The 41,532-nt window shown below is 43.6% G+C and carries 44 protein-coding genes, 1 tRNA gene and 1 pseudogene; 31 read left to right on the top strand and 15 right to left on the bottom strand.

Going from position 1 to position 41,532, the window contains the following annotated elements; translation table 11 throughout:
* Nucleotides 1-98: 98 nt before the first annotated feature.
* Nucleotides 99-200 (top strand): C2H2-type zinc finger protein, encoded by a 102-nt coding sequence (locus tag ANME2D_RS19070; RefSeq protein WP_394295708.1) that lies wholly within the window; start codon nt 99-101, stop codon nt 198-200.
* A 22-nt stretch (nt 201-222) separates the two neighbouring features.
* Here ANME2D_RS19070 and ANME2D_RS19065 read toward each other — a convergent pair whose 3' ends face one another.
* Nucleotides 223-372 (bottom strand): rubredoxin, encoded by a 150-nt coding sequence (locus ANME2D_RS19065; RefSeq protein ID WP_081810245.1) that lies wholly within the window; start codon nt 370-372, stop codon nt 223-225.
* 162 nt (nt 373-534) lie between these two features.
* Here ANME2D_RS19065 and ANME2D_RS10940 point away from each other — a divergent pair, with 162 nt between their 5' ends.
* The 5 genes from ANME2D_RS10940 (at nt 535) to ANME2D_RS10920 (ending at nt 8,222) form a co-directional block, all read left to right on the top strand.
* Nucleotides 535-1,755: an NAD(P)/FAD-dependent oxidoreductase gene (locus tag ANME2D_RS10940; RefSeq protein ID WP_048091572.1), complete on the top strand. Its 1,221-nt coding sequence runs from the start codon at nt 535-537 to the stop codon at nt 1,753-1,755.
* A gap of 69 nt (nt 1,756-1,824) precedes the next feature.
* On the top strand, nt 1,825-2,442 hold the full coding sequence (locus ANME2D_RS10935; RefSeq protein ID WP_048091570.1) for an ATP-dependent Clp protease proteolytic subunit: 618 nt from the start codon (nt 1,825-1,827) through the stop codon (nt 2,440-2,442).
* Nucleotides 2,439-5,210 (top strand): aconitate hydratase AcnA, encoded by a 2,772-nt coding sequence (gene acnA, locus ANME2D_RS10930; protein WP_048091568.1) that lies wholly within the window; start codon nt 2,439-2,441, stop codon nt 5,208-5,210. The genes ANME2D_RS10935 and acnA overlap by 4 nt, the downstream gene beginning before the upstream one ends.
* 5 nt (nt 5,211-5,215) lie before the next feature.
* Nucleotides 5,216-6,583 (top strand): NAD-dependent succinate-semialdehyde dehydrogenase, encoded by a 1,368-nt coding sequence (locus tag ANME2D_RS10925; protein WP_048091566.1) that lies wholly within the window; start codon nt 5,216-5,218, stop codon nt 6,581-6,583.
* Nucleotide 6,584: 1 nt separating this feature from the next.
* Nucleotides 6,585-8,222: an acetolactate synthase large subunit gene (locus tag ANME2D_RS10920; protein ID WP_048091564.1), complete on the top strand. Its 1,638-nt coding sequence runs from the start codon at nt 6,585-6,587 to the stop codon at nt 8,220-8,222.
* Here ANME2D_RS10920 and ANME2D_RS10915 read toward each other — a convergent pair.
* From ANME2D_RS10915 to ANME2D_RS10895, 5 genes are all read right to left on the bottom strand, one after another.
* On the bottom strand, nt 8,219-9,391 hold the full coding sequence (locus ANME2D_RS10915; protein WP_048091562.1) for a citrate/2-methylcitrate synthase: 1,173 nt from the start codon (nt 9,389-9,391) through the stop codon (nt 8,219-8,221). The genes ANME2D_RS10920 and ANME2D_RS10915 overlap by 4 nt on opposite strands.
* 15 nt (nt 9,392-9,406) lie before the next feature.
* Complete coding sequence (locus tag ANME2D_RS10910; protein ID WP_241763359.1) at nt 9,407-9,700, bottom strand: DUF2769 domain-containing protein; 294 nt, start codon at nt 9,698-9,700, stop codon at nt 9,407-9,409.
* 67 nt (nt 9,701-9,767) lie between these two features.
* Nucleotides 9,768-10,487, bottom strand: coding sequence for a succinate dehydrogenase/fumarate reductase iron-sulfur subunit (locus ANME2D_RS10905; RefSeq protein WP_048091559.1), 720 nt, complete (start codon nt 10,485-10,487; stop codon nt 9,768-9,770).
* Nucleotides 10,487-12,205, bottom strand: coding sequence for a succinate dehydrogenase flavoprotein subunit (gene sdhA, locus ANME2D_RS10900; protein WP_048091557.1), 1,719 nt, complete (start codon nt 12,203-12,205; stop codon nt 10,487-10,489). The genes ANME2D_RS10905 and sdhA overlap by 1 nt, the downstream gene beginning before the upstream one ends.
* Before the next feature lie 109 nt (nt 12,206-12,314).
* Complete coding sequence (locus ANME2D_RS10895) at nt 12,315-12,782, bottom strand: thioredoxin family protein (RefSeq protein WP_048091554.1); 468 nt, start codon at nt 12,780-12,782, stop codon at nt 12,315-12,317.
* A 234-nt stretch (nt 12,783-13,016) separates the two neighbouring features.
* Here ANME2D_RS10895 and ANME2D_RS18060 point away from each other — a divergent pair, with 234 nt between their 5' ends.
* From ANME2D_RS18060 to ANME2D_RS10855, 11 genes are all read left to right on the top strand, one after another.
* Nucleotides 13,017-13,184, top strand: a complete 168-nt coding sequence (locus ANME2D_RS18060) for a hypothetical protein (RefSeq protein WP_157834073.1) — start codon at nt 13,017-13,019, stop codon at nt 13,182-13,184.
* Between the two features lie 20 nt (nt 13,185-13,204).
* Nucleotides 13,205-13,915 (top strand): flavodoxin family protein, encoded by a 711-nt coding sequence (locus tag ANME2D_RS10890; protein ID WP_048091552.1) that lies wholly within the window; start codon nt 13,205-13,207, stop codon nt 13,913-13,915.
* Nucleotides 13,916-13,919: 4 nt separating this feature from the next.
* On the top strand, nt 13,920-14,561 hold the full coding sequence (locus tag ANME2D_RS10885) for a flavodoxin family protein (protein ID WP_048091550.1): 642 nt from the start codon (nt 13,920-13,922) through the stop codon (nt 14,559-14,561).
* A 197-nt stretch (nt 14,562-14,758) separates the two neighbouring features.
* Nucleotides 14,759-15,346: a hypothetical protein gene (locus tag ANME2D_RS10880; protein WP_048091548.1), complete on the top strand. Its 588-nt coding sequence runs from the start codon at nt 14,759-14,761 to the stop codon at nt 15,344-15,346.
* Between the two features lie 140 nt (nt 15,347-15,486).
* Entirely contained in the window at nt 15,487-15,588 is a 102-nt protein-coding gene (locus ANME2D_RS18710) for a C2H2-type zinc finger protein (protein ID WP_241763358.1), read from the top strand.
* A gap of 170 nt (nt 15,589-15,758) precedes the next feature.
* Complete coding sequence (locus tag ANME2D_RS10875; protein ID WP_048091546.1) at nt 15,759-17,186, top strand: dihydrolipoyl dehydrogenase; 1,428 nt, start codon at nt 15,759-15,761, stop codon at nt 17,184-17,186.
* Nucleotides 17,187-17,193: 7 nt separating this feature from the next.
* Complete coding sequence (locus ANME2D_RS19060; protein WP_394295704.1) at nt 17,194-17,358, top strand: rubredoxin; 165 nt, start codon at nt 17,194-17,196, stop codon at nt 17,356-17,358.
* 22 nt (nt 17,359-17,380) lie between these two features.
* A complete protein-coding gene (locus ANME2D_RS10870; RefSeq protein WP_081810244.1) occupies nt 17,381-18,538 on the top strand; it encodes an alpha/beta fold hydrolase in 1,158 nt (385 codons plus the stop codon).
* 21 nt (nt 18,539-18,559) lie between these two features.
* On the top strand, nt 18,560-19,342 hold the full coding sequence (locus ANME2D_RS10865) for an enoyl-CoA hydratase/isomerase family protein (RefSeq protein WP_048091544.1): 783 nt from the start codon (nt 18,560-18,562) through the stop codon (nt 19,340-19,342).
* Nucleotides 19,343-19,349: 7 nt separating this feature from the next.
* The gene (locus tag ANME2D_RS10860; protein ID WP_048091542.1) at nt 19,350-21,458 is read left to right on the top strand and encodes a thioredoxin domain-containing protein; all 2,109 of its coding nucleotides are present in this window, start codon (nt 19,350-19,352) and stop codon (nt 21,456-21,458) included.
* A gap of 107 nt (nt 21,459-21,565) precedes the next feature.
* Nucleotides 21,566-22,138 (top strand): hypothetical protein, encoded by a 573-nt coding sequence (locus ANME2D_RS10855; protein ID WP_048091536.1) that lies wholly within the window; start codon nt 21,566-21,568, stop codon nt 22,136-22,138.
* A gap of 36 nt (nt 22,139-22,174) precedes the next feature.
* Here ANME2D_RS10855 and ANME2D_RS10850 read toward each other — a convergent pair whose 3' ends face one another.
* The 6 genes and pseudogenes from ANME2D_RS10850 to ANME2D_RS10825 all read right to left on the bottom strand — a co-directional run bounded on the left by ANME2D_RS10850 (nt 22,175) and on the right by ANME2D_RS10825 (nt 26,577).
* Nucleotides 22,175-22,573 (bottom strand): 30S ribosomal protein S6e, encoded by a 399-nt coding sequence (locus tag ANME2D_RS10850; RefSeq protein WP_048091534.1) that lies wholly within the window; start codon nt 22,571-22,573, stop codon nt 22,175-22,177.
* 295 nt (nt 22,574-22,868) lie between these two features.
* A pseudogene (locus ANME2D_RS10845) lies at nt 22,869-23,130 on the bottom strand (GxxExxY protein).
* A 223-nt stretch (nt 23,131-23,353) separates the two neighbouring features.
* Complete coding sequence (locus tag ANME2D_RS10840; protein ID WP_157834072.1) at nt 23,354-23,737, bottom strand: hypothetical protein; 384 nt, start codon at nt 23,735-23,737, stop codon at nt 23,354-23,356.
* A 5-nt stretch (nt 23,738-23,742) separates the two neighbouring features.
* Nucleotides 23,743-23,940, bottom strand: coding sequence for a hypothetical protein (locus tag ANME2D_RS10835; protein WP_048091528.1), 198 nt, complete (start codon nt 23,938-23,940; stop codon nt 23,743-23,745).
* A gap of 107 nt (nt 23,941-24,047) precedes the next feature.
* A complete protein-coding gene (ilvD, locus tag ANME2D_RS10830; RefSeq protein ID WP_048091526.1) occupies nt 24,048-25,712 on the bottom strand; it encodes a dihydroxy-acid dehydratase in 1,665 nt (554 codons plus the stop codon).
* 307 nt (nt 25,713-26,019) lie between these two features.
* Nucleotides 26,020-26,577 (bottom strand): CBS domain-containing protein, encoded by a 558-nt coding sequence (locus ANME2D_RS10825; protein ID WP_048091525.1) that lies wholly within the window; start codon nt 26,575-26,577, stop codon nt 26,020-26,022.
* Nucleotides 26,578-26,688: 111 nt separating this feature from the next.
* On the opposite strand from ANME2D_RS10825, the gene ANME2D_RS10820 reads away from it, so the two are divergent.
* From ANME2D_RS10820 to ANME2D_RS10805, 4 genes are all read left to right on the top strand, one after another.
* Nucleotides 26,689-27,315 carry an MBL fold metallo-hydrolase gene (locus tag ANME2D_RS10820; protein ID WP_048091523.1) on the top strand — a complete coding sequence of 209 codons (627 nt, stop codon included), beginning with the start codon at nt 26,689-26,691 and terminating at the stop codon, nt 27,313-27,315.
* Nucleotides 27,316-27,391: 76 nt separating this feature from the next.
* A complete protein-coding gene (gene mer, locus ANME2D_RS10815) occupies nt 27,392-28,372 on the top strand; it encodes a 5,10-methylenetetrahydromethanopterin reductase (RefSeq protein WP_048091521.1) in 981 nt (326 codons plus the stop codon).
* 1 nt (nt 28,373) lies between these two features.
* The gene (locus ANME2D_RS10810; RefSeq protein WP_052368853.1) at nt 28,374-29,723 is read left to right on the top strand and encodes a Coenzyme F420 hydrogenase/dehydrogenase, beta subunit C-terminal domain; all 1,350 of its coding nucleotides are present in this window, start codon (nt 28,374-28,376) and stop codon (nt 29,721-29,723) included.
* A gap of 1 nt (nt 29,724) precedes the next feature.
* Nucleotides 29,725-30,237, top strand: a complete 513-nt coding sequence (locus tag ANME2D_RS10805; RefSeq protein WP_048091519.1) for a nicotinamide-nucleotide adenylyltransferase — start codon at nt 29,725-29,727, stop codon at nt 30,235-30,237.
* A gap of 18 nt (nt 30,238-30,255) precedes the next feature.
* Here the strand turns inward: ANME2D_RS10805 and hisA are convergent, their stop codons facing one another.
* Entirely contained in the window at nt 30,256-30,969 is a 714-nt protein-coding gene (gene hisA / locus ANME2D_RS10800) for a 1-(5-phosphoribosyl)-5-[(5-phosphoribosylamino)methylideneamino]imidazole-4-carboxamide isomerase (RefSeq protein WP_048091517.1), read from the bottom strand.
* A gap of 108 nt (nt 30,970-31,077) precedes the next feature.
* On the opposite strand from hisA, the gene ANME2D_RS10795 reads away from it, so the two are divergent.
* The 3 genes from ANME2D_RS10795 (at nt 31,078) to ANME2D_RS10785 (ending at nt 32,769) form a co-directional block, all read left to right on the top strand.
* Nucleotides 31,078-31,151 (top strand) — tRNA-Val (locus tag ANME2D_RS10795).
* Nucleotides 31,152-31,238: 87 nt separating this feature from the next.
* Entirely contained in the window at nt 31,239-31,886 is a 648-nt protein-coding gene (locus tag ANME2D_RS10790; protein WP_052368884.1) for a RimK-like ATPgrasp N-terminal domain-containing protein, read from the top strand.
* Nucleotides 31,887-31,899: 13 nt separating this feature from the next.
* The gene (locus ANME2D_RS10785; protein WP_048091515.1) at nt 31,900-32,769 is read left to right on the top strand and encodes an ATP-grasp domain-containing protein; all 870 of its coding nucleotides are present in this window, start codon (nt 31,900-31,902) and stop codon (nt 32,767-32,769) included.
* Here ANME2D_RS10785 and ANME2D_RS10780 read toward each other — a convergent pair.
* Entirely contained in the window at nt 32,764-33,210 is a 447-nt protein-coding gene (locus tag ANME2D_RS10780; protein WP_048091513.1) for a GNAT family N-acetyltransferase, read from the bottom strand. The genes ANME2D_RS10785 and ANME2D_RS10780 overlap by 6 nt on opposite strands.
* Nucleotides 33,207-33,614, bottom strand: a complete 408-nt coding sequence (locus ANME2D_RS10775; RefSeq protein ID WP_241763357.1) for a DUF2111 domain-containing protein — start codon at nt 33,612-33,614, stop codon at nt 33,207-33,209. Before ANME2D_RS10775 ends, ANME2D_RS10780 begins: the two co-directional genes overlap by 4 nt.
* Before the next feature lie 131 nt (nt 33,615-33,745).
* Here ANME2D_RS10775 and ftsZ point away from each other — a divergent pair, with 131 nt between their 5' ends.
* From ftsZ to ANME2D_RS10735, 7 genes are all read left to right on the top strand, one after another.
* Complete coding sequence (gene ftsZ, locus ANME2D_RS10770) at nt 33,746-34,885, top strand: cell division protein FtsZ (RefSeq protein ID WP_081810242.1); 1,140 nt, start codon at nt 33,746-33,748, stop codon at nt 34,883-34,885.
* A gap of 104 nt (nt 34,886-34,989) precedes the next feature.
* Nucleotides 34,990-35,946 carry an NOG1 family protein gene (locus ANME2D_RS10765; protein ID WP_048091509.1) on the top strand — a complete coding sequence of 319 codons (957 nt, stop codon included), beginning with the start codon at nt 34,990-34,992 and terminating at the stop codon, nt 35,944-35,946.
* Nucleotides 35,943-36,215, top strand: coding sequence for a hypothetical protein (locus tag ANME2D_RS10760; RefSeq protein ID WP_048091507.1), 273 nt, complete (start codon nt 35,943-35,945; stop codon nt 36,213-36,215). The genes ANME2D_RS10765 and ANME2D_RS10760 overlap by 4 nt, the downstream gene beginning before the upstream one ends.
* Nucleotides 36,216-36,270: 55 nt before the next feature.
* Nucleotides 36,271-37,467 carry a 12,18-didecarboxysiroheme deacetylase gene (gene ahbC / locus ANME2D_RS10755; protein WP_048091505.1) on the top strand — a complete coding sequence of 399 codons (1,197 nt, stop codon included), beginning with the start codon at nt 36,271-36,273 and terminating at the stop codon, nt 37,465-37,467.
* 469 nt (nt 37,468-37,936) lie between these two features.
* A complete protein-coding gene (locus ANME2D_RS10750) occupies nt 37,937-39,094 on the top strand; it encodes a hypothetical protein (protein ID WP_048091504.1) in 1,158 nt (385 codons plus the stop codon).
* Between the two features lie 1,185 nt (nt 39,095-40,279).
* Nucleotides 40,280-40,513, top strand: a complete 234-nt coding sequence (locus tag ANME2D_RS18050; RefSeq protein WP_157834069.1) for a hypothetical protein — start codon at nt 40,280-40,282, stop codon at nt 40,511-40,513.
* A gap of 528 nt (nt 40,514-41,041) precedes the next feature.
* Nucleotides 41,042-41,245: a hypothetical protein gene (locus ANME2D_RS10735; RefSeq protein WP_048091498.1), complete on the top strand. Its 204-nt coding sequence runs from the start codon at nt 41,042-41,044 to the stop codon at nt 41,243-41,245.
* Nucleotides 41,246-41,532 lie beyond the last annotated feature (287 nt).

Here is a 41,532-nt window from a genome sequence, read left to right as displayed (position 1 = left end):
GTTGTCATTACCCCACATTACCCTACATTGTAATTCTTCTACTTTTCGGATAGGCTCTTAATGCAAGTGACTACTGCCAAAGGGAAGTGACAGAGAATATGGCTGAAAAGCAATACAAGTGTAATATGTGTGGTGCTACATTTAAATCTGAATCAGAGCTAATGGAGCATGCGAAGAAAGAACACAAAAAGTCAAAATAAGCAGAGAAGAGTGATTGTTTAATTAAAATCGCACTCTGGCGGGAGAAATGAGATTCTGTAGAACGGATTTAGGTGCGCTACAAATGGGACAGACCCAATTTGGTGGTAATTCGCTGAATTTTTTTCCTTCATCATAGATATAATTGCATACGGTGCATCGGAATTTTGCCATATTATTTCCCCTGTTCAAGCATTAGGAGTAAAAGAGTATATATATATTGTCCATCTTTGTTCTCCTTGCAATAATAGAATAATTTATATGTTGTCTCAACAAATATGGAACTGGGAGTTGAAATTATGCTAGAATCAAAAAACATTGGATACATCATATATTATGAACTTTGACTACATCATTGTTGGTGCAGGAGTCATAGGAAGCTCCATTGCTTATTACTTGAAAAGTGCACTGCAGGATAGTAAGATACTTCTCCTTGACAAAAATCACAGTGCAGGTGCGGGTAATACAGCAAGGAGTGCAGCACTTTACCGGAACTTTTTTTCGTCCCACACCAGTCGAGTGCTGGCAGGCAGTTCGATCAGGTATTATCTTGAGCTGGGGGATAAAGTCCAGCTCGATCCCATAGGTTATCTCTGGCTTTTTTCGGAAGAACAATGGGCTGACTCTCAAAATGGTATCCAGCAGCTTGACCCGATAAAGGATAAATTTGAAGTTCTGGACAGGGCAGCAATATCAGACATTCTCAGGCTAAACCATAAAGCAAAAGCTCCTTTCCCTGATGTATATGCTGGGATTTATTGTCATCTGTGCGGTTCAATCTCTGGAATGGCGCTTGCCCAGCACTATGCCTCTGAGTTTAAATCCATAGGCGGAGATGTCAGTTTCGATACAGACATCAAGTCCTTTATTTTGACTGGACAGAACAGCCGCTATGCCCCCTGGGACGAAGTTAAGGTCAGCGGGATTGTGGACCAAGAAAGCAATACCTACCATGGAACACAGTTCGTCATAGCAACTGGAGCATGGATCCATGATCTACTCGCTCCCATTGGTATTGTTTCAGGCATACTTCCCAAAAAGCGGCAGCTTTTCGGCCTTACCATAAAAGACCCAGCCCAACTCTTAATGAATCATAATTCAACAAAAAAACCTGCTGTCATCCTTCCAGCAGGAGGGGTTTACATAAAGCCCATACTGGATAAAAATATTCTTATTGTGGGCTGCGCCGACGATCTGGGTCAACCATACTTGATGTCCGATCCTGAACCTGATCCACTTTATTTTCATAGCGCAATCGAGCCTGTTTTAAACCATTATTTCCCAGAGCTTAAGAATTACAAGTTATCCCTCAAATGGGCAGGATATTATGATTATCACTGGCCAGACATGACCCCGGTTATCGAGTCAGTGGCTAACCTTACATGGGTCGGTGGAACTTCAGGAAGCGGTATAATGAAAGCCGATGCCATAGGTCGAATTGCAGCTGCAAGATTGCAGGGTCATGAGGAAGCGATTCTTGCAGATGGAGTAAAGTTCAAGGTATCCAAACTTTCATTGCGTGATAGAGAGGTTGAAAAGGAAGAGTTAATCATCTGAATAAGCTGCTAGAGCGATAATTTAATCCAATATAAAACATAACGATTTGAATAAAAAGGATGAAAAACAATGGCAACACCAAAGATGCTCTATGTATCTGAGCAAACCCCACATGGTCCGCATACGCTGGATATTTATTCTCGCCTGCTGGATGACCAGATAATATTTCTCACAGGTGAAATCAATGAGGATACAGCAGAAAGTATCATCGCCCAGCTTCTTTATTTAGAGGCAAAAGACTTCGAAGGTAACATTCGTATTTGCATAAACAGCCCTGGAGGACTGGTTACCGCTGGTCTTGCTATATACGACACCATGCAGTGCATAAAATGCAGTATCGAAACCATCTGCCTTGGGCAGGCCGCCTCGATGGCTGCGGTTTTACTGGCAGCAGGTACCAAGGGAAAAAGGATGGCATATCCTAACGCACGGGTGATGATACACCAGCCCCTTGGCGGCGCACAGGGACAGGCATCGGATATCGCTATCCAGGCAAAAGAGATGGCAAGGGTCAAAGAACATCTCAACGAAATCTTAGTCCATCACACGGGGCAGCCCATGGAGGTCATTGAGAAAGATACGGACAGGGACTTCTTCCTGACCGCAGAGGAAGCAGTGGAGTACGGTTTGATAGATGGAATAATGAGGGCTGGAGAAGGAGTAGTAAAAGCGAATAAAAGGATATGAGTGCATACATGAATCCATTCGGGTCTAAAGATTTTATTGGTACTGATAGGAGTCGTATTACCCTCTACCGCCTCAGCAGACTTGAGGAGATAGGCTTAGGGAACATCTCCCGTTTTCCATACTCTATCAAGATATTGCTTGAAGCTCTCCTCCGGCATGTGGATGAGCGAATTGTTACCGAAGAGGATGTTGAATCCTTAGCCAGATGGGATCCAAAAAATAGAGTTGAGCGCGAGATACCTTTTATTCCAGCAAGGGTGCTTCTGCAGGATTTCACTGGAGTTCCTGCAGTGGTCGACCTGGCTGCCATGAGGTCGGCTGTAGAGAGGCTGGGAGGCGACCCGGCAAGGATTAATCCTGTTATACCCGCAGACCTGGTTATTGACCATTCCATACAGGTAGATTATTACGGCACCTCATACGCCAGAGCTTATAATGAGAAAAAAGAATTTGAACGAAACCGCGAGAGGTATGCTGTTCTTCGATGGGGTCAAAAGGCTTTTGATAACTTTCGCGTTATTCCGCCGGGGAGAGGAATAGTCCATCAGATAAATCTTGAGTATCTTGCATCGGTAGTCCATGTCAAAAAAGTGAACAGTGAACTTATCGCCTTTCCAGATACCCTTGTCGGGATGGATTCTCATACCACGATGATAAATAGCTTGGGAGTGCTGGGATGGGGTGTTGGAGGGATAGAAGCAGAAGCGGTTATGCTCGGCCAGCCGTATCACATGCCGGTTCCCGAGGTTGTGGGATTCAAGCTTTACGGTGAATTGAAGGAGGGAGTAACAGCCACCGATCTCGTTCTTACCATTACCCAGATGTTAAGGAAACATAACGTTGTGGGCAAATTCGTCGAATTCTATGGACAGGGTTTGAGCACATTGAGCCTGCCCGACCGGGCTACTATATCCAATATGGCTCCTGAATACGGTGCTACTGTGGGGTTCTTTCCCATCGATGATGAAACATTGAAATATCTCCTGATGACGGGAAGAAAAAGGGAACACGTTGATCTGGTTAAATTATATGCAATGGAGCAGGGTCTTTTCCGCACCGATGAAAGTCCCGAACCCCTGTTCAGCGAGACATTGGAACTTGACATGAGCACCGTTGAACCAAGCCTCGCAGGACCGAAACGACCTCAGGATCGCATACCTCTTGATGAAATGGAAGCAAGTTTCCATAATGCCATGGAGGAGACATTTCTCCGGGAAAAAACTAAAGTGGAAGCGGATCATGAATATCACCGCTGGCTGGGAGAGGGCGGAAGCTTCAGGGTCGAGCATAAACATACTGGCGGGGAAGAGCCTGCCGCAAAATATGAGATGAAAGTTCCGGTAAAAAGCGGTTCGATAGTAATAGCAGCCATAACCTCATGCACCAACACTTCAAACCCGTCTGTTATGATAGGGGCGGGTCTTCTGGCAAGAAACGCTGTAGAGCGCGGACTCAAGGTCAAACCTTATGTTAAAACGAGCCTTGCCCCGGGTTCGCGTGTTGTCAGCGAATATCTTGTGAACTCAGGTCTCATGCCCTATCTTGAAGCTCTGGGATTCCACCTCGTGGGATACGGATGCACGACCTGCATAGGCAATAGCGGCCCAATTCCGGAAAATGTTGCTAAGGCGATGAAAGAGAATAATCTGATAGTCACTGCGGTCTTAAGTGGAAACCGCAATTTTGAGGGCAGGATTAACCCGATCGTCAAAGCAAATTACCTTGCTTCACCTCCGTTAGTTGTAGCGTATGCAATATCGGGTACGGTAGATATTGATCTTAAAACGGAACCTATCGGATACGACCCTAATAGCAAACCTGTATATTTAAAAGATATCTGGCCCGGGCATGAGGAAATCCAGCAGGTTATAAAAAATACTATCAGCCCCCGGTTGTTTGAAAAACAGTATTCAGTTGTATCCAGCGGTACAGAGCTATGGGAGAATCTCAAAGTCCCTTCAGGCGAACTCTATAAATGGGACAACGAATCGACCTATATTCAGGAACCTCCTTTCTTCAGGGATTTCCCGATAAAGCCTCCTGAAAAGGGCGACTTGAGGGATCTCAGGATACTTGTATACCTGGGAGATAGCATCACAACGGACCACATTTCTCCAGCTGGGGAATTTTCTCAAGACAGTCTTGCAGGCCAGTATCTGATATCCCAAGGAGTAGCTCATCTGGATTTCAATTCCTATGGATCAAGAAGGGGGAATCATGAGGTCATGATGCGGGGAACATTCGCAAATATAAATCTTCGAAACAAACTGGTTCCTGATAAAGAAGGAGGCTGGACACGTTATTTCCCTGGTGGAAAAGAGATGACCATTTACGATGCAGCAATGCTTTACAAAAAGAATGGTATTCCTCTTGCTATCATTGCGGGAAAGGAATACGGCACAGGGAGTTCCCGCGATTGGGCTGCCAAGGGTACATGTCTTCTTGGGGTCAGCGCGGTAATAGCTGAATCGTTTGAGCGTATCCACAGGAGCAACCTTGTAGGAATGGGCGTTCTGCCGCTGCAGTTCATGAAAGGGGAGAAAGCAGATACGCTGGGCATTAATGGAGATGAGGTACTAAATATCCTGGGTACAAGTAACATAGAGCCTGGGGGAGAGCTGCGCGTGGTTGCAAAAGGTGAAAATGGAAAAGAAGAGATTTTTAATGTCATAGCAAGACTGGACGCGCCGATTGAAGTGGAATTTTATAGAAATGGCGGCATACTGCATACATTCCTCAGAAATATATTAGGTAATAAAAGGAGATGAAAACCATGAAAAAGATTGTCTCTATTAACCCTGCCACAGAAAAGATAAATAGGGAATTTGAGCTTTATTCGCAAGAAAGGATTAACGAAGCGGTTAGAAAGTCCATGACTGCCTTTTCAGGATGGAAGAATCTGGATATCTCTGATAGAGCAGAATATCTTTTGAATGCTGCGAAGGTGTTGCGAAGACGGAAGGCGGAACTTGGCGAAATCATCACAATCGAAATGGGTAAACCCATAAAAGAGTCAATACCCGAGGTTGAAAAATGCGCCTGGGCTCTTGAGTACTTCGCGGAGAATGCAAAGAGGTTTTTAGAACCTGAAATCGTGGAAACGGATGCAAAGAAAGCATATGTCTCATTTGAGCCGCGGGGAACGATACTCTGCATCATGCCATGGAACTTTCCATTCTGGCAGGCACTGCGTTTTGCCGCCCCTGCCCTATCTGGCGGGAACGTTGTATTACTCAAACATTCAAGCTACGTCCCCTTATGTGCATTGGAACTTGAAAATGTTTTTTTAGAGGCAGGTTTTTCCGAAGGGATCTTCCAGACGTTACTGATCGATGGATCAACTGCATCATCGCTTATAAAGAGAAAGGAGATTGATGCAGTATCCTTAACAGGGAGCGTTTCCGCAGGACAGAAGGTGGCAGAGGTTTGCGGGCAGAACATGAAAAAGTTCGTCCTCGAACTTGGGGGAAGCGATCCTTTCATTGTACTTGCGGATGCCGATATAGAAAAGGCTGCAAAGATAGGAGTGGCAAGCAGGTTTCTCGATGCAGGTCAGAGTTGTATCGCTGCTAAACGCTTCATCGTCGAAGAAAGTATAGCTGAAGAGTTTACCTCAAAATTTGTTGAGCATGCTTCTAACCTCAAAGTAGGGGACCCTATGGATCCGGATACGGACATTGGCCCGCTTGTGAGGGAGGAGCAGATAGAACTTCTTGAAGAGCAGGTGAAGGATGCCTTATCCAGAGGTGCAAAAGCTCTGCTTGAAGGAGGAATACTTAAAAGGAATGGGTTCTTTTATTCTCCCGTAGTCCTTACTGATGTGACTCAGGAAATGAAGGTGTTGAAGGAGGAGACATTTGGTCCTTTAGCGCCTGTAATTCCGGTGAAAGACGAGTCTGAAGCTATAAAGGTAGCCAACGAATCTGAGCTGGGTCTTGGGGCGAGTATATGGAGCGAGGACAGGGAGAAGGCGCTTTTGCTGTCAAGGGAACTTGAAGTAGGAGTTGTTGTTATAAATTCGCTGGTCAAATCCGACCCGCGCCTTCCTTTTGGAGGAGTAAAGAAGAGCGGTATTGGAAGAGAACTCTCTAAATTCGGGCTCTACGAGTTCATGAATATCAAATCTATATCGGTGTACTGAAATGAAAGGCAGCGACCTTTTCGTAAGATGCCTTGAAAACGAAGGTGTAGAGTACATATTTGGCGTCCCTGGAGAGGAGGTATTGGATATACTGGATTCCCTTTCAAGGTCAAAGATAAAATTCATTGTTACAAGGCACGAGCATGGGGCAGCCTTTATGGCAGATGTCTATGGCAGGGTTACGCACACTCCGGGTGTTTGCCTTTCTACGCTTGGTCCTGGGGCGACAAACCTTATAACAGGCGTGGCAGACGCATATCTCGACAGGGTGCCTCTGGTAGCGATAACAGGGCAGGCAGACCAGGAAAAAACTCACAAGGAAGTACATCAATACATCGACATAGTGGGTTCTTTCAGACACGTCACCACCTGGAACACGACCATCAAGCGTGCTGACTTTATACCTGAGATCGTGAGGAAGGCATTTGATATAGCCGCTGACGCGCCTGGAGCAGTGCATATAGAGCTACCTGAGGATGTGGCGGAGGAGGATACAGGTAAAGTACCTCTTCAGAGGAAAGGTAAAGGTCATATCAGTTCGCCAGGAGAAGAGGAATTGAAAAGAGTGGCAGGTTTTATAAAAAATGCTTCAATGCCCATAATCCTGGCAGGCAATGGAGTTCTAAGGGAGGAAGCTTCCCCGGAGCTTAAAGAGTTCGTAGACAGAACGGGTATACCTGTTGCCACCACTTTCATGGGGAAAGGGGCGATACCTGCGGACAGCCACCTCTACTTAGGCTCTGTAGGTATTCAGGAAAAGGATTATATCATTTGCGGCATTGACGTTGCTGACCTTGTAATCTGTATTGGATTTGATCCGGTAGAGTACAGCCCGCGATTCTGGAACCCGGGCGCTTCAAAAAATATAGTCCATATCCATTCTAATCATCCAGTAGTGGATTCCAGCTACCTGCCCGAGTTTATTCTAATCGGAAGCATCAAGGAAACACTTAAGCATTTAGTAACTTGTTGCAACTTTAAAAAAGAAATACCAGAATACTTCATAAAGCTTAAGGGAATAATCGAAGGCGAACTCGAATCCTTCAGGGATGACACGAGTTTTCCGATGAAGCCCCAGAAGATATTATATGATATACGGAAGTGTCTTTCCAGGGGTGACATCCTTATCAGTGACGTGGGCGCCCACAAGCTCTGGATAGGAAGGCTCTTTCCTGCATACGAACCCAACACGGTTATAATCTCCAACGGTTTAGCTTCCATGGGTTTTGCTTTACCGGGCGCTATTGCGGCAAACCTTGTTCTCACCGAGAAGAAAGTGGTTGCTGCAGTGGGCGACGGTGGTTTTATGATGAACGTTCAGGAGCTTGAAACCGCCAGGAGGCTTGGGTGCAGTTTTGTCGTGATTATCTTTAACGACTCAAAATACGGGTCTATAGACTGGAAGGCAAGAATAAAATTCAATAAGAGCTTTGGGGTTGAGTTTTCAAACCCTGACTTCGTCGAACTTGCGGAAAGTTTTGGAGCAAATGGGGTCAGGATAGAAAGGGAGGAGGAGTTTGCCCCGCTGCTAAAAAAAGCACTTGAAGATGGCGGAATATGGGTTTTTGATGTTAAGGTTGATTACTCTGAGAACATGAAACTTTCTTGGAAGTTGAAAGGGGATGTATGTAAATTTTAGGCGTATTCCCGTTCCTCTATGGGCACGTACTTACATCCTTCATTTCCACAGTATCTTCCAATATACTCTGCTTCCGGTCTATACAGGACTGCTTTAGGCTGCGCTTCTGCAAATTTTTCCTCTAAAATATGCGTGCACCACCCTGCTATTCTTGAAACTGCAAAGAGAGGGGTAAAAAGCTCAGGGCCAATTCCCATCATGCAGTAGATGGACGGGCTGTAGAAATCTACATTTGGATAGATATCTTTTCCTTTTCGTTTTTTAAACTCTACCATTACTACATTCTCGATCTTTCTTGATAGCTCGAACCATTTTGTATTCCCGGTTCTTTCCGCCAGTCTTTCTGAAATGCCTGAGAGAATCTGGGCACGCGGATCCACAGTCTTATAGACCGCATGACCCATACCCATGATCTTTTTTCCCGCGTCTAATCTTGCTTTTACCCATTCCTCTACCTCATCAGTTTTATCAATTTCACAAATCATTTTCATCACTTGTGTATTGGCGCCGCCATGAAGTTCGCCTGAAAGCGCGCCCAGTGCAGCGCCAACGCATGCATACATATCTGCCCGGGTTGATGCCACTACCCTTGCAGCAAACGTGGAAGCGTTAAAGGAATGTTCAGCATGTAGAACGAGGCAGGTATCAAAATCCCTGGCAGTCTGTACATCTGGCACATTTCCTGTCAGCATGTACAGAAAATTTGCAGCATGCCCCAGTCTTTCATCTGGCTTTTTTATATCAAGATTCTTTCTGATCCTGTCCAAGTAAGCGACCAGCGTCACCATTTTGGCAATAAGTTTTATCGATGTTTTTATGCAGGACACTTTTGTTCCGGCTCTTGACTCGATATCAAAATCTGCAAGCATTGGGATTACAGATTGGAGTACATCCATGGTGTTAGCTGTTTTTTTCCTCTTCTTCAGATGCCGGATTATCCCCGCTGGAAGCTGTCTTTCAGAAGCCAGCGTTTCCTTGAATATTTCTAACTCTTTCCTGGCTGGAAGGGTTTCATAGAGAAGCAAATAGACAGTTTCTTCAAAACTTGAATACCGGGCTAACTCCTGTATGTCGTATCCCCTGTAAATCAGTTTGCCCTTTTCACCATCTATAGCACATATTTTTGTATCGGCTACCTTGATTCCCCGCAATCCTATATCTTTAGCCATGTTGTTCAAATAATATCATATTCCAGCCTGTTCTTTACCAGAACCCTTAGTGCAATAGTAATCCCATCGCAGACCCATATTCTCATAAACCGGGCAACCCGGACAGATACAGCCTTTCTCTTCTTTTATTATTTTACTTTTTCCTGTTGCACAGAATAATAATTTCTTTTCTCCCGTACCAACATAAGTAGGGCAGTCGGCACAGATGCACATCTTCGTAAGTTCCCCCACTTTTGCTTCTCTTTCTTCAGGAGACATCTTACTCATTGCTTCCATATTCTGTTTAAAAGTCATTTTTTGCTGTCGCATATTTTCACCCCGATTATTTATCCTGATAGCAAAATAAACAACCCTAACCTATTTAAGTATAATGATTCTATTGTTTACCTTTTTTGCTTTCGATTATGCGTTTCTTGATCTGGGCAATCTGTTTTGTGACAGGTATTTCCTTGGGACACACTTTTGTGCACCACCACCTGGTCTGGCAGCCCCATGCCCCATCCTTATTATCCAGCAGAGATATCCTCTCCACAGCACCCTCGTCCCTTGAATCGAAGAGATACCGGAAGGCTCTGACGAGAGCAGCGGGGCCGATATAGGTTTCTGTCTCCTTTGCCTGATTTATTGGGCATGAGGAAGTACAGCAGGCGCAGAGTATGCAGCGGATGGCATCCTCAAATATTTTGTGCTCCTCAATGGACTGGAGCCGTTCCTTGTCTGGTGGAGGAGAGTTTGTGATAAGATAAGGTTTGACTGAATTGTATTTTTCAAAGAACGGCACCTGATCAACAACCAGGTCCCTGACCACTCTGAACACCTGCAGGGGCTCGATAAGAATCTCCTCATTCTCTTTAAAATCTTTAACTAACTTCTGGCACGCCAGTGCGCTTGTGCCATTGATTCTCATCCCATCAGAACCGCAAACACCATGACCACAGGACATGCGAAAAGACAGTGTTGGATCCTGTTCCCAGCGAATCCTGTTGAGACAATCCAGAATCCGATCCGCTGGGTTTGCCTGTATCTCATAAGCCTGATAGTAAGGCTTTTCATCCTTCTTTGGGTCGTAACGAAAAATCTTGAATTTCAGTAACATCAGTAGTTCCTCGGTTGTGGTTTGAATCGTGTGATCTTAACTGGCTTATACCTCACATCAGGTTTCTCGTTGAGAAAAACCAGTGTATGTTTAAGATAATTAGTGTCATCCCTTTCCGGGAAATCATCCCGGAAGTGTGCTCCACGGCTCTCCTTCCGGTTAAGAGCGCTCAAGAGTATCACCTCTGCAAGCTCAAGTTGATGTCCCAGTTCTATCGCTTCCATCAATTCGTAATTGTAAGAAGGCCCCTTATTTTCGATATTAATATCCCTGTAGCGTTCTTTCAGGGACCGGGTCTCCTCAATACCTTTCTTAAGACCCCCCTCATTCCGGAAGACTGAACAACGATCCATCATCAAGGACTGCATCATTCGCCTGATATCATCGATTTTTTCTTTGCCCTTATGGTCCAACAAACCATCAATTTTAGCCTGAACCATTTTTAATGGTTCGTAGGAAATGGTGGAAGTTCCGGATTCCGAGATATATTGCTTCATTGCTATCCCGCTTCTCCTCCCGAATACCAGCAAATCCAGGAGGGAATTGCAACCGAGCCTGTTCCCGCCGTGGACAGACACGCAGGCACATTCTCCTGCAGCGAATAAACCCTGAACGACCGTGCCTTTCTCGTCAATGAAAACCCTGCCTTCTGAATCCGTGGGGATACCTCCCATGATATAATGGATGGTGGGCAGGACAGGAATGGGGTCTTTTACCGGGTCAATACCCAGATAAATCCTCACAAAAGAGGTAATTTCCCATAGTTTCTCCATGATCCTTTCCTCACCGAGATGCATCAGGTCAAGATGAACGTAATCCCTATCAAAACCCCTACCTTCCTTGACTTCGGTCAGAATGGAACGGGAAACAATATCTCTTGGTGCAAGGTCTTTTACAGTGGGTGCATATCGCTCCATAAACCGTTCTCCCATCTTATTCCTTAAAATCCCTCCTTCTCCTCTTGCCGCTTCGCTTACAAGGATACCGAGTGGATAAAGTCCGGTGGGATGGATCTGGATAAATTCCATATCCTGAAGAGGAATACCCGATTGATATGCCAGACCAAAACCGTCTCCAGTCGAAGCAAAGCCGTTGGAAGTGGTTTTATATATCTTACCGCATCCGCCAGTAGCAAGAAGAACTGCTCTGGCAGCAATGAGATTTAGCTCTCCTGAGGAAAGATCGTATGTAACAACCCCCATACATTTCCCTTCTTCAAAGACAAGCGAAAGAACGTACTGTTCCTGGTAGAATTTCACATTTTTTCGCAGGCACTGGTCAAATAACGTATCAAGAACGACCCTTCCTGTTCGGTCAGATGCATGACATGCTCTTTTCACGGGTCTTTTGCCATAATCCTGTGTATGTCCTCCAAAGTTGCGCTGGGCTATCTTTCCTGCAGCATTGCGGCTGAATGGAACGCCCATATGTTCCAGTTCATATATCACCCGGGGAGCATCCCTTACCATGATCTCAACAGCATCCTGGTCAGCAAGGTAATCGCTTCCTTTGACAGTATCGAACATGTGCCATTCCCAGTTATCTTCTTCTTCATTGCCAAGCGAAGCGGCAATTCCTCCTTGTGCTGCGCCTGAATGGGAGCGCGTGGGCAAAACCTTACTCACAACAGCGACATCCGCTCTATCCACACACTCAACTGCAGCCCGAAGCCCTGCTAAGCCAGCGCCTACAATAATGATATCGTGCTGGAAGTTCATGTATATCCCCATTTTACTCTGGGCCTAAAGACACTCACCAGATGACATTTAGAAGCTAACAATAAGATAAATAGTTAACTGAGATTTGATACTGTGATGTATCCCAGAATTAGTTCATCTTATCTCTTACATTTATTAACCTTGGCAGAAAATAGTCTGCATTCACTGCTCCTGGAATTCTTTCAAGCACGTTACCGCTGGCATCGAGAAAGAGCATGTGAGGGGGGAAACTCACACCATACCTGCGCGCTACTTCCTTGTCAATATCCAGATCCATAGCCACGAGAATGTAATCCTCTCTAAGAATACTGTTTACCTCCGGGTTTCTCAGGGTTTCTGACTCGAACTGCTTGCAGAACTGGCACCATACTGCCCAGAAATATGCCATCACAGGCTTATCTTCCTGCTGTGCAGCCTGCAGTCCCTTATCAAGGGATTTTGACCATGTCAGGCCACCAAGATAAGTATTGTTTGTATCGCTGAGCTTGAAATCCGTGAGAGAAATATTGTAAGAGATGTATGCAAAGGATATGATCAATACCATCACAAGGATCGAAATCAGTTTTTTTGTTCTCATATGTATCTCCTGGATTGAATCTCCTGATTTTAACTATCGTTTTCTTTTACCATAAATACCATATGCCATGTTATGACTGATTTACTCAATTTATCAGGCTTGCGTTCTTTTGAAGGAGTCCTGTGAATATTGCAACCTTAAAGGTCATGTTTGTGTATTAAAATGTAGTTTGTACATTTTTATGACGACTAAGTATATGTGAATAACTGAATTATATGGTTTTAAGGTGAAAAAATGCCGGTATGGAAATACACGAACAAAAACGTAACAAAAGAAGAGGTTGAAAAATCGTTAACTGCAGTAAAAAGCGCATGCTTCAGTTGTGAAACACACGGTGACGGCTGTCCTATATCAAAAACAGCTGGCGAGATAAAAGGAATGATGGAGCTGAAAAAAAGATAGATTTTCCGGCGGTGTATAATATGAGAGTGCTTGGAGTGAGCGGAAGTCCGACAAAAGACAGTAATACAGATGCGTTAGTAAAAGCTATTCTTGAAGCAACAGGAGCAGAGACCGAATTTATCAAACTTTCTGAAATAAAAGTAGGTCCCTGCATCGCATGTATGAAATGCGTTTATACGAACGAATGTGTCCTCAAAGACGATTTCAAGTGGCTTTCCAAAAAAGTGATGGAGGCTGATGCCATCGTGGTAGGATCACCCACATACTACGGCTCAGCTAGCGCTTTTATGAAGGCATTCATAGAGAGGCTTTATTCAAAAAGACACATAAAACTCCTGATGCGCGGAAAAATCGCAGCAACGGTGGCTGTAGGAGTGGCTGCTGAAAAGATGGTAGCTGAGTGGATGGGAAATGCCCTTCGCGCCGGAGGCATGGAGATAGTTGGAAGTATGACGGCTAAAGGGACACCGTGCTGCTTTGTATGCGGGCCAGGAGAGACTTGCGATTATACTGTCTGGAATGCCTATTCAAAAGAACTGACCGGAATTGACTTCGGGGTTGGTGAAGCGTATAAGGAGTATCTTGAGGTCCTGCCCGATAATGTACCTTATGCACGTGGCTCTGCTAAATTTCTGAAAAGCTACAGGTCGGTAAAGGATGAGCCTCCGGTGATAGCAGAGGCGGAGAAAATTGGAAAGATGATCAGAGAGAGAATAGAGAGCGGTAGGTGATTATATGCAGGTGCTTGGAATAAGCGGAAGCCCGGTTAAAAACAGCAATACCGACAGGCTGGTTAAAACTGTGCTTGAAGCCACGGGTCTTGATCACGAATTCATCAAGCTTTCGGAATATGATATCCATCCATGCAGAGCATGCCTTGGCTGTGCTAAGGACAACACTTGCAAGCAGCAGGACGACTGGCACATCATCGAGAATAAAATCAAAGAGTGTGCTGCTCTTGTTATTGGCGGCTATCCTACCTATGGTACTCTTGACTCAAGAACAAAGATGCTGACCGAACGGATGTACTCCATGCATCATCAAAAGATGCTAAATAAAGATAAAATCGGAGCAGCAGTAGCAGTCGGGGTTGGAAGAGGAATACCAAGCGTGGATAATGTGGCAGATCAGATTGCCTCTTTCATGGAAATGGAAGGATTTAGCGTCATCGGCAAGATCAGCGGAACCGGGAACGTTTCATGTCTTTCCTGCGGTTATGGAGGTACCTGCAAGATAAGTGCAGTTCCGTTATTGTTCGGTAAGGGAGCCGTGCCATCAAGAGATAAATACATGGCGATAGAAGATCAGAATTATGTCATTGAGAAAGCAAATGAGATGGGGCATAAAATAAGGGATATGCTTGTAAATATTTCTTAGCACTTATTTAGCTTTGACTCCCTGGTCACCTAACGATCGGCATATTTACCTGATCTCTTGTTCCGAATATTCCCGCGCTCGGTCAGAAGATCCTGAGATAACCGATTATCTTTTCTAATGTAAGCAGCAAAGCCCTGGGAAATTATATATCCTCTGGATACCAACAATTCTCTAAGGAATTGAGGGGGTAATATATAATGACAGGTGTAAAGCTTTATGAAGAATTGAAAGGCATCAGGGGAAAAGATGGGTATCCTGATAAAGAACTTGAAGAATACTTAGTGAACAAGATTTTTCCTAAGACCGCTCTGGAGTTAACCCTGGGACTTTCCAACGTTACAGCAGGATTCTATGGATTTGCTTTAAAACATGTAGGCCAGCAGTGCGGCTGGGATAAGGTGGATTCAATCTCAAAATCGGTTTTCAGAGAGTTAGGTCAATTAAAGACTAAAGAGTTGCATGAAAGTGGCATAGAGATCCCGAAGGATACCAGGGCACTTGCTGTAGTATTTATTGCAGCGGTTTATAACGCCAGTCCAGAGTATAACTTTGAATTCCAGAAGTACACCCCGGAAGAGACCATAATGAGAATCCTTGGGGCATCAAGATATTTTCGGATTGCCAGGAAATTGGGTATTGAGGCACATATTTCCTGGCCTGTTCTGGTACCTTTCTTTGAAGGAATTGCTCAACAGACAGGCATAGAATGTAAAGTTGAAATTGAAACCAGAAAGCTTGAGGATGATGGGAGATGTGATTGTTTGGCCAGATTTACTTTGATCTGATAATTTGAGAAGTTGGAATTAGTGGATGAGTTCAAATATACCAAAAGCTATTTATTTGGATTAATTCAATCATCTAGTTAGGAGTGACGGGATGAAAGTTAGTGAAATAATGACAAAACTAAAAGGAGGTGACATAGGATATGGCTCCTGAACAATACAAGTGCCAGATGTGCGGTGCTACATTTGGTTCCGAACCGGAGTTAAAGGAACATGCAGAGAAAGAACACAAGAAAAAATCTTAAACATAGATGTAGCCGAACTATAGTGGAACAGTGGGGTGAAGCTGGATCTTACGGGTTGAAAAGCAATGGCCTATCCATGACAAACCACATGGAGAACCAGCATCTACCCTTTCTGAAGCTTAAGTCCGATCTGTATAATAATAGACCTTTCTCTCGATGGGGGTTATATAATGAAAAAGTACGATATGATCATAGTAGGGACTGGCTCTGCAATGAACTTTGTTGGACCGGTACTGGAAAGCAATCCGAACGCAAAGATCGCGGTTATTGATAAAGATGAGCCTGGAGGTATATGCCTTACAAGGGCATGCATACCCTCTAAATTGCTCATCTATCCTGCAGACCTGGTGAGGTTAATAGAAAATGTAGAGAAGTTTGGCATTGATGTGGAATTAAAGAGCATTGATTTCAAGTGGATAATGGAAAGAATGAGGAGCAAAATCTCTGAAGAGATAAATAAGATAAGCAAGGGGCTGGAAAGCAGTCCGAACGTAGATTATTATCAGGATATTGCAGAGTTCATTGCTCCCTACACGATGAAGGTAGGTGATGAGACTATCACCTCAAAATTGATACTCCTCGGAGCTGGTTCAAAGCCCATGATACCGCCTGTAAAGGGGCTGAGTGATGTGGGTTATCAAACAAGCGATACACTATTGAGAATGACCGAGCTTCCAGAGAGCATGGCTATTATGGGAGGCGGATTCATTGCAGCAGAGTACGGACATTTCTTCTCAACCATGGGCTCAAAGGTGACCATAATCGGGCGAAATCCCAGGTTCCTGCCTGATGAGGAACCAGAGATCTCAGAACTGGCAAAGAGAGAGATGTCCGAGCATATGGATATTATCACAAATCATGAGGTTGTTGAGGTGCAGGACTCTGGCGATGGAAAGAAAAAAGTCATTGCACAGGACAGGAGTAGCGGTAAAAAGATGGATCTAACTGTTGATGAGATCCTTGTTGCCACAGGGAGGGCTTCGAACAGCGATATACTGCATCCTGAGAGAGGCGGGATAGAAACAGACAGGAAAGGATGGATTGCTGTAAATGAATACTTTGAGACATCACAGCCGAATGTCTGGGCTTTTGGAGATGCGGATGGAAAATACCTTTTCACGCATGTGGCAAACTTTGAGGCCCGTACTGTTTATTACAATGCATTTCAGAATAAAAAGATCAAGGCTAATTACCATGCCGTCCCACATGCGGTTTATTCGCATCCTGAGATAGCAGGTGTGGGAATGGGAGAGAAGGAGGCAGTTGAAAAATATGGAGAAAAGAATGTGCTAATAGGCTTCTACAGGTACCAGGATACCGCCAGGGGACAGTCAATGGAAGCGAAAGACGATTTTGTAAAGGTGATCGTGGAAAGGGGCACAAATAAGATCCTGGGCGCGCATATAATCGGTCCCTATGCTTCAATCCTTATTCAGGAGGTCGTAAACCTGATGTACACTCCACAGCAGAGCGCAAATCCAATCAGAGAGGGGATGCACATCCACCCTGCCCTGAGCGAGGTTGTGCAGAGGGCATTCAGCGCACTTATGCCGCCTGCACACTATCATCATGTTCTTGAGAGATTGAGATATACTTAACTTAAAGATGCAATCGCGAGGTGAGGAGATGACAAAGTATCAATGTACGGTCTGTAATTTTGTATACGACACAGAAAAAGAGAAGCCCAAAAAAATTAAACCTCTACCAGAGGACTGGGTATGTGTTTCGTGCGGTATATGTGGAAGGGATATATTTGTAGAAATAGAGTGAGAATAATAGAGGGGGTATCAGTATGATCAATACAAGCGAAAGAAAGGAAGCCAGGGAGTTATTAAGATCCTCTGAGGTAAGGAATCCGTTTCTTTTTCCATCTGCATTTAATATAGAGTATATAGATAAAATTATAGAAACTGTGAGGAAGAACGGAATAACTTTAAGTGATAACCTTAAATTTTTAGAAACAATTGAAAGAGTACAGATTGAGAGGCCATCATGGATTACGGATAATATAGTAAAGTTAGATCTGAACACGTTGAAATTGAGGGATTTTTCGAAGGGGGAAGATGGTATCAACATACTCATAGTGCCTCCCTATTCCGGTCATATCTCAACGATAGTCGACTTCGCCCCTGGACAGAGCCTTGTTGAAACACTCCTGAAGAACGGAATTAAAAAAGTATGTTCTATAGACTGGAAGAGTGCAACCGAGGAGACGAAACACTACGATATAGATAACTATCTGAGTGAATTGGATATCTGTGTTGATGAATTAGGCGGTCAGGTAAATCTCGTCGGCATGAGCCAGAGCGGATGGCTTATTGCCATGTACGCTGCAAGGTTCCCGAAAAAGGTGAATACACTTACTGTGGTGGGGGCTCCTATAGATACGGATACTGGAGAGAACAAAATTAAGGATTATGCGCACAAATATCCCATGGAGTTCTTTGATGGACTTGTAGCCATGGGAGGGGGGATCATGAGAGGTGATCTTGTGCTTGCTGGCTATAAAAGCATTCACCCTGAGGTACAATACTTAAAAAAGTATGTGAGCCTCTATATAGACATCAATAAACCACCATGTGTCAAGATGTTTGAAACCTTTGAGAGGTGGTATGAGCACACCATTGACCTTCCGGGCAAGTGGTACCTCCAGGTGGTCAAAGAGCTCTTCAAGGAGAACAGGTTTTTTAAGGGTGAGTTTGTCGGACTCGGGAAGAGGTTGAGCCTGGGTGATATAAAGTGTCCTGTGTATCTATTAGCAGGGGAGAGAGACGAATTAACTCCGAAAGAACAGGTATTCAATGCTGAAGAACGCCTCGGAACTGAGAAGAGCGAGATTGTAAAGGATATAGCTAACGGAGGCCACATCGGGCTTTTTATGGCCAGGGTGCCTCTCGCAGAGAACTGGCCAAAGATCATTGAATGGATAAAGGCGCATTCAGCAGGGTAAGGAAAAGCTCTGAGGGGTACTATGAGTGCAGGAAATGAGCATGAACATATAGTGACAGAGAGAAAAAAAGAGATTGGAACTATTATTTTGAACCGGCCTGAGGTTATGAATATACTGGATGCAAAAACACTAAAGGAGCTTGGAGATTCACTTACTGATCTTGAGAAGGATAAACAGATAAGAGCTATAATCATAACAGGAGGTAAAACCTTCAGTGCAGGAGTTGATATTAGAGTACTGAAAGACAAAGATCCCAATGGGGCAGAGGCCTTGTCCAGGCTCGGTCACAGGATCTTCAACCAGATAGAGAATATGGAAAAGCCTACAATTGCGGCAGTCAGCGGTTATGTCCTGGGAGGTGGATGTGAAATGGCCCTTGCCTGCGATATCCGTATATCAGGAGAGAATGCAAGAATTGGCCAGCCTGAAGTGAAAATCGGTATTATTCCTGGTTTTGGAGGCACTCAGAGGCTTACAAGACTTGTGGGCATAGGAAAAACAAAGGAAATGATCCTGACCGGCAGGACTGTAGGTGCAAAAGAGGCTCTCTCTATCGGGCTTGTCAACATGGTTGTAAAGGATGAAGAACTGATGGATAATGCTGAGAAAATGGCGCAGGTTCTGGCACAAAAAAGCCCGATAACCATCAAAATGGCTAAAGATCTGATAAATAAAAACCAGGATATAGGTAGAGGGCTTGAGATGGAGATTAATTACTTCTCCGAGTGCTTTGCCTCCCAGGATCATATAGAAGGTATGAACGCCTTTATTGAGAAGAGAACTCCCCGGTTTAAAGGAGAGTGAGGATTAAATGATATATAAAACCGAACAACCTGAAGTGGAAAGAAAACCGAACCGTTTAATATATGAAAAAAATCCGTATCTCCTTCAGCATGCATATAATCCCGTGGACTGGTATCCATGGGGACAGGAGGCATTTGAGAAGGCAAAGAAAGAGGATAAACCGATTTTTCTATCCATCGGATATTCTACCTGCCACTGGTGCCATGTTATGGAGAGGGAATCCTATGATGATGAAGAAGTGGCAAGGCTGATAAATGATGCATTTGTATCCATAAAGGTCGATCGTGAGGAGAGGCCGGATATAGATAGTACCTATATGAGAGCCTGTCAGGCATTGATCGGCAGCGGGGGATGGCCTCTTAACATAATACTTACCCCTGATAAGAAGCCCTTTTTTGCTGCAACATACATCCCAAAGGAGAGCATATTTGGAAGAACCGGGATGCTGGAACTGATACCGAGGATCAAAGATCTCTGGGAGAAGAACAGGGATGAGGTAGAAAAAACGGCCATGAAGGTCACTTCATCAATCAGGGAAGTATACAGAGGCAAGCCTGGAGAGGAGCTTGATAAAGATGTATTCAATATGGCTTATGAGCAGCTTTTGACAATGTTTGATGAGCAGCATGGCGGCTTTGACGATGCTCCAAAGTTCCCGACACCCCATAACCTCCAGTTCCTTCTCCGTTACTGGAGACGTACAAGAGATATAATAGCCCTTCGGATGGTGGAGCGGACACTTACAGGTATGCGTATGGGTGGCATCTATGACCATATCGGCTTTGGTTTTCACCGCTATTCTACTGATTCAAAATGGCTTGTGCCACATTTTGAAAAAATGCTCTATGACCAGGCACTGATCGCAATGGCATACATAGAGGCCTACCAGGCTACTAAAGACGAAGAATATGGAAGAGCAGCCAGGGAGATATTTACCTATGTACTGCGGGATATGACATCTCCAGAAGGGGGATTTTATTCAGGTGAAGATGCCGATAGCGAAGGCGTTGAGGGGAAGTTCTACGTGTGGACAGAGAACGAGATAAGAACGGTACTGGGGGAAGAGAGCGACCTGGTAAAGAGAATATTTAATATTGAGGAGGAGGGGAATTTCAGGGAAGAGGGGAGATTAACAGGGAAAAATATCCTGCACCTGACAGGATCTCTCTCTGAGATCGCCTCTGATCTTAAGGTCCCGGTGGATAAGCTCCAAAAGCTGCTGGATGATGCCAGGCTGAAACTATTCACTGCCCGTGAGAGGCGCATTCATCCTGGTAAGGATGATAAGATCCTGGTTGACTGGAATGGATTTATGATCGCTGCCCTATCAAAGGGTGCGCAGGTCTTTAATGAGCCTGCGTATGCTGACGCTGCACAGAGAGCAGCCGATTTTATCCTTGAGAACATGCATGACTCAAGAGGACGATTATATCATCGGTACAGGGATGGTGAGCTTGCAGTACCTGCTTTTTTGGATGACTATACCTCCCTTATCTGGGGATTGATAGAGCTTTATGAGACCACGTTTAAAGTACGTTACCTGCAAACAGCGCTTGACCTCACCACTGATCAGATCACACACTTCTGGGATAATGAGCACCTGGGTTTTTACCTTACCGCAGATGATGCCGAGGAAGTCATTGTCCGCAAAAAACAGATCTATGACGGTGCTCTACCATCAGGCAACTCGGTAGCAATGCTGAACCTGCTCCGTCTGGGCCGAATGACTGCCAATCCCGAATTAGAGATGATGGCGATGCAGATCGGACAGGCATTTTCACACAGTATTCAACAGGTGCCATCAGGATATACCCAGTTTATGGTGGCGCTTGATTTTGCAATCGGGCCTGCAAGTGAAGTGGTTATAACAGGCGATTCACAGGCTAATGATACAAAAGCAATGCTGGCAGCTTTAAGACAGGAGTTTATACCAGATAAGATAGTGGTCTTCCGTCCAGGAGAGATCGAACTGCCAGAGATCATCCGTTTAGTTGAATATACCAGGTACCTCTCAAGCACTGATGGAAGAGCTACAGCGTATGTATGCCAGAATTATAGCTGCAAGCTTCCAACCACTGATACAGGGAAGATGCTTGAGCTGCTGACCACGCCGTGACCTGAAAGGGGATCATATGCTCTAAATAAAACAAGTAGTTTTAATACTATGTGACTCCATTATAATCTGTGCGTAAATACTTTGCGCATAAATTATGGAGGTTAGGGATGAGAAAATTGTATATGTTAGCATTTGCTCTCATGGTCTTGCTTTCGATGACCATGGGCGCACTGGCACTGGAGTCAAAGACAATCTATCGACAAAATGGCGCCTCGGCATCGGCAGAGTGGTCAGAGACTGTCGGTAATGTAGATACTTATACATATCTGTCGGTCTTTAAGACCAATGATGGAACTGATATCTACACATCTATCTGTACGTACATGGAAGGCAGCTATTCCTGCAAGTGGGGTTACAAATTCACCCAGGAGTCTGTCTTCAACATAGATAATAAATTAAAATCGGCAACACTCTCTGATGTGCAGGTGGATCTCTACGATTGGGATACTTATACAGTAGAAACAGTAACCGTCAAGGTCGTGTGGACTGGTGTGGGTGATGTTACTAAGGGAAGCTACAAATCAATATCAAAATATGGTGATTACATAGGCAAATACAGTGACCGTTCAACCTTCAGTGAGGCTACAGCCACAGGGTCGATTAATGACCAGGAACTTGGAACCAGCGACTTCGGCACTTTGATCAAATTCAAGTCTGCCTATATGTCAATGGAGAAGTAGGCGCAGAACGCCTGCTTTTATTTTTGCTCTATTGTTCTATTCCGCTTTCTCTTCTTTTTTCGGGAAGATCTCACTTAGCGGCTTTTGGCCGTATTCAACAATAACAGCATTGATCTGGGAAATATCAGATGATATCTCACGCCCGCGCATGGTTTTTCGTCTCCTGACCCCCTTTGCCTTCGGGTGATATCCCACACCGCCTGCAACCAGGATCTTTCTTCTCCCCGGCCCTGGTAGATCTCCCCTCATCGGAAAACCATCTCTATCAGTTCCGCCTGTCAGCTTGATCATATATCCACCCAATCCCACTGCATCTCCGCCTACTGTATCTCCTATGCTCTTACCAATCAATTTATTAGCCGCTGTTCCAGAGACCACTACCTGGTATGCCTGTGCAGTCTTACTATCCGAAACTATTACTCTGAAATCTACCATTCTTTTGCTCCTGAGTTAATAATGATATATTCTGTATGCCAGAACATTATATGATTCTTGACTTACTTGCAGTTAATATACTTAAATTTATCTTTTAGAGAAAGTCATGCGATCCATAGCGTCAAGTTAGTCTTGTAAGGTGACAAAATAGACATATCGAGGTATAACATGACTTTCAGACAAATATTTTTTCAATATATTAAATTAGACAATCTTAACTGATAACAAAATCAACCGGAGTTCTAACAGTTCGTATTAGTTCGTTGTTTTTTATTAATATATATTTTTATTATTTTTAAATTAAATTTGGTATCCGTTCAATGTCCACTGTATTTCTTTCTCTGCTAAAGTTAACTAAAACTCCAAGTTTAATCCCTGTCGCTTTCAGATAATTCAAAAATCGGGAATTGTTGCTTGACTATGAAACCTCTATCTTCAAGTTCAATTTTTAGAGCGTTTTCGTATACCTTTTCTAAGAATCCAAGACCAAGTTCAATTTTTATGGCTATACACGCTGATTTTATGTCATAAAATTCTTGTTTATATATTAATTCCATCATATCCCTCTGTACAAGATAAACAACGAACTAAAACGAACTGAACGAACTCTTTTATCAGAGATTTCCAGTTCAGGCCAGTATTATTTCATTTTCAATTGAAATCGAATGCTACAGACGTATATCTAATACAATATTAATTCTAAATCTTATTTAATAATGCCAAGCAGAGTGAAAGTGCTTGATATTTTAACAAATATAGAAAAAAAAGTAAAATGTTATGTTACAATACAGTCCCGCTGACCTCTGTGCTTGAGCCCATCATAGAACCCATCATAGAGCCCATACCAGAACCCATATCAGCGCAGTGGTCTGCTTCTGCTGGTTCGGTATTCTCTGCTGACCTCTTGTTGTTGTTCATCATCTTACTGCAGCCAGCCTCCATTGAGCTTCCACCTGCAGCATTCATCATGCTTTCGCATGCTCCCGACTGCATCATCTGCCCCGGGCAGTCCTCTGTCATACTCTCCATCATCTCTGGAGTACATTCATGGTTCTCAGCATTCTTTGTTTTCTCGCTGCCCGTATTCTGTGCCAGTGCGACAGCAGCCCCGAATACCAGCAATATCCCGAGAATTCCGGTAACTAATATTGTCTTCTTCTTCATATTTTTCATCTCCCTGTGAAATACCACATTGCTATGAATACAATGACCATAAGTACCAGGTGCAGCCACATACCCGTGCCACTGCCGCAGCAACCGCCACCGTGGATTTTCTCTTTCTCAGCGGGATTATTCAAATTGCCAGGCCTACCTGCTTTTACATCTTTATCTGTTTCTTTAGGTTGACTTGATTCACAGCAATCCATTTTTAAGTTCTCCTTATGTATCTCTAAGTGCTATCTATATTGATTTGTGTTTCGCTTTAGATTTGGAAAATTTTCTGCTGAATTAATTTTATAATTTTAAGTATAACCTATAAAATAATTGCACCCTTATCACCCGAACCTACCTGTTTCTGGTAGCGTGCAAGATAGCCCTTTGTAACTCTTGATGCAGGAGCTTTCCACATCTTTCTTCTTTTCTCTAATTCTTCCTGTGAGACCTTCAGGCTCAATACCCGTGCGGGAATATCTATCTCAATGGTATCGCCATCATGAACAAGAGCTATAGGCCCTCCCTCGGCCGCTTCCGGGGATACATGGCCTATGCATGGCCCCCTTGTTCCGCCTGAGAACCGACCGTCTGTGATGAGCGCCACTGAATCGATCAGTCCCATGCCGGCTATAGCAGCAGTCGGGGAGAGCATCTCGCGCATCCCTGGCCCTCCTTTTGGACCCTCATAGCGTATGATTATGCAGTCGCCAGATTTGATCTTATTTTCCATTATAGCCCTCATTGCAAGCTCCTCGCTGTCAAAGACACGGGCAGGCCCGGAATACCTCTGCATCTTCTGGCTAACTGCCGTCTGTTTTATCACCGACCCGTCTGGCGCCAGGCTTCCGCGCAGCACAGCTATACCTCCCTCTGCGTGCACCGGTGAATCAGGTGTGGCTATAATCTCTTGATTGGTACGGGGGTTTATGATTATGTACTCCCTGAGATTCTCTCCAAGGCTTTTTCCTGTTACCGTCATAACATCAAGATTGAGCCTCTCCTGCAGCCGCTGCATTATAGCATGAACGCCTCCTGCACGCTCAAAATCGATAAGGTATCTGCTTCCCCCCGGCCTTAGATTTATCAGGTGCGGGGTCTCTTTGCTTATCTCATCGAACCTCAAGAGCGGAAGATCAAGTCCGAATTCAGCCGCTATAGCGGGAAGATGAAGCGCAGTATTCGTGCTTCCTCCGATTGCCATATCTATGCGAATTGCATTATCAAACGACTCTTCAGTAACAATCCGTCCTGGTTTTATCTCTTTTTTCACGAGCTCAAGTATCTTCATACCCGATTGCTTTGCTATCCTTATCTTTCTGGCATCCACAGCATGGGCTGTACCGCATCCGGGCAGGCTCATGCCAAGTGCCTCTGTCACGCATGCCATTGTATTGGCAGTAAAGAGTCCGGCGCATGAACCTGCTCCACAGCATGCATAGTCCTCAAGGTTCTTCAGATCCTGATCTGTGAGCTTATTGCTCCTTCTCGCTCCAACGGCCTCGAATAATGAGATCACATCCCGCGGCTCATCCCCTACTATGCCTGGCATCATAGGCCCTCCTGTGACCACAATCGCCGGGATATCAAGCCTTCCTGCAGCCATCAGGTGACCGGGTACGATCTTATCACAGGTAGGTATCATGACCATACCATCAAACTGGTGCGCCTCAACCATGAGTTCGATACTGTCTGCTATTAATTCCCTGCTCGGAAGCGAGTTCTTCATGCCCGTGTGTCCCATTGCTATGCCGTCGCATATCCCGATAGTGTTGAACTCAAATGGAACACCACCTGCCATGCGTATTCCGGCTTTTACTGCATCTGCAAGCTTATCAAGATGGATATGCCCTGGGATGATCTCATTCCATGAATTTACCACTCCAATGAACGGAAGGTTCATCTCTTCATCAGTAAGCCCGACTGCTTTTAATAAAGACCTGTGCGGGGCACGTTCAAGTCCTCTCTTGATATTATCGCTTCTCATATGGTCTGCTAGATGTTATCAATTATTTTAAATATTCTGCTCTATAAGAAAGACTTATTAAAAGATAAAATGTAAAATAATTAAAATTTTGCTGTAGCCTAACACTAACTCAGAAATTTCACCCACTGGCTCATGCCGCTGTCCATCCTGTAACCCATGTGTTAGGCGCTTTCGCGTGTACCGCATTGGGGTTGTCTGTACGGTCATCGATCTGGCGTTGCCGTTCTCCCGCAAGGACCTATCAACACGATTTATCCAGAGTTCGTAGTTCCGGATATCACTATATTAATTTATGAGTATTTAGGGTTTACCCCCTCAGCATCCTCATGATATCGTGTTTGGTCACGACACCTATGACCTTTCCTCTCTCAAGCACGAGCACAGCAGGATTCTGCTCAAGTATTCTTGATACTGTATTTGTATCAGTCGTTTGTGAGATGGTCGGGAACGAGTCATCCATGATATTCTGAACAAGGAGATGTGATACTTTTCTTATATCCTGATCTGTCATTGAGCGCACGATCTGGTCTGTGGAGATGCTGCCTACAGGTACCCCGTTATCGATAACAGGCATCTGGGAAAAACCATGTTCTTCCATAATCCATGCTGCTTCCTCTATCGAATCCCCTGAACTTGTATGTATCACCGGTGAATGCATTATATCCCTGACCAGGATCCTCTCTTTTCTGGCTGAATCAAAGGCGTTGAATATCTTGCGAAGGGTAGAGAGCCTTGGGTCGACATCTCCTGATTCTATACGCGCAACGAGAGGCTGGCTTACACCTGCTCTGGATGCGAGTTCATTCTGGGTAAGGTTCAGCTCAAGCCTTATTTTTCTCATGTCATCAGGTGTGGGTAGGAACATATTATTACTATGAGTAATAAGTTATATATTAATATTACTATAGAGCATAATCTTCTGTTAACCTGTTCCTTTTTGCATACTTTTAAATTATCTCACAGTGTAGAGGCTTATATGAAGATCATAAAACTGAATGGTTCCCCGTATGATGCAAATGCATACCTTGTGGATGATTCTATACTCATAGATGTAGGTATGGATGCACGCTCTGTAATCACCGAACTTGAGGGATATATCCAGATCGGGGATCTTGAGACGATCATACTTACCCACTGCCACTATGATCATACAGGTGGTGCAGGAGACGTTGCAAGAGCATCTGGTGCAAAAATAGCCATACATAAGGACGACGCCCCTCTACTTGGCAATGCAAAGGCAAGTGCATCTATTATGTTTGGGAGAAGTACTCCATCCATTACTCCTGATATCCTGCTAAAAGGCGGCGAGTTTTTCGGAGAGCTTGAGATCATACATACACCAGGACATACTCCTGGCTGCATCTGCCTGTATAATGCACACTCAAAGGTTCTTTTCTCAGGAGATACGGTATTCCAGGATGGAAGTTTCGGGCGCACAGACCTCTACGGTGGAAGCACACAGCAATTGATTGAATCTATAAGAAAATTAACACTTCTGGATGTTAGCATTATGTACCCGGGACATGGGGATATCGTGGAAGAAGATGCCGGTGAGCAGATCAAGATGTCATTAATGATGGCCAGCCAGTTCCTGGATATGTGATATTATGCAGAACAAAACCAATATGCTTTTAAATAAGAAAAGACGATTGACCTTTGAAAAATTATAGGAGAAATATATGTTTGGTATCGAATTTGTACCGGCTGACCCTGTTCTGAAGCTTGCATATTACACAAAGCTTGCTGAGGAGAACGGGTTCGATAATGTATGGATAACTGACCACTACAATAACAGAGATGTATACACTACACTTGCTGTACTTGCGTTAAACACCAACAGGATTAAACTGGGAACAGGTGTGACGAACCCTTACACAAGGAATATTGCAATAACAGCTCAGAGCATTGCTGCGATAAACGAGATATCCGGAGGTCGGGCAGTACTCGGTATAGGTCCGGGTGATAAAGCTACCTTTGATGCCATGGGAATAGAGTGGGTAGAACCTATGACTACCATCAGCGAGAGCATAACTGCACTCAGGGGATTCTTAAGCGGAAAGAAGGTCTCACAGCAGGGAAAACGGGTGAAGATAGGGGGCGCAAAAATGGCTTTTAAGACAGGAAATATACCCATCTATATGGGGGCACAGGGCCCTAAGATGCTTGAGCTTGCGGGTAAGGTCGCAGATGGCGTACTCATAAACGCGTCCCATCCAAAAGACTTTGAATTTGCGATAAAACAGATAGCCGCTGGTGCAAACGCGGCAGGCAGAGATCCAAAGAGCATCGATGTCGGAGCATATGCATGTTTCTCAATACACAAGGATGCACAGAAGGCAAAAGGCGCAGCCAAGGTAGTTGTGGCATTTATTGTTGCAGGCTCACCCGATACAGTTCTTGAGAGGCATAATATTGATATAGGTGCAAAGAAAAGTATTGGTGATGCTATAGCCAAAGGAGACTTTGCAGGATTGAATAATCTTGTCACTGATAGTATGATAGATGCATTCTCCATATGCGGGACACCTGATGATTGCAAGGCAAAAGTAGAAGCATTGAAGAAGATCGGTGTCACGCAGATTGTTGCAGGCTCTCCTATAGGCCCGGATAAAGAAGCAGCAATCAAGTTAATTGGCAAAGAGATAATCGGAGGAAAATAAAGTGCTTACAGAGTCGGACAGCAATGTCCCAAATCCCCCTGTATCGAGGGGGATCCCTAAAACGAACCAATCTAACGTTCTCACAAGACTGGGAGATATGCATGCCCCCAATGTAGGGCTCCCAAAAATTGCAGATGTAGCAGAGTATAATTACTGCTCCTCCTGCGGTACATGCGAGGCTATATGCCCTGTAAATGCACCTGTGGTCAGAAGAGAACCGGTTGATATCTCCAGAGAAAAGAACAATTACAGAAAAATGGAGTTGAAAACAGAGGCTCTTTTCAGGGGGATCAACCCCTTCAGGGCAGAGGTGAGCCCATGCGTACAGTGCTACGCATGCGAACGTGTATGCCCGATACTCGATGGTTTTCCTGTTGATGAATTTAACAATATAAGGTCCATGAGGGCAGGGAAGAGCAGGACGCTCCACGGCCAGGATGGCGCTGCGGTTTCACAGATATTGAAATCACTTCTTGAGCAGGGTGAGATCGACTGTGCTATCGGTGTTGTCAGGAACGATAGATGGTCGACAAAGTTATTCACGTTCACCAGTCCAGAGGATGTGGTCAAGGCAGGCGGGACAAAATATACCTATCAGCCTGTTGTAGCTACCATGCGTGATATACACAGGGCATATGCTGGCAGTGCCGAGTCACCGCTCATTTCGCCTGATGGTTCTATGCAAGATGCAGCAAGAACATATGTTGAACCGATCAAAAATATCCTGAAGAGATATAAGAAAGTGGCTCTGGTAGGAGTTCCATGCCAGGTGCACGGGGCACATCTGTTCAGGGAGAATTTCAACAGGATAGAATTAATAATAGGTCTCATCTGCATGGAGAGTTTCTCAGAGGAGATCATGTTCTCAGAGGTTGTACCGAAGATCATGGGAGTGGATATCAGGGATGCTGTCAAGATGAACTTCCACAAAGGGAAATTCATTGTTGAGACCACTAAAGAGACAAAGGAAGTGCCTATTAAAGATGTGGCTCCAATGGCACGGAAGGGGTGCCACTTCTGCTGTGATTATACTTCCTATTATGCTGATATATCAGTGGGTTCTGTAGGCTCTGATGATGGATGGAGCACCATATTCGTAAGAACAGAAACCGGTGAGAAGTATCTAAACAAGGTTAATGATATCGAATACACAGATAAACCCATAAACCTGGACATGGTTAAAAAACTCACCGATATGAAGCACAAGCATAATAAGTGGGACTGGCGCGGGTTTATGAAAGAAATATGGAGCCGTGACTCACCACCCAGGCCATGGGGTCGGGAGAGGCTTGAGAAGATCCCTCCTCCTGAGATCGAAAAAGAGACAAAACCAGTAAAATCTAAAGAGTAATATGCACCGCGGAATTTACCTGGGAAGATTCCAGCCATACCACATGGGGCATCATCAGGTCATAAAACAGATAGCGCATGAGGTAGATGAGATCATAATCGGTATTGGCAGTGCCCAGATAAGCCATGAGATAGAGAATCCCTTTACAGCAGGTGAGCGCGTACTTATGGTATCAAAAGCCATCGAAGAATTCGATATAAAGCATTACGTGATACCTATTGAGGATATACAGCGCAACTCGCTATGGGTACCACATGTAAAATCCATGGTTCCGCCGTTTCAGATTGCATACACCAACAACCCTCTTGTGATAGAGTTGCTCAGCGAAGCCGGAATACAGGTCAAGCAATCACCACTGTTTAGACGAAATCACTATTCAGGCACAGAGATCAGGCGAAAGATGCTTGAGGGCGATAGATGGGAGCATTTCGTCCCTGAGAATGTTGTTGAGATCATCCGGGAGATCGATGGTGTAAATAGATTAAGAGCAATCGCCCAGTCAGATCAGGAATAAGAAAAATTTACCGTGTTATTATTCCAACCTGAGCGCCTGATGCAGCGTGAACTTTCCCACATAGAGGGCAGCGCCCACCACAACACCGGATGCACCTGTTCTTTTGATTGCTTCTATATCAGATAGCGTAGTAATTCCGCCTGAAGCTATTACCGGGATCTTAAGCGCCCGCACAAGTTCTTCTGTTGGTTTGGGGTTTACGCCTCTTAGCAACCCCTCTGTATTGATATCAGTGAATAGTATGCTCCCTGCCCCTGATCCCTCGAATTTTTTACCAAGCTCTACTGCAGTAGAAGTGGAGTATTTTGTCCAGCCGTGGGTGGTTACCCTGCCATCTCTTGAATCGAGGGCAACCATGATGCGCTCACCTCCAAACTCGCAGGCAAGCTCCTCAACAAGATGAGGATTATTTATGGCAGCAGTCCCCAGGATCACCCTGTCCACGCCGATGTCCAGAAGTGCGGCAGCATCTTCCTTTGATCTGATCCCCCCACCGACCTGCGTTTCGATGTTAAAATCTTTTACTATAGACTCGATCATGGCGCTGTTTAAGCGATGCCCATCTATGGCGCCGTCAAGGTCGATAAGATGCAGCACACTGGCACCCTCGTTTACCCAGCGCGCAGCAATACCGAGCGGGTCATCAAGGGATACGCGTTCCGTGCCTGGAATGCCCTGGACTAAGGATACGCATTTTTTATTTTTCAGATCTATGGCAGGGATTATTTTCATCAGGAACCACTTCTTTTATCTATCGACACTATGGCGCTGCAGGAGATAATAATTTCTCCAGGATGCTGCCAAAAAACTATATACCACGAACGACATTTAAGCCCCAGAGGGCCCGTGGTCTAGTCGGTTATGACATCGCCTTTACACGGCGGGGATCCTGAGTTCGAATCTCAGCGGGCCCATATAATAGGTTTCAGAAGAAACATACCTTATCACTCGTTACTTATATATACTCAGCCATAATGTTAAAACAGCGGACTGATATCTTAATGATTATAGTCAGCGAAAACGAAGATGAGACCGACTCTAGTCCGTTATTTTTTTTAAGGCAACCAGTAGACGACAGCGTACTTAATATCAACAGCGATTACCGTTATTTGCGGATGGGATATTATGTATCTGCGCATGCTGAAACCTTTGGAGTAGATGTCACACCAGGCTGTACAGAGATAATGGATGCATACAGAAACCCGCTCTTAATTGAGAAAGCAAGAAGATATGGCCTGATTACCAGTAGTTACAGGCTGGTAACAAAACCAAAGGACGACCTAAATCTAAGTGTCCCGGTCATGTTATTTGCGGTAAACCCTTTCACCAATAACTCGATGAGGATCGTGAGATCTGGCTCAAGACTGCCTGGAATGATAAAAAAAATGAGCATGGATGCCAGGTTTCCTGTATCAATTCATCCTGTGAAGGGTAAGGTACTTGAGATAGTTCAGATGTTCGGGGAATCAACCAATGATGAAACATCTGAATTCACAAAGAGGTTCTTTGATGTGTTTAATATTCCCATATGTAAATTAATAGTACAGATACATGATGGTAATGTTATTTTGAACCATTGTGAACCCGCTTTGGAAAAAGAGGTGAAGTGGGATATTGTTCATGATAAGGTACATAAGATAAAAACTTAGACCTGGTTGATCTATGAAAATAGCATGTTTTGTAGAAGCATATAACTTTGATGCTCTGATATCAGAGCGCAATGCTCTTCTGGAGTTTAAATCGACTGCGGAAGCGATGGGACATACATTTGAATTTATCTTTAAGGAGGATATTACAAGGATACAGGAGTATGATTCACTGTTTATAAGGGCTACAACGGACCCTAATAACTCGGCGTACATCATCTCACGGCTTGCAGAACAGGCCGGGCTAAAGGTGATTGATGATCCGCACTCTATCAGGATATGCTCAAATAAGGCAATCCTTCATGACCTTTTCTTGAAAAACAATATCCCTTCACCGAAATCTCTTCTGTTTACCGGTGATTATTCAAGAGAATCTCTTGACAACATATTCAATACCCTTGGATCGCCTGTCATAATCAAGACGCCTTATACAAGATTCTCATCCCATGTTGAGAAAGCAAGCAATGAAACAGAATTTATCGAGATCTCAAAACGTTTCCTGAGGAAATCAAAGATCCTGATACTTCAGGAGTATATCCAATCAGATTTTGATTGGCGCGTGGGCATCCTTCAAAATAAAGTACTCTATCTGTGCAAATACTGTTTTCCAGGGGGCGGCTGGAAAGTAAAATCAAAGATAAATGGAAAAAATAAATGGGGTGATACGATCCCGGTACCGAGGGAATGCATATCTTCGGAATTAAAAGAGATCAGTATAAATCTATCAAAATGTGTTGGTGATGGTCTCTATGGCCTTGACGTAAAAGAAACAAAAGACGGCTATAAAGTTATCGAAATAAACGATAACCCCAGTATCTATCACGGGTATGAGGATACTGTGGACAAGGACATCTACGAAAAAATAATCAATGCACTGGTATCATAACCTTTTAACAAGATGCACTGCATCTTCACCATTTTTATAATAATTTTTAAGCATCTTATCTATGTAAAAATCCTTTGAATAGTATAAATCCTGGGCTGCTCTATTGTTAACCTCTACCTCAAGGGTTACTTTCTCAGTCCCCCTCTCTTTTAAAAGTTTCAGGGCTGTATCCATAAGCAAACTACCTATGCCACTGCGCCGGTATCCGGGGTGCACATTCAGTGAATAGATCCTTGCATGGGAGATATGGGCTCTCAATAGAATAATAACAGACCCGATGATCTTTCCATCAACTGACACGACTATAACTAAGGATTTAGCTCTGAGTAATAGATATTCAAGCTGCTTTTTATTAAAAGTATCTTCTTTAAAACATATATTCTCAAGATCCACTAGCTCGGGTAAATCCTCTTTTTTTGCAAGACGAATGTGCTGTTTCAAGGTACTGACATGCGCGCTCTTAAGCAATCCTGCACCTGATTTACAACCTCAGGGTAATCACTAAATACAAGCCCCAAATCTACGGTACCTACCACATCCACTATACCTATGGCGGCAATTCCATAGCCCTCTTTATTCCTTATCGGGGCTACAACTACAGGAATTCCTGTATATCTGCCGTTTGTAGGGATTGTACGGATGATCTGGTTCTCTTTTAGTACCTGCTCCAGTACAGGGCCTGTATAGTTATCGTCAAGGATTTTTCCTTTCTCGATTCTGACACCCTTTTTATTGAGACTTCTCATTGTGACCGGAAGCCCTAAAAGTTCATGCACTGCCATTGCAAAAGGAGCTACCTCTCTGGCATCTGAATCTGCTGAGATCTGTATTTTGGTGTAATCCATGTTCATGTTAATGTTTTACGTCTTATAATATATAATTTATTATCCTGCTGATTGGTAACTTGAACCTGTATATCATCATTAAATAAAAGAATTTAAATACTAACAAGGCAACTTAATACTGGAGGCTGATTATGACTAGAGAAGAATTATTGGAGAAAGTAAAGACTGCACGTCCATCTGTTACCGTTGTTGGTCTTGGTGGTGCGGGCTGCAATATCGCTACGTGGATAGCTGAAAAGAAACTTGCCGGCGGTAAAATAATCGCGGCCAATACAGATGCACCGCATCTTAGTACAATGACAAGGGCAGATAAGATCATATTACTCGGTGAAAAGCTGTGTAAAGGGCACGGCTGCGGAGGATTCCCTGAGAGAGGTGCTGAGGCGGCAAGAGAGAACCTGGATGAGATCAGGGAAGAGCTGAAGGGCAGCAACCTTATGTTCCTTGTGGCAGGACTGGGAGGAGGATCAGGTACAGGCGCGATACCAGTTTTTGCAGAGGCTGGAAGAGAAGCAGGTGCGCTCACCATTGCATGCGTAACCATACCGTTCACCATTGAGATGATAAGACGTGAGAAGGCGCGGAATGCCATAAAGGAACTTGCAGAGAACTGCGATTCAATAATCGTGATAGATAATTCAAAGCTCAGGGAAGTAGCAGGCAACCTTCCGCTAAAAGAGGCTCTGGCCGTTGCAAATGCACTTGTGGGTTCGTTTGTTAAGAATCTAACTGATACCATAACCCAGCCAAGCCTTGTGAATCTTGATTATGCAGATCTTCGTGCTGTGATGGAACGCGGGGGAATATCGGCCATCGGAATTGGTGAAGGTAATGGTGAGAACCGCATAGAAAAATCGGTCTCTCAGGCGCTCTCAACCCCTCTTCTTGATATTACCGATATATCGACTGCATATGGTGTTATGATACACATAGTCGGGGGTGAGGACATGACCCTTGATGAAGTGGCCATAGCAGGAGAACAGATAATGCAGAAGGTTCCATATACAAAACGCGTGATATGGGGAGCCAAGGTAGACCCGGCATTGACCGGCAGCGTCCGCGTTATGTCTGTTCTCACAGGAGTCACATGTCCATTCCTGAGCGGTGAGATCAAGGAGACAGCGAAAGCACCAGTACAGGTACCTAAAGAAATCCCTGTGGAGATCATAAAACCGATCCGTGAAGCTATGGAACACATGGCAAAGGCCCAGGAAGTATCATACCTGAATGAAAAAATACACAAAGCTGCAGTGCTAAGTAAAGAGAAGTAGCTGTTAGCTGGATTTCGCAGAAGATCGATAGGATCTGCATCTTATTAACAAGTTTTTTCCTTTATTACATAATCATTTTATCTATCCACCGCATCTTTAGTCCAATGATTTTTGAAAAAATCCCCACAGTGCCTACATCAGAGGAACTTCTCGATAAAGCCTTCAGACGCGCTGCCAGGGCAAAACACGGAAAGAGAATTCTGGATCGAAAGACCAAACTGGATGCCGAAGAATCTATGCTGCTTACAGCAGCAAACATACTCAGTGATAATCTTACAAGCATAGTCAGGAAATTCCCGAGCTTTGACCAGATGCCGCCTTTTTATCTTGAGCTTGCCGATGTACTTGTAGGTATCGAGGAGTTAAAAATGAACCTTGCCTCTATCCAGTGGGCGGGAAATAAGATAAAAGAGATATCAAGAAGATATGTGGGCATGATGCGCAACAGCGAGGATGCAAAAGTAGTACGCAAGCAGGCATTCGGCAGGATATCCTCAATTGTGGACAGCATCGATGGCAACCTGCGATTCCTGAACGATGCGCGAAATAAGCTGCGTAAACTTCCGGATATCGGGGAGGGGCCGGCAATCGTGGTGGCAGGTTACCCGAATGTGGGAAAATCCAGCTTTGTGGCTCTCATCAGCAGCGCAAGACCTGAGATCGCTTCATACCCTTTTACCACGAAAGGACTGGCTGTTGGACATTTCACAAGGGGCGGGATACGGTACCAGGTCATTGATACACCTGGACTGCTTGACCGCCCTCTTGAGGAGAGGAACGAGATCGAGCTTCAGGCAATTTTAGCCTTAAAGCATGTCGGAGGGGCCATTTTATATATAATCGACCCGTCTGAGACCTGCGGTTATACCCTCAGAGAGCAGATGCACCTGCTGGATGGGATAAAAAAAGAGTTCGGGATACCTATGCTGGTTGTGGCGAACAAGATAGATATAGCAGAGCCGGTCGAGAACGCGGATATGAGCATGTCCACGCTGACCGGCGAAGGTGTGGATGCAGTTCTCAACAGGCTTGTGGGGATGTTAACTGAAGGTAAACAATGAGCAGATTCATAATAGATGATAAAGCTGTCGAATTTATTAAGGAGACCCTGAAAAAAGAGGATGCTCAGGCAGTGCGTATATTTATAAGCGGCGGGGGATGCTGCAGGCGGCTTGAGATCATACCTGTAAAAAAAGCGCTTTCAGGTGATGCTACCTATACCCGGGGCGGGATCACAGTACATATAGAAAAAGGTCTTGTAGATAACGCATCTACTGTAGAGATCAATTTTGATGAACAAAAAGGATTACTTATTAACCTGTATGAATAAGATAGATATCAGATAAATTGATTCGTAATAACTCGAATAATACAGGTGAATAAAGATGATAGGTATCTCAAAGCTTTACTGTGGAATAGTTGAACCATCAGATGCCCTCAGATACGGGCGCGATTCAGGCAAACTCCCTTCCCATCTGCTTCAGTTCTCAAAGGATAAAAAACCGGTTGTGGTCTGGAATATGACCCGGCGCTGCAACCTGCGCTGCATCCACTGCTATGCGCAATCCAGGGACATTGAGTATAAAGGTGAACTCACCACGCAGCAGGGCATGGAACTAATAGATGATCTTGCACGGTTTGGCGCACCTGTGATACTCTTCTCAGGCGGTGAACCGCTCATGCATCCTGATCTGCCTCTACTTGCCCAGTATGCACGATCAAAAGGAATGCGCGCCGTGATATCAACAAACGGCACTTTGATCGATAAAAAAATTGCAAAAATCTTAAAGGAGATCGGTCTTTCCTATGTGGGCGTATCACTTGACGGCATGAGAGAGACAAACGACAGGTTCAGGGGCATGGATGGCGCATTTGATGCTGCATTACAGGGTATGCGCAACTGCATTGAAGAAGGCATCAAGGTGGGTTTGCGTTTTACTATCAACAGGAAGAACGTACGTGATGTCCCTGCCATATTCGACCTTCTAGAAGAGGAGAAGATCCCGCGCGTCTGCTTCTACCACCTTGTATATGCCGGGCGCGGCTCAGGACTGGTAAAAGAAGACCTGAGCCACGAGGAGAGCAGAAAGACGCTTGACCTTATCATGGAGAGGACAAAGGCCCTTCATGACAGGGGCTTCCCGATTGAGGTATTGACAGTTGATAACCACTGTGACGGCCCGTATATCTACTTCCGCCTTCTAAAAGAGAATCCTGCCCGCGCCGGGGAAGTATTCGAACTCCTCCAGATGAACCAGGGCAATTCATCAGGCATAGGGATAGGCTGTGTCTCATGGGACGGCTCGGTCCATGCTGATCAGTTCTGGAGGCATTATTCATTCGGAAATGTAAAGGAACGAAAGTTTAGCGAGATCTGGACAGATCTGAGCAATGAGCTCATGGCAGGGCTCAAGAACAGAAAGCCTCTCATAAAGGCTAACGCTGACAGGTGCGCAAGGTGCAAATGGTTCGATATCTGCAACGGGAATTTCCGCGTGCGTGCGGAGGCGATATACGGTAATGTCTGGGCAGATGACCCTGCGTGCTATCTCACAAAAGAGGAGATCGGGTATGATGGGTGAATTCCGAACACAAGAACCTCTGGAATCCGCCTCTTAGCCTGAAAGCCTTTTTTTCTTTATGCGCGCGGTCTATTAAAATGGCTGGCTATTGCACATAATCCTTGTCATATTCCCGAATGGCTGAAATTACTGCGTATCTTTGGTTTGTCAGGTAGTTTCTTCCGGGCTACTCGAAGCGCATTTCTTCAGTGCGAGGACGAATGTCCGGAGCAAGCGCCGACGGTTATCTGCTCAGCCGGGGAACTCACTGCCACGGCAGCCCAGGCTCACGGCATGATGTTCGATATCAATTATTTTTGAGCGCTTCCATATATGCGTTCATCTTTCGCTTTGATAAAAAGTTGTTCTGGGTTTATGAGCATGAGTGAGACCATGGACGAAGTATTATTCAGCATTTTTCATATAGTCAATATAGTTATATATATGTACTGTGCTATATTAATTTAAATTATGAAGTAAAAGGATTAAAATGTCTGAATTTTTAGATTTTATTTTGGAGATTATAAATTATTTTCCAAAATCTGAACCACTGCTGTTATTTCCTACAGTTATAGCGATTATTGTAGGTTCATTTTCGTATTTTGGATTTTTTTATAATTTTTATCGGCCTAAATTACCAGAAAAAACCTTTTTAAATTTTCATGGTATGATTTTTATTTTTGGGTATCTTTTTACTTTTTTCTGGTTTACAAAATATTTGATTTTTCCTATCTTACCTGATCGTGTGCTTCTTGTTTCTTCAATTATTATGATATTAATAATCTTTTATTTATTTGATTTTAAAATCTCATTGATATTAATAATAATTGTAGCAATATTATCAGTTCTATTTGGATACACTGATTATTATAAATTAGTAATTATAGATAAAGCAATATCCATAATTACAATCGCTGTGACTTTCGTTTACATTACGTTGGTTGTGCTTTCGAGTGTAAGAAAATGCGATGTAGCAGAAAACTCTTTAGAATACAAGAGTCTATATGAGCTGGAGTGGTTTTCCAAGTATCTGACCCTTGAATCATTACAAGAAATAAATATAAAAAGCAGTAAAGTTAGCACATCTTTAATTTCATATTTCGAAAAGCAGGGGAGAATCTATAAAGAGATTGGGAAAAAGATTTATAATAATATTAAAGAGAATGCCGAAAAAGCCTCTAAAATTCCAGAGTCTGGGCAAGAGATATCAAATACAGAGAGTTATTTCGTAAATAAATCGAAATTATCTATTTTAAAAGAACTCGGTCATTTATTATTGGATTTATTAATATTTGGTCCTCCAAAGCTTATATTGTTACTCATTCTTGCTTATTTAAATCTTTCAATTAAAAACTTGTCTCTAACTCTTGGAATATTGGTATTTTCATCTATTTTCATTGCATTAACTTTGATATCAATGGAGAAAGGAATTTCAGCAGATATATTCAGATATGCTAGAGTTATCATTAAAAGAGATGCAAGTGGTAAAGGACCAAAGAGCATGGATGGCAGAATTAAAAGAATGGATAAAGAAGCGGTGCAACTTTTGGTTAAACATCCAGATAAAAGTATCCACTTGGAATACATTCCCATGGACAGCATAATACATATTGAATTGATTAAAAGGCCTAGATCTTTTGGAAAATAAAACTGAAAAGTTAAAGCCCAGTTACATGGGAAAACATAGCGTTATGGGAACTCTTTAGACGCCGTGCACCTGAATTTCAGCATTTCAGGAATGGTTTGTTTATCCATCGCCTCTGTGAGCATAAGATTTTTTCTGCAACAATCACTATACCCCGTACATGCTCTTAACTCCTCCCGAAGTTGTTATCGTGGGTAGGCGCACATTCGCTTTTGCGTGCTCCCTTTAGGGCGGAGGGCAGTCCTCATGATTGATTTGATGGCTCCATCTTGGCTCATATATAATAATTGACCATCAAGAAATCGGTGCGAGAGGTTCACTTGCAGTAGGAGAAGAATAAATATGGGGATTGATTACCCATAATCCATTTGATAAGCAGTGGAATTTGAAAAATTGATATTTTATTTATAACACTATTCTTATTCCTATGGTTTTTATATATAAAAATACCTTAGAGAATCTTAGTGATATAATGACATTAGAATTTACAATTAAAATGAATGAACATGGGTTGTTTGATATGAATGTTAAAGCAATTGTAGACTCGGATTCGAATTTAATTCCTTTTCAATACGAGAATCCTGATAAGGAGTTTATAGATTGTACTTATACTAACCTCGATCAAAAAGGTATTCAAAAACAAATAGAAGAGATAATAGACGAGAATAAATGGTATTAGATTCCTTTTACACTGGATTTAGAGAGGATTTATGAGTTTATATATAACAATAACAAGAAATCACAAAGCATCATTTAATTTGGTGGCCGATAGAGTTATTCGTGATGGTGGTACCATTAAGATTGAACACAATGAAAAATTGACGAAAAAACAACTTATTGAACAAATAACAAAGTTATTTAATGAAGAGAAATGGCCGCATACCGGAAAATTTAGTCCAAAAAATGAATATGATTGTAAGGTTGGATATTGTTCGAATTGTTGTCAGAGTAATATACATTATTGTCATTATTTTCCCATAAGAAAATATATTCAATTAACAGATCCACATTTCATATCTTATGAAGGATGAGATTGCATAAATTTTAGACTACCGGCCTTGCTATCGTTCTCCACCTATAAAGCTTTCGTAGTGAGGGTCATGAACCCCAGAGCCACCATGCCCACATGCCCTATCAGCTCTCTCGCCCAGTATTCAATAGGAATACTACACAGTGCGGCGAAACAGCATGAATAGCTATGTTCATCCCTATCGGGTCATGCGCTTGAGCGGTATAAATTGCTCAGAGAGCGGTGCGAAAGTTACGGGCACCACGATGAACCGTGATCCATCAGCATTGATGCCCAATGGTATGGCATCTCTATGGGTTGTCTGGATATTTATGTTTCATTCAGGCGCAGCCGATAGGCTCACCGCAAAGATTAATACTTCTGTGCTTTGCGCTCTTTGCGTCCTGGTATGAAAAAGTTCAATCTATATCGCATCTTAGACTCAGATGGGGTTCAGCTAATATAAACACCGAACTGGTACGAACTCGATACGAACTCGGGCTGATGAGTTCGTTTAAGTTCGTTTTGAGTTCGTTGTTAATCGTCTTTTTCATTGTTATCTATAAACCACAGTTCATGGCTAACTTTGCGGTGATTTATTCGATGAAGATTGCATGTTCATTGGTCATCGGTTAAGGAGGATAATTGGCTTTAGGCTCATGTTTTTGAACAAATCCAAGGATATAGGCAAGAAGTGCCAAATATTGAAATACGCACCTATTGCAGCAGTGTATCAATTATAATCTTGTTAGTGAGTTTATGGATTTCAATTGATTTATCACGATTCTTCTCTTAACCGATGACGTATGATTGCATGTTAGATTAGCGGATGATCTCGGTGCAATCATAAAATTTAAACGGCGCATTCTTTTCAGGTAGAAAAGAGATGGAAAATGACAAAATAGAGTTATTTTTATGTAATTGATTATCAATTATTCAATATGTCTGAGGCAATAAACTCAAAAGAGATTTTACATGAATTAAGGGCTATTAGAGAAGATCTTGATTATATTAAGAGCCACATGGTAGACATTGACTCAATTCTAACAGAAGAGGATTATCTCTCTTTGCAGGAATACAGAAAAGAGAAAGCTTCTGACATACTTACTTCTCACGAGGATCTTAAGAATGAATTGGGAATATGATTTTCGGTATTAAATATTCAAGGCAAGCGGTCAAATTTCTAAAATCTCTTGAAATTTTCGACATTTATCGAGAAAAGGGGACACAAAAGAAGTAGTCGGGCCGGGATCAATTCCAGTCCCTCCACTTAGGCCAGCTTTCCTGCAATCCTTCCTTAAAACCATGGCAGATCAGGATAGTATAATGCTCATAACGCATCGCATAAGGGTGCCCTACCTCCTCACTCTAGGAGAATTCGAATCATGACAACTTCAACTCATGGACATGTTCAGTACATCAATCCCGATAA

Source organism: Candidatus Methanoperedens nitratireducens (assembly GCF_000685155.1).
In the GTDB taxonomy this organism is placed as follows: Archaea; Halobacteriota; Methanosarcinia; order Methanosarcinales; family Methanoperedenaceae; genus Methanoperedens; species Methanoperedens nitratireducens.
This window is presented reverse-complemented; position numbering and strand designations above follow the sequence as displayed.

Coding starts and splice junctions, on each gene's coding strand:
- ftsZ (WP_081810242.1), top strand. CDS start 33,746: ATGACTAGAGAAGAATTATTGGAGAAAGTAAAGACTGCACGTCCATCT.
- ANME2D_RS10765 (WP_048091509.1), top strand. CDS start 34,990: ATGATTTTTGAAAAAATCCCCACAGTGCCTACATCAGAGGAACTTCTC.
- ANME2D_RS10915 (WP_048091562.1), bottom strand. CDS start 9,391: ATGGCTAAAGATATAGGATTGCGGGGAATCAAGGTAGCCGATACAAAA.
- ANME2D_RS10880 (WP_048091548.1), top strand. CDS start 14,759: ATGACAGGTGTAAAGCTTTATGAAGAATTGAAAGGCATCAGGGGAAAA.
- hisA (WP_048091517.1), bottom strand. CDS start 30,969: ATGAAAATAATCCCTGCCATAGATCTGAAAAATAAAAAATGCGTATCC.
- ANME2D_RS19065 (WP_081810245.1), bottom strand. CDS start 372: ATGGCAAAATTCCGATGCACCGTATGCAATTATATCTATGATGAAGGA.
- ANME2D_RS10825 (WP_048091525.1), bottom strand. CDS start 26,577: ATGTTCCTACCCACACCTGATGACATGAGAAAAATAAGGCTTGAGCTG.
- ANME2D_RS10840 (WP_157834072.1), bottom strand. CDS start 23,737: ATGAAGAAGAAGACAATATTAGTTACCGGAATTCTCGGGATATTGCTG.
- sdhA (WP_048091557.1), bottom strand. CDS start 12,205: ATGAACTTCCAGCACGATATCATTATTGTAGGCGCTGGCTTAGCAGGG.
- ANME2D_RS19070 (WP_394295708.1), top strand. CDS start 99: ATGGCTGAAAAGCAATACAAGTGTAATATGTGTGGTGCTACATTTAAA.
- ANME2D_RS10925 (WP_048091566.1), top strand. CDS start 5,216: ATGAAAAAGATTGTCTCTATTAACCCTGCCACAGAAAAGATAAATAGG.
- ANME2D_RS10895 (WP_048091554.1), bottom strand. CDS start 12,782: ATGAGAACAAAAAAACTGATTTCGATCCTTGTGATGGTATTGATCATA.
- ANME2D_RS10865 (WP_048091544.1), top strand. CDS start 18,560: ATGAGTGCAGGAAATGAGCATGAACATATAGTGACAGAGAGAAAAAAA.
- ANME2D_RS10905 (WP_048091559.1), bottom strand. CDS start 10,487: ATGTTACTGAAATTCAAGATTTTTCGTTACGACCCAAAGAAGGATGAA.
- ilvD (WP_048091526.1), bottom strand. CDS start 25,712: ATGAGAAGCGATAATATCAAGAGAGGACTTGAACGTGCCCCGCACAGG.
- ANME2D_RS10805 (WP_048091519.1), top strand. CDS start 29,725: ATGCACCGCGGAATTTACCTGGGAAGATTCCAGCCATACCACATGGGG.
- ANME2D_RS10775 (WP_241763357.1), bottom strand. CDS start 33,614: ATGGATTACACCAAAATACAGATCTCAGCAGATTCAGATGCCAGAGAG.
- ANME2D_RS10910 (WP_241763359.1), bottom strand. CDS start 9,700: ATGCGACAGCAAAAAATGACTTTTAAACAGAATATGGAAGCAATGAGT.
- mer (WP_048091521.1), top strand. CDS start 27,392: ATGTTTGGTATCGAATTTGTACCGGCTGACCCTGTTCTGAAGCTTGCA.
- ANME2D_RS10885 (WP_048091550.1), top strand. CDS start 13,920: ATGCAGGTGCTTGGAATAAGCGGAAGCCCGGTTAAAAACAGCAATACC.
- ANME2D_RS10735 (WP_048091498.1), top strand. CDS start 41,042: ATGTCTGAGGCAATAAACTCAAAAGAGATTTTACATGAATTAAGGGCT.
- ANME2D_RS10860 (WP_048091542.1), top strand. CDS start 19,350: ATGATATATAAAACCGAACAACCTGAAGTGGAAAGAAAACCGAACCGT.
- ANME2D_RS10890 (WP_048091552.1), top strand. CDS start 13,205: ATGAGAGTGCTTGGAGTGAGCGGAAGTCCGACAAAAGACAGTAATACA.
- ANME2D_RS18060 (WP_157834073.1), top strand. CDS start 13,017: ATGCCGGTATGGAAATACACGAACAAAAACGTAACAAAAGAAGAGGTT.
- ANME2D_RS10835 (WP_048091528.1), bottom strand. CDS start 23,940: ATGGATTGCTGTGAATCAAGTCAACCTAAAGAAACAGATAAAGATGTA.
- ANME2D_RS10785 (WP_048091515.1), top strand. CDS start 31,900: ATGAAAATAGCATGTTTTGTAGAAGCATATAACTTTGATGCTCTGATA.
- ANME2D_RS10850 (WP_048091534.1), bottom strand. CDS start 22,573: ATGGTAGATTTCAGAGTAATAGTTTCGGATAGTAAGACTGCACAGGCA.
- ANME2D_RS18050 (WP_157834069.1), top strand. CDS start 40,280: ATGAATAGCTATGTTCATCCCTATCGGGTCATGCGCTTGAGCGGTATA.
- ANME2D_RS10870 (WP_081810244.1), top strand. CDS start 17,381: ATGATCAATACAAGCGAAAGAAAGGAAGCCAGGGAGTTATTAAGATCC.
- ANME2D_RS10855 (WP_048091536.1), top strand. CDS start 21,566: ATGAGAAAATTGTATATGTTAGCATTTGCTCTCATGGTCTTGCTTTCG.
- ahbC (WP_048091505.1), top strand. CDS start 36,271: ATGATAGGTATCTCAAAGCTTTACTGTGGAATAGTTGAACCATCAGAT.
- ANME2D_RS10820 (WP_048091523.1), top strand. CDS start 26,689: ATGAAGATCATAAAACTGAATGGTTCCCCGTATGATGCAAATGCATAC.
- ANME2D_RS19060 (WP_394295704.1), top strand. CDS start 17,194: ATGCAATCGCGAGGTGAGGAGATGACAAAGTATCAATGTACGGTCTGT.
- ANME2D_RS10750 (WP_048091504.1), top strand. CDS start 37,937: ATGTCTGAATTTTTAGATTTTATTTTGGAGATTATAAATTATTTTCCA.
- acnA (WP_048091568.1), top strand. CDS start 2,439: ATGAGTGCATACATGAATCCATTCGGGTCTAAAGATTTTATTGGTACT.
- ANME2D_RS18710 (WP_241763358.1), top strand. CDS start 15,487: ATGGCTCCTGAACAATACAAGTGCCAGATGTGCGGTGCTACATTTGGT.
- ANME2D_RS10940 (WP_048091572.1), top strand. CDS start 535: ATGAACTTTGACTACATCATTGTTGGTGCAGGAGTCATAGGAAGCTCC.
- ANME2D_RS10935 (WP_048091570.1), top strand. CDS start 1,825: ATGGCAACACCAAAGATGCTCTATGTATCTGAGCAAACCCCACATGGT.
- ANME2D_RS10920 (WP_048091564.1), top strand. CDS start 6,585: ATGAAAGGCAGCGACCTTTTCGTAAGATGCCTTGAAAACGAAGGTGTA.
- ANME2D_RS10790 (WP_052368884.1), top strand. CDS start 31,239: ATGATTATAGTCAGCGAAAACGAAGATGAGACCGACTCTAGTCCGTTA.
- ANME2D_RS10760 (WP_048091507.1), top strand. CDS start 35,943: ATGAGCAGATTCATAATAGATGATAAAGCTGTCGAATTTATTAAGGAG.
- ANME2D_RS10875 (WP_048091546.1), top strand. CDS start 15,759: ATGAAAAAGTACGATATGATCATAGTAGGGACTGGCTCTGCAATGAAC.